This window comes from Actinomadura keratinilytica (genome assembly GCF_039539665.1).
GTDB lineage: Bacteria > Actinomycetota > Actinomycetes > Streptosporangiales > Streptosporangiaceae > Spirillospora > Spirillospora keratinilytica.
In genome coordinates, this window is record NZ_BAABDO010000044.1 from 1 (window position 1) to 46,962 (window position 46,962).

Consider the following 46,962-nt stretch of genomic DNA (forward strand, 5'->3'; position numbering starts at 1 on the left):
GCGATCGTGCTGGTCACCGCCTTGTTCTGGATCAACGCATGATCCACCGGACACGGCCTAGTCGCCGAGCCGCGCACCGGCGGGCTTGTGGGGCGGCCGCCTCGGGCGGGCGGCCGCTCACTCCGGTGCGCGGAGCGGGCGGGGCAGGGCGCCGGGTCAGACGTCGATGCGCTCGGTGTCCAGCTCGGCGGCGCCGGCGGCGATGAACTCGCGGCGGGGCGCCACGTCGCTGCCCATGAGGAGGTCGAAGATGCGGGCGGCCTCCTCGGCGTCCTCGATGCGGATGCGGCGCAGGATGCGGTGGCGCGGGTCCATGGTGGTCTCGGCCAGCTGGTCGGCGTCCATCTCGCCGAGGCCCTTGTAGCGCTGGATCGGCTCCTTCCAGCGCAGGCCCTTGCGCTCGAACTCCACCAGCTTCTTGCGCAGCTCGGCGTCGCTGTAGCAGTAGACGTACTTGTCCTGGCCCTTCTTCGGCTTGAGCAGCTCGATGCGGTGCAGCGGCGGCACGGCGGTGAACACGCGGCCCGCCTCCAGCATGGGGCGCATGTACCGGTAGAGCAGGGTGAGCAGCAGGCAGCGGATGTGCGAACCGTCGACGTCGGCGTCGGCCATCAGGATGATGCGGCCGTAGCGGGCCGAGTCGAGGTCGAACGAGCGGCCCGACCCCGCGCCGACCACCTGGATGATCGCGGCGCACTCGGCGTTCTTGAGCATGTCGGCGACGGACGCCTTCTGCACGTTGAGGATCTTGCCGCGGATCGGCAGCAGCGCCTGGAACTCGGAGTTGCGGGCCAGCTTGGCGGTGCCGAGGGCGGAGTCGCCCTCGACGATGAACAGCTCGCTGCGGTCGTCGGTGGTGCGGCAGTCGACCAGCTTGGCGGGCAGCGCCGAGTTCTCCAGGGCGGTCTTGCGGCGCTGGTTGTCGCGCTGGGTGCGGGCGGCGATGCGGGTCTTGGCCGCGGCGACCACCTTCTCCAGCACCATGCGCAGCTGCTGCTTCTGCCCGCGCGGCGGGTTCTCGAAGATCGCCTTGAGCTCGCGGGTGACGACCTGCTGGACGATCCGGGTCGCCGCCGAGGTGCCGAGCACCTCCTTGGTCTGCCCCTCGAACTGCGGCTCGGGCAGCCGGACGGTGACCACGGCGGTCAGGCCCTCCAGGACGTCGTCCTTGATCACGTCCTCGTCGCTGTTCTTCAGCAGCCGGGTGGCGCGCAGCTGCTCGTTGATCACCCTGACCAGGGCCCGGTCGAACCCGCGCACGTGGGTGCCGTGCTTGGGCGTGGCGATCACGTTGACGAACGACTTGCAGACGGTGTCGTAGCCGGTGCCCCAGCGCAGCGCCACGTCGACCTCCAGGTCGCGTTCGACGTCCTGCGGGATGAGGTGGCCCTGGTCGTCCAGCACCGGGACGGTCTCGGTGAAGTGGCCCCGGCCCTGCAGCCGCAGCACGTCCACCACCGGCGCGTCCTTGGCCAGGAAGGAGCAGAACTCGCTGATGCCGCCGTCGAACCTGAAGGTCTCCTCGACGACCTCCTCGCCCCGCTCGTCGCGCACGTCGATGGCCAGGCCGGGGATCAGGAACGCGGTCTGCCGCATGCGGTCCAGGACCTGCTGGGTCTCGACGGTGGCGCCCTTGAGGAAGATCCGCATGTCCGGCCAGAAGCGCACCCGGGTGCCGGTGGTGGTCTTGGCGACCCGGCGCACCTTGCGCACCCCGGACTTCTTCTTGAACTTGGCGGTCGGGCCGTCGCCGTCGAACTCGCCGGGCAGGCCGCGCCGGAAGCTGATCGCGTGGGTGTGGCCCTCGCGGTCGACCTCGACGTCCATGCGGGCCGACAGCGCGTTGACCACCGAGGCGCCCACGCCGTGCAGGCCGCCGGAGGCGGTGTAGGACACGCCGCCGAACTTGCCGCCGGCGTGCAGCCGGGTCATGACCAGCTCGACGCCGGACAGGCGCGTCTTGGGCTCGATGTCGACCGGGATGCCGCGCCCGTTGTCGGCCACCTCGAAGGAGCCGTCGGCGTGCAGGGTGACGGAGATGTGCGTGCAGAAGCCCGCCAGGGCCTCGTCGACGCAGTTGTCGACGATCTCCCACAAGCAGTGCGCGAGCCCACGTCCGTCGGTGGACCCGATGTACATGCCGGGTCGCTTCCGTACGGCCTCCAGCCCCTCCAGCACCGAGAGGTGCCGGGCGGAGTAGCCGTGCGGGTCGTCGGTGGTCGCTTCAGCGGTCGCGGCGGTCAACTGGTGCGCTCCTCGGGGATGAGGCAGGCTCGGGTGGTCGAATCAGTCGAGTTCGGCAGAAGGTTACCCCCGGCCGCCGACACTCTTTTCACAGGCGCGCCGCCTCGTCCGCGCCGCCCCGGCGGCGGATGCGGGCGGGTCCGCGCGCACGGGCGGCCGTCGCCCGGTCCCCCGATTCCCGGGTCCCGCCCATGTAACCACGGCGGAGGGGGCGTGGCCTGGGAGAACATACTTTCGACCGGCCCTGCGGGGGAGCTGTCCCGCGACAAGGGAACACGTGCGACCTGTCCGATTGGCAGCGAACCTCCGTGAACGCCGCCCGGCACGGCCGGAAAGCGGAGGGCACGAATCATGATCATGGGAAGCGTGACCCCGCTCACCTGGGGCAGCATACGGAGGGCGCGCATACGGTCACCCGCGGTGCCGTGAAGGCCCCGTCGAGAAAACACCACGAACCACCCGGGAATGGTGTGACCTCGGTCACTTATTCGCCCATTCTGCTGTGGGCGTACTAAGAAACAGGTTGGGAACGTCGAGGTCGGGTTAGATGTTGTCCTAAGTACCGACCCCGAACTTGAGGAAGGTGCCGTGACTGGAGCCCTTGCCCCGACCAAGCCGCTGTCCGTCGCAGACCGCTGCGACCGTTGCGGCGCTCAGGCTTACGTCCGTGCGGTCCTTGTGGGCGGCGGCGACCTTCTGTTCTGCGCCCACCACGGGCGTAAGTACGCAGAGGCGCTCCGTGCCACCGGGGCCGACATCCAGGACGAGACCGACAGGCTGCACGCGACTCCGGCCTCCGCATCCAATGAGGAGCGGTAGCCGCCCCCATAGAAGTCCGCGGCGGCGGTCACCGGACGGTGGCCGCCGTTTCGCATTCCCGAGCACCTCCGGCCATCACATTCCGCAGTCGATTGAATGCGAATGGTGACGGCACGGGCGGCGATTCGCCGTCGCATGCCGCTTCTCGGCCGGTCACCGCGCGTATGTCGAATTCGAGGAACAGACGGTGCATATTCTGCTGCCGCCGTCGGAGCGCAAGGCGTCCGGCGGCGACGGTCCGCCGCTCGACCTGGCGGCGCTGAGCCTCCCCGAGCTCACCCCGACCCGCGCCAGGATGCTGGACGCGCTGCGCGAGGTCTCCCGCCGCCCTGACGCGGCGGACGTCCTCGGGCTGCCCGCCGGGCAGGCGGAGGAGGCGCTCGCCCGCAACCGGGCCCTGACCGAGGCGCCCGCGCTGCCGGCCGCACGCCTGTACACCGGCGTGCTCTACAACAACCTCGACCTGCCCTCCCTCGACCCCGACCTGGCCGCCGAGCGGATCATCGTGTTCTCCGGGCTCTGGGGGGCGCTGCGGCCGATCGACCGCGTCCCGCCGTACCGGCTGGCGATGAACGCGTCCCTGCCGGGGATCGGCGGGGTGGCGGCCGCGTGGCGGCCCGCGCTCAAGCAGGCGCTGCGGCTGGACGGGCTGATCGTCGACATGCGCTCGGGCCCGTACGCCGCCGCGTGGAAGGCGGGCCCCGGCCCCGCCGTGGCGGTGCGGGTCTTCCGCGAGCGGGTCGTGGACGGCGTGCCGAAACGCACCGTGGTGAGCCACATGGCCAAGGCGACCCGCGGCGCCCTCGCCCGCGGCCTGATCGCGTCCGGAGCGGCGCCGCGGACCCCCGGCGAGCTGGCCAAGGCCGCCGCGGACCTCGGTCACACCGTCGAGCTGAACGGCACGAACCTGGACGTCATCCTGCATTCCTGACGCCGCCCGCCCGCCTCGCTCCGCGGGGAGGGCGGGCATGCGGCGGACATGCGGAGGCCGGGGACGCGGACGCCCGCCGCCTTCGCAGGGGGAAGGGGCGGGCGCGCGGGAAAGGGTCCGGCCCAGGCGGTCGCGTTCGTTCAGTCCAGGTAGTCGCGCAGGACCTGGGAGCGGGACGGGTGGCGCAGCTTGGACATGGTCTTGGACTCGATCTGCCGGATGCGCTCGCGGGTCACCCCGTAGACCTTGCCGATCTCGTCCAGGGTCTTGGGCTGGCCGTCGGTCAGCCCGAACCGCATGGACACCACGCCCGCCTCGCGCTCGCTCAGCGTGTCGAGCACCGAGTGCAGCTGCTCCTGCAGCAGCGTGAAGCTGACCGCGTCGGCCGGGACGATCGCCTCGGAGTCCTCGATCAGGTCGCCGAACTCGCTGTCGCCGTCCTCGCCCAGCGGGGTGTGCAGGGAGATCGGCTCGCGGCCGTACTTCTGCACCTCGACGACCTTCTCGGGGGTCATGTCGAGTTCCTTGGCCAGCTCCTCCGGGGTGGGCTCGCGGCCCAGGTCCTGGAGCATCTGCCGCTGCACCCGGGCCAGCTTGTTGATCACTTCGACCATGTGCACCGGGATGCGGATGGTGCGGGCCTGGTCGGCCATGGCGCGGGTGATCGCCTGCCGGATCCACCAGGTGGCGTAGGTGGAGAACTTGTAGCCCTTGGTGTAGTCGAACTTCTCCACCGCGCGGATCAGACCGAGGTTGCCCTCCTGGATCAGGTCCAGGAACAGCATGCCGCGGCCGGTGTAGCGCTTGGCCAGCGAGACCACCAGCCGCAGGTTGGCCTCCAGCAGGTGGTTCTTGGCGCGGCGGCCGTCCTCGGCGATCCACTCGTAGTCGAGCCGGTCCTCGTCGGACATCAGGTGGCCTTCTTTGGCCAGCTTCTCCTCGGCGAACAGACCGGCCTCGATGCGCTTGGCCAGCTCGACCTCCTGCTCGGCGTTCAGCAGGGGGACCTTGCCGATCTGCTTGAGGTAGTCCTTGACCGGGTCGGCGGTGGCGCCGGCGGCCGCGATCTGCTGGGCGGGGGCGTCCTCGTCGTCGTCACCGAGGACGAACGCCTCCTCCTCGCCGTCGCCGGCCGAGCCCTCCTTGGCGGACTGCTTGGCGGGGGCCTCCTCCTCGTCCTCGACGTCGGCCTGGTCGTCGACGACCGCGCCGTCGTCGGCCAGGTCGGCCTCGAGATCGCTGAGGTCGGTGTCCTCCAGGTCGGTCACATCGACGTCGTCCTCGAGGTCGGGCTCGTCGCCCGGGCGGGTCTCGACCTTGGCGGTGGCCGGGCCCGCCTTCCTGGTCGCGCTCTTGCCCGCGGAGCTCTTCTTGGCGGCGCCCGCGCTCTTCTTGGCCTGCTTCTTGGCGGTCGACTTGGCCGCGGACTTGGTCTTGCGGGCGGGGGCGGTGCGGGTGGACGACTCCCCCGCGCCCGCGGATTCGCCGGACCGTTCGGTCACGACGGCGGTCACCGTGTCAGGCTGCTCCTTGGCGGCAGCGGCGGTCTTGGCTCTGCGCGGCGTGCTCGCCCGCTTGCGCGAACGCTTCGGCGCCGCAGAGTCGGCAGCGCTGACCATGACGGTCACACCCTTCTCGCTGAGGCTCCGCAGAATCCTGGAGGCCTTCGACACGGGGATGTCGGCCTCTTCGAACGTACGGCGTACGTCGTCGGCTTCGAGGTAACCCTGGGACCGTCCACGCTCGATCAGCTGCGCGATCACGTGCTCGTGCAGTTCCGACGCTTTCGAGGTCGAGCTAGCAGGCGACACAAATACCTCTCGAACGAACGTGTGGGTTGGTTGACCCAAGTGCCCTGACGGGCTCGGCCTCACACGGGGTGGGACCACACACCGGGCGGGGCCACCCTGTGCGGGACCGCAGCGTACCCGCTCTTACAAGGGTCAAGCATTCTGGCACGGCTGCGCATTCCGCTTCTGTGATGTCTGCCCGGTAACACACCACCTTAGAGGGCGTCGAGCGGTCCTTCGTACGGAGGCAGCCCGCTCAACGCGGCCCCAAGGGGCGTTTCTACCCGGTCTTGGGCGGGACGTGCAGGGCGAGTACGGTCACATCGTCCACTTGCTCATACCCGGCAAGCATCCGATCGACCAGGAAGTCGACGAGTCTCTCGGGGTCTCCTACCACTTCAGGTGGGGCGTCCGACGCGGCCGCGACCAGTTCGTCGAGCCCGGCGTCCACCCCACGCCTACGGTTCTCCACAAGTCCATCGGAATAGAAGACCACAGTGTTGCCGGTCTCGATGGAAAAACTCGCCTGCTGCCGCTGCGACGGCCAGCCCAGCGGGGTCCCGGGCTCGCGGGAGCTGAGCGCGGCGGCGCCGTCGCCGGAGATCAGCAGCAGCGGAGGGTGGCCCGCGTTGCTGAACGCGCCGCGGCCGGTCTCGGGGTCGATGACCGCGTAGGCGACGGTGGTGAACTGCTCCTCGTCCTCGGTGGCGCTGAAGAGCCGGTCCAGCCCGGCCAGCACGGCGGCGGGCCGGGGGTCGTTGAGGGCCAGCGCCCGCAGCGCGTTGCGGACGCGGCCCATTCCGGCCGCGGCGAGCACGCCCTTGCCCATGACGTCGCCGACGGCCACGGCGAGCCGGTCGTCGGGCAGCCGGAACACGTCGTACCAGTCGCCGCCGACCTGCACGTGCCGGGTGGCGGGGTCGTAGCGGGCGGCCAGCTGCATGCCGGGCAGCCGCGGCAGGTCGCTGGGCAGCAGGCTGCGCTGCAGCTCCTCGGCGGTGCGGTGCTCGCGTTCGAACAGCAGCGCCCGCTCCACGGCCAGCGCGCACTGGCCGGCCAGGGCCTCCAGGAAGACCCGCTCCTCCTCGGTGATCTCGCGCGGCCGGGTGAAGGAGAACCGCAGCGCGCCGATCGGCGCCCCGGCCGCCAGCAGCGGCAGGCCCACCCAGGCGCGCTCCTCGGTGTGCTGCAGGAACAGGCCCGCCTCGTCGCGGCCGAGCTGCAGCCGCAGGCTATCGGGGTGCTCGGCCAGGAACGGGCGGCTCTCGCGCACCGCCACCGACATCACCGTCTGGTCGGAGACCTTGATCTCCTCGCGGACCGCGCGGCCCTCGCCGCCGCGGCCGTCGCCGGGCGGGGACACCACCGACAGCCGCAGCTTGTCGTCGTCCAGCAGCGCCACGGCCGAGTAGTCGGCGCCGATCGCCGACCGGCCCACCTCGGTGATCACCTGGACCACCTGGCTGACGGTGAGCGCCTCGGCCAGCATCGAGGTGGCCTGCTGCAGCCGGGCGGTGCGCAGCGCGGCGGCCGACAGCTGCTCGGTGAGGCGGCCGCGCATCTCCTCGGCCTCGCGCTGGCCGGTGACGTCGGTGTTGGCGCCCACCCACTCGATCACCCGGTCGCCCCGCCAGATCGGCACGGCGCGCACGTCGAAGTGCCGGTAGGTGCCGGACTTGGTGCGGATGCGGTAGGCGGTCTCGAAGACCCGGTTGTCGTCGACGCACTCGCGCCAGTGCGCCTCGATGCGGGCGCGGTCCTCGGGGTGCACGACGGCCAGCCAGCCGCCCAGGGCGTAGTCCTCGGGGGTCTGGCCGGTGATCGCCCGCCATTCGGGCGCGTCGTCGATCACGCCGCCCTCGGGCGCGGCGACCCACACGACCTGGGAGCTGGCCTCCACCAGGGAGCGGTAGCGCTGCTCCTTGCGGCGGATGACCTCCTCGGCGCGGCGCCGCTCGGTGACGTCCAGGGCGGTCAGCACGACCCCGAGCTGCTTGCCGTCGGCGCCGTGGGAGGGCAGCCAGGAGCAGGCCAGGATGCGCTCGTCGGCGCCGGGCCCGGGCACCGCGGCGGCCGGCGGGATGGCGCCGGCCGGGGGCATGGCGGGCGCGGGCACCGACGAGGCGCCCGTGTCCGGGGCGGCCTGCGCCGTCGCCGCACCGGCGGCGGGCGGCGGGTCGTCCGGGCCGCTCGGCTCGTGCGGGCCCTCGTCCTGCCGGGGCAGCCGGACGGTGATGTCCTGCTCCGACAGCGGCCGGTCGTCGGCCAGCACGCGGCGCAGCGCGCGCTCGAACGCCGCGGCCAGCTCGTCGGGCAGCACCTCGGCCGGGGTCTTGTGGTGCAGCCGGGCCACCGGGACGCCGAGCATCCCGGCCAGGGCGTCGCTGGCGCGGCGGCAGCGCAGGTCGGTGTCGAAGAACGCGAACCCGGCGGGCGCCTCCCGCATCAACGTGGCGTACAGGGCGGAGTCGGACGCGTCCATGGGCTGGCCCTCCGGCCCCGAGAGCCGGGGATGCGGAACGGACGTATCGGTGCTCATGGACAACACCTCCGCCCCAGAGGGTCCCGTACCGCGCGGCAATTCGTCATCACTATGCGTGAATGGGAGCAGGCTAGCGCTCCCGCCTCCATCACAACACCGGTCGGAGTCAGGTATTCATCATCCCGATGGCGAGGCGTGGACGGAAGTCCCGGAGGACATCCCTGTCATACACCCGCCACCGCAACCTCGGAAATGTGCGCCGCCCGGGCGTGGCGACTTGCGGGACGCACCCGGATCGGCCGCACGGACGGTGAGTGCCGATGGTACGACGTCCAGGGCCCGCGGGGCGGTGAAGCCGCCCCGCTCGGCGAGTTGCGGTCGCGCCGTGCTCATCGTGACGGCTCGTCCGTAACCCACCCGGACCGGTTAAGCAAAAAGAGGGCAAAGAATGCGGCGCCGGGCGTGTCGTCCGCGTCCCGGACACCCCCGGCCACCGGCCCTTCCTACCCCGGCCCGGCCTGCCCCGGCGGTGGTCGGCTACTTCTTGGCCGCGGCCTTCATCTGCTGCTTGAAAGCGCGGACCTTGGCCAGCGACTCGGGGCCGGTGATGTCGGCGACGGAGCGGTAGGAGCCCTCCTCGCCGTACGCCCCGGCCGCCTCGCGCCAGCCCTCCGGGCGCACGCCGAAGCGCTTGCCCAGCAGCGCCACGAAGATCTGCGCCTTCTGCTTGCCGTAGCCGGGCAGGGCGTTGAGCCGCTGGAACAGCTCCTTGCCCGTGGCGGCGTCCCGCCAGATCGCCTCGGCGTCGCCGTCGTAGTGCTCCACCAGGTACCGGCACAGCTGCTGGATGCGCTTGGCCATCGAGCCCGGGTAGCGGTGCACGGCGGGCTTCTCCGACAGCAGCGCGGCGAAGCGCTCCGGGTCCCAGGCGGCGATCTCGTGCGCGTCCAGGTCGTCGGCGCCCATCCGGCGCGCGATGGTGTAGGGCCCGGAGAACGCCCACTCCATGGGGATCTGCTGGTCGAGCAGCATGCCCGTCAGCAGGGCCAGCGGGCTGCGTCCCAGCAGCTCGTCGGCCTCCGGCTGCTGGCTGAGGTGAACCTTGGTGGCCATGCGGCCAGCTTAGGACCTGGTGTTCGAGAGCCGGCGCCTGACGATTCCCTTACGGCGGCACGTACACCATGGTGGGACCGTGCGCCGGAGTGCTCGAACGTGAAAGGCGGCGTGGACGTGGACGATATGGAACCGCGGGGCGCGCCGGTGGGACGGCGCGTCGTGCTCGGCATGGTCGGGTTGGGCGCGGTCGGGGTCGCGGTGGGCGCGTCCGTACAGGACCGCGTGAGCCGCACGCTGTCCCCCGTCGGCGCCCCCATCCAGGACGTGCTGCCCGCCGCGGGCGGCTTCCGCTACTACTCGGTGGTGGACCGGGTGCCCCGGCGCGACGCGGCCAGCCACCGGATCACGGTCGGCGGGCTGGTGGCGCGGCCCCGCTCGTTCGGGATGGCCGACCTCGCGGCGCTTCCGCAGACCCGGCTCACCCGCGACTTCCAGTGCGTGACGGGGTGGCGCGTGCAGGACGTGGCGTGGGCGGGGGTGGCGCTGCCCGACCTGCTGGACGCGGTCGGCGTGTCCTCCCGGGCCAAGGCCGTGCGGTTCGAGTCGTTCGACGGCGCCTACACCGAGTCGCTCACGCTGGAGCAGGCGCGGCGCCGGGACGTACTGGTCGCCACCCAGATGCAGGGGGCGCCGGTCACGCACGACCACGGCGGGCCGACGCGCCTGCTCGTCGCGCCCATGTACGGGTACAAGTCGCTGAAATGGCTGGGCGGCATCGAGGTCACCGACCGGGTGGTCCCCGGCTACTGGGAGCGCCGCGGGTACGACGTGGACGCGTGGGTCGGCCGGTCGAACGGACGCGACGATGCGCCGACCTGATCCCGGGCACCGCGATGACCGGCTGCTCCGGTTCACGCGGGCGGAGCGGTGGGTGCACCACGCGACCGCGCTGCTGATGCTGGCGTGCCTGGTGACGGCCCTGCTGCTGTACGTGCCGGCGCTGTCGTCCGCCGTGGGCCGCCGCGACCTGATCAGGCCCCTGCACACATGGTGCGGGTTCGCGCTGCCCGTGCCGGTGCTGGTCGGCCTGCTGTCGCGGGCGTTCCGTGCGGACCTGCGGCGGCTGAACCGGTTCGGCCCGCACGACGGGGAGTGGCTGCGCCGCGCCGACCGGCGGGCGGTGCGGCGCGTCGGCGGCCTGGACCGCGGGGTGGTGCCGGTGGGCAAGTTCAACGCCGGGCAGAAGCTCAACGCCGCGTTCACCGCGGGGGCGATCCTGGTGATGCTGGGCACCGGCGCGATGCTGGCCTTCCCCGGGCCCTGGCCGGTCCACTGGCGGACCGGGGCGACCTTCGTGCACGACTGGCTGTTCCTGGTCGTCGCCGTGGTGACCGCGGGCCATCTCTGGTACGCGCTGCGCGACCGGGGGGCGCTCACCGGCATCGCCACCGGGCACGTCGACCGGACGTGGGCGGCGCGCCACCACCCCGCCTGGCTGGACGCTCTCGACGGCGCGCGCCGCACGCCGCCCGCACAGCCCGAGGAGGCCCCCGAGGAGGAAAAGGACACGCCGGCGATACGCGAGTAAAGCTTGCGTTTCCGGTCTCGGCCGGGCCTTGACTCTGCCGGCGGAGCGACTGGAATGGGACCGAGGCGAGGCCGGGGCGGCGGTCTCCGCGCTTCGTCTCGCCCGGCGGTCGCCCGTACCGCCGGATCCCCGGCGCGGAGGGTGAGCCCTGATGCCTCCTGCACTTGCCGACCAACGGAGCCGGACCCGCGAGCTGCTGACGCGGCGGCTGGCGGCCGAGTTCACCGGGGTCAGCCCGGCCACCGTGGCGCGCTGCGTCGCCGACGTCCAGGCGTGCCTCACCCACCTCGGGCTCGACGCCACGCCCGAGCTCGTGGAGCGGATGGCCCGCGAGCACCTGGTCGGGATGGTCAAGTCCCGGCCGCCGTCCGGACGCGGCGACACGCCGTCCGGCCTCCGGCGCCCAAGGCTCGTGGACGGCTGAAGCGCCCCGTCCGAACGGCGGTGTGCGGGGGCCCGACAGGGGTTCGGGTGGCCGCGGCGGGCGGGCGCCCGTATTCCGGCACGTCCCTTTTCGGCAGACCCCTATGTCATGGGCGATGCGCGGCGCCGAATCTGAGAAGCTAGGGGACGTGAGTCCCCAGAGCAGCCGCCGTTCCTCCGGGGATCCAGCGCGCAACGGCCCGCAGCCTTCGGACGAGGTCTCCGCGATCTACGACGGCATGCTCCGGCACGCCCGCGAACTGCTGGCGGTGCGCAGCCCGCTGGACGCCGAACTGATCGTCAGCGAGATCCTCGGCTCCTGGTGGGGGCACCGCGTCGAGGGCGGTGACGTCGAGCAGATCATCGGCGAGGGGCTGATCGACCACGCGGTCCGCGCGGGCACCCCGGCGGCGCTGGCGCTGCTGACCGGCATGGCCTACCTGGGGACGACCCGGCAGGCGATCAAGGCGGAGCGCGGGGCCCTGGAGCTGATGGACCGCGGCGTGCCGCGTCCCGGCTGGGCCGACCGGGTGGGCATGGTGGCGCCCGAGGCGTGCTACGCGACCCGCGACGTGTACGGCGACCAGGACTCGGTGGTGTGCCTCTACTCCTACGGCGGCGCGGAGCGGCACGCCCTGGTGGTGCTGGTCGACCGCACCAGGCCGGGCACATTGCGGGCGTCCCCGTCCTCCGGCGGCGCGCCCGGCGGCCGGGCCGGCGGCGACGGTGGCCGCGTGGTGGCGGCCGGGATGGTCCGCGACGCGTGGGTGTCGTCCCAGGTCGACCGGCTGCTGGAGCACTGCCGCCGGGAGGGCCGCGACAACCCGCTGGTGCGCTTCGAGGAGCTCGATCCGCGGCAGGCGCGGGCGATGCTGGACGCGGCGCTGCGGCTGACCGACGAGACCGACGACCCGCCGGTCGGCGAGAACTTCGCCGCCTACCACGCGTTCGTGCGGGCCCGGGTGCGGGCGCTGCCGCCGGGCGGGCGGCTGCCGCAGCCGCCGGTCTACGGCAGCGACCTGCGCGCCAAGATCGGGGTGGAGTTCCTGGCGTCCGACGAGGCCGAGGAGCTGTCCGACCGGTCGGCCGCCCTGCGCTGCGTCGACCGCATCATCGACTACGGCTGCACCCACGACTTCGGCCGCCCGCTGCGGGTCAGCCCCGCCAAGTGCGAGCGGTTCCTGCTGGACTGGCTGCCGCGCAAGGTGCTGCTGTCGCCCACCGAGCAGGAGGCGGTGCCGCACGTGCTGGCCGCGTGGGTGCGGTGGGCGGGCCGCCGCACCGGGCTGCCCGAGGAGGGCATCCGCGCCACGCTGGACGCGGTGTGGGACGCCACCGCCAAGTTCGCCTCGGCCTACCGCGACCCGTCGGCGTTCGGGCTGGGCCGCGAGCTGGTCGACCGGCTGCTGCCGGACGGGGACATGGAGGCACTGCCCCGGCGGGCGTTCGCGCTGCCGTTCCTGTCGGGCACGCACCGGCTGCCGGACCGCGTGATCGACCTGGCCTCCCTGGACCCGGCCGATCCGCACGACCGGCGCGTCATGATCGAATTCGAGCATCCGGGGGCGGCGCCCGAGCACGTGGCGGCGCACGAGCGGCTGGCGCAGCGGCTGTGGGACGGCGACCCGCCGCAGCTGTGGGAGACGGCGCAGGCGCTGCTGGACGTGGGCTACGAGCGGCACGCGATCCTGCACAAGCTGATCGATCTGCTGGACGTCTACCACGACGACCCGCAGGGGCTGCGCCGCGCGCTGCGTGTGCTGCGTCACGAAGCACCGCCGGAGTGAACTCCCGGTTTGCCAGAGGCGTCCGGGACGACAATCATCGGGATCTCGGCATCGTCTCGGCCGGCGGTCCCGCGAAAGGATCGGCCGGGTCGGCCGGTGAGGGTCGGCGGGCCCGGGGGTCGCGTGCCCCGGCCGTAGGGAGTGATCTTGTTGGAGTGGTCCGAGTTCGCCCGGCGTCTGGGACGCGAACTGGCGGTGCTCGAACGGGACACCATCCTGATCGTGCGCGAGCGCGACGAGAGCCGCCACTACGTCCAGGCGATGCGCGAGCCGGACCGGCTGTACGCCGAGGCGGTCAGCAACAACTTCCTGGACGGTCCGCTGCTGCTGACCCTCGCCGACGAGGAGGTGCTCAGCGAGGCGGGATGGCGTCCCCCCGAGGACCCCGCCCCGCGCAACTGGTGGACCGAGCTGCCCGCGTTCGCCGCCCTCGACGACCACGCCCGCCTGTCGGACATGATGGTCACCGCGCTGCGCGACGTGCAGGGCGTGCGGCGGCCCTCCGACCTGGTGTACGAGTCGTTCCACCGGCTGGGCACGGGCCAGATCGAACTGCCGGACTTCGGCATCGAGGCGGCCAGTCCCGGCCAGCTCACCCGCCGCCGCAGCTCCGCGGAGGCGCTGGCGCAGGGCGGGTTCGCGCAGGGGCGCCCGCCGGCGCCGCGCGAGCCGCTGGACGGGCTGGTGGGCCGGGACATCGCCGTGCCGCCGACCGAGCCGAAGGGGCTGACCGGCCCGGAGGGGCCGACGCCGCCGCTGTCGGGCGGGGCGGGCCCGTCGGCGGCCGCCGGGGGCGGGGTCGACCTGGCGCAGCGGATCGGCCCGGCGCCGCTGGGCGCGCCGGTCCCCGACTCCGCGCCGGGGCCGTCCTCCGGGCGGACGCCGCCGTGGCCGACCGCCGGCCCCGACGAGCTGGAGTCCCGGCTCGCCGACGCCAAGCAGCGCGGCGACCACACCACCTACTTCGAGCTGCTGCTGTCGGCCGACCTGGTGCTGCCGGTGTCGGCCGGGCAGGCGGCCCACCCGCGCGCCGCCGGGTTCCCCACGACGACGCTCGGCACGCGCACCTACATCACGGTGTTCACCTCGCCGCAGTCGCTGGCCCGGTCGATCGGGCGGCCCGGCGACCCGCCGTCCAGCCTGTACCGGCAGACCTCCTTCGCCCAGCTCGCCGCCGAGTGGCCCGATCCGGCCTGGCAGCTGGCCGTCAATCCGGGGCTGCCCAGCGAGGTGCACCTGGACGCGGCCGCCGTCGCCCGCCTGGACGCCCAGCAGCGCGCCCTCGGGCGGCACACCGCCCCGCGTCCCGCGCAGCCCGAGACGCCCGCCGGGCCGTCCGGCGAGCCGTCCGCTGAGACGCCGCCTGCGCCGCCCGCGCCGGCGTCGGCGGCTGGCGGCCCGGCTCCGGACGCACCGTCCGCTCCCGCGCCGTCTCAGGGCCCTGTGGCGCCCCCGCCGGCGCCCGCCCCCGGGCCCGCGCCCGCGGCCGCCGAGCCGTCCGCCCCGCCGCCGGCCGGGCCCGGGCCGATCGTGCTGCGGCCGCCGCACGGCGCACGGCTGTGGCACTGGGCCGGTGAGGGCGAGGCGAGGCCGGTGGCGGTGTACGACGCGATCGGCGGCGTGTGGGCGCCCGTGCGATCCGACCCCGGCGCCGGCGCCGACGCGCCTCCCGCTCACCCTTCCGAATGATCTTCTGGGCCGTGCCCGCGCGCGGGCGGCCGGAAGGCTACCGTCGGGTACGGCACATCACCACGGACGCGGGAGTGGGGCCCGATTGGACTGGAACGACTTCGCCAAACGGCTGACCATCGAGCTGCTGCGACTGCCGGTCCGGGCGTTTTTGATCGTGGAGGCGCCGGGCGGTCTGCCGTACGCCCAGGCGATGCGGACGGAGGACGGCCTGGAGGCCGAGGCGGTCAGCAGCGCGTTCCTGCCGCGGCCGCTGTCGCCCGCGCAGGAGCGCCGCCTGGCCGCGCTCGGCTGGCAGCGCCCCGACGAGCGGGGCGGCGGGGACGGCGCCGGCGGCGAGGTGCGGCGCAACTGGTGGTACCGCTTCGACGAGAGCGACGGGTCCTCGCGCGACGACAAGCGGTTCGCCGAGGACTGCGCGATCCTGGCCGGGATGATGATCAACGCCTTCCGCGAGGTGCACGGCCTGTCCGACCCCCGCGGGCTGGTGTACCAGGCGGCGCGCACCGGGCCGGAGGGCGGCGTGCTGATGCTGCCGGAGCTGGGCATCCCCCCGGCGCCCGCCGAGGGCGGCGAGGTGGCGGCGCCCGTCGCCGCCGAGCCCTCGCCCGCCGGAGGCGCGTCCGTGGACGCGGCGCTCGCCGACGCCCGTGAGCGCGGCGACCAGGAGGGCTACCTGCGTCTGCTCTCCGGGGCCACGCTGTACCTTCCGGACCCCGGCCGGTCCGAGGGCCCCGGGGGCGGCGACGGGCGGCACTACGCGACCGCGCGGATCGGTGAGGGGACGTTCGTGCTGGCGTTCACCTCCCCCGAGGCCATGGACGCGTCCCTGCGCGGCCAGGCCGTGCACCATCGGACGAGCACCCTGGAGGAGCTGGCCCGGCACTGGCCGCATCCGGACTGGCAGCTTGCGGTCAACCCCGGCCTCCCCAGCGCCGCCTACCTGGACGCTCCGGCGCTGGCCCCTCAGCGCCCCGGGGGTAACGGGTCGGCCCCCGGGCAGGAGACCGCGCCGGCCTCTGGGCGGGAAGCCGGGCCGCCCTCCGGTCAGGACGCTGGGCCGGGCGCCGGGCGGGAAGCCGGGCCGGGCGCCGGGCGAAGCGCCGGGCAGGGGGACGCCCCGGAAGGCGCTCCCCCCGTCCGCAGGGCCGCCGCGCAGTCGGCGGCCAACGGCGGCGAGGCCGTGCGGCCCCCGCAGCACGAGAAGGCCACCGACACGACCGTGATGCAGAAGGTCGTGCGTCCCGACCACGTGGCGCACTACGTGGAGGGCGGCTACGACCTGGTCGCCGGGTACGTGCACCGGTTGCAGGACGTGCGCGAGCTGAACACCCCCTCGCGGCTCGTGCACGGGCTCGGGCTGGTGTGGGAGGGGTCGCCGTTCTCCGCGCAGGACGAGGAGATCCACGTCATCCGCTGGCAGGCCGTCCGCCCCGCCCTCTACCGCAGGCCGCTCGGCGGCATCGACGAGTGGAGCATGAGCATCATCCCCGGGGGCTGGGTCATCGAGAAGGCGCCGTTCCACGGCTCGGGGTACGCGTCCGGGGACGGCCCGGCCATCCCCGAGTTCAAGGTGGACAGCCTGCGTCTCCCGCACGGCGCCGAGATGTGGCGTCTCGACCGCTCCGGGGCGGAGACGCTGGTGGCCGCCTACGACGCCGACCACCGCCGTTGGAGGCGGTGCGACGGCGACAACGCCGCCCCTGGGCGGTACCCACGGGAACGGGCGGGAGGACAGGGATGACGATGCGGCACGGGTACTACGCGAAGTGGCGCGGCACCGACTACGAGGCGAGCCCGGACGGCGACACCGTCCGGCTGTACCTGCCGCGTCCCGCGGACGGGTTCACGCAGGTCGCCCCGGACCGGTACGTGCGGGTGGTGCCGGCCGCCGAGGTCGACCGCCTGCACTACGTCAGGACGCGGTGCAGCTGGCGCGGCGAGCCGTTCGTGGTGCTCGGCGAACACGGGGAGTGGCTGCGCGTGGAGTACACGGGGGGCAGGGCGCCGGTCGCCGAGCGGCTCGGCCTGGAGCCGTTCGACCGGGGCGTGTACCAGGCGTGGGCGCCGCGCGGCGAGGTCCGGGACGTGCACGAGGAGACCGTGTAGGCCGCCGCGGTGGTAGATCTGGTGGCATGGCGGTCATCGACATCAACGCCGATCTCGGCGAGGGGTTCGGCATCTGGACGCTGGGCGACGATGCCGCGCTGCTCGACGTGATCACCAGCGCGAACGTGGCGTGCGGGTTCCACGCGGGCGATCCGCTGATCATGCGGCGGGTGTGCGCGGCCGCGGTGGAGCGCGGGGTGCGGATCGGCGCGCAGGTGTCGTACCGCGACCTGGCGGGGTTCGGGCGCCGCGAGATGGACGTGGCCCCGGCCGAACTGACCGCCGACGTGCTCTACCAGATCGCGGCGCTGGACGGCATCGCCCGTGCCGAAGGGGGCCGCGTCTCCTACGTCAAGCCGCACGGCGCGCTCTACAACCGCATCGCCCGCGACCCCGTCCAAGCGCGCGCGGTGACGGACGCGGTGCGCGCCTACGACGCGTCCCTGCCCGTCCTGACGCTGCCCGGGTCGTCGGTGTACGAAGCCGCCGACGGCCTGACCGTGGTGGCCGAGTGCTTCGCCGACCGCGCCTACACCCCGGAGGGGGCGCTGGTGTCGCGCCGCGAGGCGGGCGCGGTCATCCACGACCGCGACGCCGTGGTGGAACGGGCCGTGCGGATGGCGGTCGAGGGCACCGTCGTGGCGGTGGACGGCACCGAGGTGACGCTGAACGCGCGCTCCCTCTGCGTCCACGGCGACACCCCCGGCGCGGTGGAGCTGGCCCGGGCCGTGCGCGCCGCGCTGGCCGAGGCCGGGGTGCGGCCGGAGCCGTTCGCATGAGGGTCCGCAGGGCGGGCGACACGGCGCTGCTGGTGGAGGTGGACGACCTGGCGACCGCGCACCGGCTGAACGCGGCCGTCCGCGCCGCGGGGCCGCCGGGCGTGGTCGACGTGGTCCCGGGCGAGCGCACGGTGCTGGTGGTCGCCGACCCGGCGTGCTGCGACCTCGCCGCCCTGGCCGCCCGCCTGCCCAGGCTGCCGCTGCCCGACTCGGCGTCCGGCGACGCGCCGCCGGTGGAGATCCCGGTGGTGTACGACGGGGCGGACCTGGACGAGGTCGCCGAGCTCACCGGGCTGTCGCGGGCCGAGGTGGTCCGGCGGCACGCCGCGGCGTCCTACACCGTCGCCTATCTCGGCTTCTCCCCCGGCTTCGGGTACCTGACCGGTCTGGACCCGGCGTTGCACGTTCCGCGCCGCACGTCGCCCCGCACGGCCGTGCCGGCGGGCTCGGTGGCCATCGCCGGGCCGTACAGCGCGGTGTACCCGTCCCGTTCGCCAGGGGGCTGGCGGCTGCTCGGCCGCAGCGACCTGCCCCTGTGGGACGTGCGGCGCGACCCGCCGTCCCTGCTGCAGCCGGGCACCCGCGTGCGGTTCGTTCCGCAGGAGACGCCGTGATCGAGGTCGTGCGGCCCGGGCCGCTGGCGACGGTGCAGGACCTGGGCAGGCCCGGGCACGCGCACCTGGGCGTCCCCCGGTCCGGGGCGGCCGACGAGCGCGCACTGCGGCTGGCCAACCGCCTCGTCGGCAACCCCGAGGGCGCGGCCGGTGTGGAACTCACCCTCGGCGGCGCCGCGCTGCGCTTCCACGCCCGCTCCTGGATCGCCGTGGCGGGCGCGCCACTGCCGGTGCGGATCGACGGCCGTCCCCACGGCATGAACGCGCCCTGCCACGTGCCGGCGGGCGCCACCGTGGAGTTCGGCACGCCGCTCGCGGGGCTGCGCAGCTATGTGGCGGTACGGGGAGGTGTGGCGGTCGACGAGGTGCTGGGGAGCCGTTCCACCGACCTGCTGTCCGGGCTGGGGCCCGCGCCCCTGTCGGCGGGCGAGTTGCTGCCGGTGGGCCCCCTCGATTGCCATGCCGACATCCACGTGGACGTGGCGCCCGTACCGGCGCTGCCCGAGGTGCCGCAACTGCGGGTGGTGCCCGGCCCCCGCGACGACTGGTTCGCCGAGGACGCGCTCACCACGCTCACGTCCACGCCCTACGAGGTCACCGCGGACAGCAACCGCGTCGGCGTCCGCCTGGACGGCGCCCCCCTGACCCGTGCCCGGCACGGGGAGCTGGGCAGCGAGGGCATGGTCACGGGGGCGATCCAGGTGCCGCCCAGCGGGCTGCCCATCATCTTCCTCACCGACCACCCGACGACCGGGGGCTACCCTGTGGTGGCGGTCGTGGTGTCGGACGACGTCCCGCTGGCCGCCCAGCTCCGCCCGGGCCAGCGCGTGCGCTTCCGGACGGGTCAGGCCAGGTAGCCGCCGTCGATCGGCAGCACGGCACCGGTGATGAACGAGGCGCCGGGGCTCGCCAGGAACACCACTCCGGCGGCGACCTCCTCCGGGCGCCCGTACCGGCCCATCGCGTTCATCGCGCGCTGGGCGTCGGAGGTCGGGCCGTCCGGCGGGTTCATGTCGGTCGCCACCGAACCGGGCTGGACGACGTTCACCGTGATGCCGCGCGGCGCCAGGTCGTGGGCCGCGCCCCGGCTGTAGCCGATGACCGCCGCCTTGGTCGCCGCGTAGTCGGCGACGGCGGGCTTGCCGGCCCGGGCGGCCAGGTTGGAGCCGATCGTGATGATCCGCCCGCCGTCCTCGAGCACCCGGGCCGCGGCCCGGATCGCCGCCGCCACGCCGGCGACGTTCACCGCGTACATGCGGTCCAGCGCCGCGCGGTCGGCGCCGGCCTCGTCCGTGCGCGCCCGCGTGATGACGGCCGCGTTGTTGACCAGGACGTCCAGCCGCCCGAACTCCTCGGCGACCGTCTTGACCAGCCGTTCGACCTGGGCGGGGTCGCCCTGGTCGGCGCGGTGCGCGGCGGCGCGGCGGCCCCGCCCCTTGATGTCGGCCACGACCTGCAGCGCCTTGTCCTGCGCGGCCGTGTAGCTGATCGCCACGTCGGCGCCCGCGTCGGCCAGCGCCCGCGCGGTCGCCGCGCCGATGCCCCTCGATCCGCCGGTCACCAGCGCCACCCTGCCGTCGAGCATGCCGCCTCCATTTCATACCGATCGGTACTAATTTCGGGGAAGTACTATACCGATCGGTACGAAACGAGGTGAGGAGCACATGGGAGCGGGCCGACCACGCGCCTTCGACGTCGACGAGGCCCTGGACCGCGCGCTGGAGGTGTTCTGGCGGCAGGGCTACGAGGGCACCGCCCTGTCCGACCTGACCGCCGCGATGGGCATCAGCCGGCCCAGCCTCTACGCCGCCTACGGCAACAAGGAGGCGCTGTTCCGCAAGGTCCTGGACCGCTACCTGGACGGCCCCGGCGGATACCTCCGGCAGGCCCTCCTCGCCCCCACGGGCCGCGCCGTCGCCGAGGAGCTGCTGCGCGGCGCCATCCGCGCCACCACGGCCGAGGGCCGCCCCCGCGGCTGCCTGGTCGTCCAGTCCGCCCTCGCCACCGGGGAGGACGCCACCCCCGTCCGCCGGCACGTCCTCGCGCACCGCCGCGCCTCCCAGGCGGCGCTGCGCGAACGTCTGGAACGTGCCCGCGCCGAAGGCGACCTCCCTCCCGATGCCGACACCGCCGCCCTGGCCCGCTATCTGTGGACGACCGTCTACGGCCTGTCCGTCCAGGCCGCGGGCGGCGCAGCCCGCGAAGACCTCGAACGGGTCGCCGAGCTGGCCCTCAGCACCTGGCCCTCCTGACCCCAGCCCCCTTGCGCAGCCGGCGCCCCCAGAACCGGCATGTCACCGGGCAGCGTGCGGCAAGCCGGGGTGCGCGCCCGGCCACGGCGCGGCGGGGGCCTCCGGTCAGGCCGCCGACAGGGACCGCACGCGGGCGATCTCGGCTTCGAGAGGACCGGCCGGGAGGTCCTCGAAGGGGGTCACGGCGACCTCGCCGTCCTCGGCCTCCCAGGTTCCGGCGACCCGGCCCTCGTAGAGGACCACCGGGGCGATCCAGCCCGCGGCGCGGCTGACCTCGGCACGCCGCTCGGCCGGGATGAGGTACGCGGCGTTCGTCCCGGCGCCGAGCACGTACGGGTCGAAGCCCCCGAGCAGGCGCACCGACCGCGACGGCTCGGTCGCGGCCAGCTCGTCGGCGTGCTCGGCGAGCACGTACATCGGCTCCCCGTCGACCTCGACGGTCGCCAGCTCGTCGGCGAGCGCCGCGAACCAGCCCTTGAGGTCCCGCTTGCGGCTGCCGCCGCGGGTCAGCCAGTTGTCGAACGCCTGCGGCGTCGCCGGACCGTGCGCGCCCAGATAGGCCCGGATGACGGTGCGGGCGGCCTCCTCCGGCGGCGGCAGGCCGCGCCAGCCGGGCAGGCCCTCCGGCGACGTGAACGTCACGCGGCTGCCCCGGGAGGGGCCGTGGCACAGCACGCCCCACCACGCCAGCGGCTTCAGCAGCGTGCCCCAGCCGGAGCCGAGCACCTCGGCCAGATGGGCCGAGCCGGTCTCGTCGACGATCGCGGCGGTGAGCTCCTGGCGGGTGAGCGCCTTCCCGCCCGCCAGCGCGCCGGCCGCCGCGGCCGCGATCGCCTCCAGGTCGGCGGGCGTGGCGCCGAAGGTCCGCTGCCAGCTCGGTTTCTCCCAGTTGCGGAGCGTGCCGCACAGGGCGAGGTAGGCGCCGGCCTCCTCAACGGGAAGCAGATGCAAAGTTCCGCGCATCGCCCAGGTCTTGACGAGCGTCCGCTCCTCCCACAGCGCCCTCGGCACGTCCCCCGGGACGGGGCGGGCCTGCCGCACCGCCACGGCCAGCTCGGCCGCCGAGGCGACCTGGGCCTGCACCCCGGCCAGCCGCCGCGCGATGCCGACGGCCGACCCGTCCCCCGGCGGATCGACGAACTGCCGCCGCATCCGCCAGGCCAGCACCTGCCCCCACGAAACCGCCATGCACCGATTGAACCCCGCCCCACCGACAATCCGGGCGGGGCCGCGCCTGTGCCCGCGTCGCGGCCCGTGCCGAGGCCGGGTCAGCCGACCCGGCCCGCGAGCTCGGCCAGGGCGGCGCGGACGTCCTCGGCGGTCAGGACGGTGAGGTCGGCGGGGGTGGCGGCCGCGCCGAGCCCGGCCGCGCGCAGGGCCCGCGACGCGCACGCCTTCTCGTACACGGAGCGGGCGAAACGGCCGTTGCCCAGCTCGTCGACGCGCCCGAGCCCGCACGCCCGCTGGAACACCAGGGCCAGGTCGTCCAGCGCGCGTTCCTCCCAGCGGTCCCCGTTCTCCTCGGCGATCAGCTGCGCGATCTGCAGCAGCTCGTCGGGGCCGTAGGAGGGGAAGTCGACGCGGACGTCGAACCGCGAGGCCAGCCCCGGATTGGACGCCAGGAAGCGCTCCATCTCCTCGGCGTACCCGGCCAGCACGATCACCAGGCGGTCGCGGTCGTCCTCGGCGCGCTTCAGCAGCGTCTGCACGGCCTCGGCGCCGAACGCGTCGCCGCCGGTGTAGCCGGGGTTGCTCAGCGCGTACGCCTCGTCGATGAACAGCACCCCGCCCAGCGCCGAATCGATCACCTTGTTGGTCTTGATGGCGGTGCCGCCGAGGTGGTCGCCGACCAGGTCGGCCCGCTGCGCCTCCACCACCTCGGGACGGGCCAGCAGGCCGAGTGCGGCGAACACCCGGCCGAGCACCCGCGCCACCGTGGTCTTGCCGGTGCCGGGCGGGCCGGTGAACACGAAGTGCCGGGTCGGCGGGCGGGTGACCAGGCCCTGCTCCGCGCGCATCCGGGCCACCTGCAGCTGCGCGGCGATCTCCCGGACCTGCCGCTTCACCGGGGCCAGCCCGATCATGGCGTCCAGCGAGCCGAGCGCCTCGTCCAGGGTCGGGGTCTCGGCGTAGCCGCGGTACCGCTCGGTGATCTCGGCGAACGCGGTGTCGACGTCCTCGGCGCGCAGGGTCACCAGCTCCTCGGCGGTGGGCCGCCGCCCCCGCGCGGCGGCCGCGTCCATGACCCGCACGTCGCGGGCGCGGGCGGCGGCCTCGGTGAGCGACCGGACGAACCTGCCGTTGCCCAGCTCGTCGACGATCCCGCGCCGCTCCACCTCCTCGAAGCGGGCGCGCAGGCGGCGCCGCGCGCCCTCGTCCAGCCGGTCGTCGCGCAGCCCGACCTGGTACTCGGCGATGCGCAGCAGCTCGGCGGGCCGGTAGCCGGGGAAGTGCACGCGGGTGGCGAACCGCGAGGCCAGGCCCGGGTTGGACGCCAGGAACCCGGTCATCTGCGGCTCGTACCCGGCCAGGATGACCACCAGGTCGCCGCGGTCGTCCTCGGCGCGTTTCAGCAGCGTCTGCACGGCCTCGGCGCCGAACCGGTCGATCTGGCCCTCGGCGGCGTTGACCAGCCCGTACGCCTCGTCCACGAACAGCACCCCGCCCAGCGCCGAGTCGACCAGCCGGTTGGTCTTGATCGCGGTCGCGCCGAGGTACTCCCCCACCAGGTCGGCGCGGTGCGCCTCCACCACCTTCGGCGTGGGCAGCAGCCCGAACGCGTAGAAGATCTTGGCGAGGATGCGGGCGACGGTGGTCTTGCCGGTGCCGGGCGGGCCGACGAACACCAGGTGCGGCAGCGGCTTCGCGGTGGGCACCCCGGCGGCCGCGCGCAGACGCGCGGCCTCGATGGACGCGGCGATCGCCCGGACCTGCCGTTTGACCGGCTCCAGGCCGACCATCGCCTCCAGTTCGGCCATCGCCTCCTCGACCGAGATCTCCGGCCGCCCGTCCGCGCTCCGCCCGTCCGGTCCGCCGACCGGGGCGGACATCGGGGCGACGGCCGCCCGTGCCTGCTCCCGGGCGGTGGCGGCGGCCCTGGCGTGGGAGGCGGCGCGTTGCTCGTAGGCCGCCTGTGTGGCCGCGGGCACGCCCGTAGGGAACCCCTCGGTGCGGCCGGGCGCGCCGGGGCGCCTCCCCGGGGGGCGCTTGCGCGGTTGCGGCCTGCCGTCAAGGAGCGGCGTGGGACCGCCCTCTCCGGAGGTGCGCAGCGGCGGCTCGCCGCCTCCGGTCATGCCGGCCTGCTCCTGCACCCAGCCGGTGTCGTACGCCTCCGCGGACATGGCCCGGCGCGCCTGGTCCCACCGGTAGGCGAGCACGGCCGAAGCGGCCAGCCAGGCGGGTGCCACGTGCAGCCCCGGCAACGGATGGACGGTCGCGGCGGCGGTGAGCCCGGCCGCCGCCAGTGCGAGCAGCGCGGTGCGCCAGGGCGCGTACCCGCGCAGCCGCAACGCCACGAACGCCACCGGCAGCGCCAGCAGCCCCAGCAGGAGCGGGGCGTTCAGGTACGGGTCGTCGGCGCGTTCGGGGTACAGCCGTCCCAGCGGCACCGACACCGCCAGCCACGCCGCGATCACCGACACGACGGCCATGCCCGCCGGCGACCGCAGCGTCAGGTGCACCACGACCATCAGGATGACCGTGAACACGGCGGCGCTGAGCACCGGCCCGTTCAGGACCACCGCGACCGACACCACCAGCGCGACCCCCAGCACCGCCCCCAGGAACCGCAGGCCGGGCTGTATTTGGAAGTAACGCACACGCAGGCGCTCGAAAAGATCCCGCGCTGCGGTGCCCAGCGGCGGGCGGGAGCGGGACCTGCCGAACAATGCCATCAAGGCGAGTAAAGCGCAGGACCCCTCGGATCGGCACCATCTGAACGCGGTTCGTTGCGCCGTGCCGGGTGGGACACGGCCCCGGGCCGGCCCCCTGCCTGCGCCCCCACGCCATCGGCGGGTCGTGCCGCACGTCACCGGCGGCCGACGCCGTTGAGATCATCTTCGCGCTCGGCCGTGGCGAGCCCGCCCGCGACGGGGGCGGCGCCTCTACGATCGAACGGCCGCGGACACCCCCGTCCGCTCGGATCAGCACTTTGGTACGGGAGAGCATGTGACGGACGCCACCGACGCGCTGCCGGGCCTGGAGCCGTCGGCCGGACCGGAGGCGGCGCCTCCGTCGGCCGGGTACGAGATCGAGCGGGAGCTGCGCGCGGCCCTCGGCGCGCGGCGCATCGCCGGGGTGGACGAGGTGGGGCGCGGCGCGTGGGCCGGGCCCGTCGTGGTGTGCGCGGCGGTCGCCGACCTCTCGCCGCCGCCCGAGCTGCCGGGACGGGGCGGCCGCACGATCCGGCTGACCGACTCCAAGCTGCTGTCGGCGGCGCACCGGGAGGCGTTCGCCGAGGTGCTGCCCGGTTGGCTGACCGCGTACGCGTTCGGCTCGTCGGCCCCGGAGGAGATCGACGAGGTCGGCATGACCGAGGCGCTGCGCCGGGCCGCCGTCCGCGCCCTGGAGGCGCTGCCGGAGCCGCCCGACGCCGTCATCCTGGACGGCAAGCACGACTACATCGGCCCGGCGTCCGGAGGGCGCCGGTGGCGGGCCCGCTGCGAGATCAAGGCCGACCAGCGCTCGGTGACGGTGGCGGCGGCGTCGGTGCTGGCCAAGGTGCACCGCGACCGGCTCATGGCCGCCCTCGACGCGCAGTTCCCCGGGTACGGCTTCGCCGACAGCGCCGGGTACCCGTCCCCCGTCCACCAGAAGGCCCTCGAGGAGTCCGGCCCGACGCCGCACCACCGGCTGTCCTGGTCCTATATGGACGAGCTGCCCCGCTGGCGGCACCTGAAGAAGCACCGCGACCCGCTGGCGGGCGAGGGGCAGCTGAGCCTTCTGTGACCGTCTCTCCGGCCGTCCGCCGCGATGTGAACGCTCCAAACCGACAAATCCTACATATCGCGAACATTCGGGCGCGTGGCCGCGTCCGGCACCGCGTCGGCGGGAGTCATCCGCGCCTGCCTGGGTAAAAGCGCGGAGTGACGGGAGGTGCGTGTCATGGACGCTGTCGTGAAGAGGCTGCTGCGCGAGGCGGGCGAGACCTACGCCGAGGAGGCGGGTGTTCCGCTCAAGGACCAACCCGCCGCCCTGTGGAAGCTGCTGGTCCTGTCCAACCTCCTCAGCGCCCGGATCTCCACCGAGATCGCGATGGCGGCCGCCCGTCAGCTGTTCGAGGCCGGCGGCGGCACCGCACGCGGCATGGCCCGGCTGACCTGGCAGCAGCGGGTGGACGCGCTCGGCCGCGGCCATTACGCCCGCTACGACGAGAGCACCGCCGGTCACCTGGGCGATATGGCCGAGCTCGTCCAGGAGAAGTACAACGGCGACCTGCGGCGGCTGGCGATCGAGTCGGAACGCGACAGGGAGCGCGCCGGCCAGCTGCTCCGCGAGTTCCCCGGCATCGGCCCGGCCGGCGTGGACATCTTCTGCCGCGAGGCCCAGGCCATGTGGCCGTGGCTGCGCCCCTACTTCGACGAGCAGGCCCTCAAGGGCGCCGAACGCCTGGGCCTGCCCAAGGATCCCAAGCGGCTCGCCGACGAAGTCCCCGAAAAGGATCTGGCCCGCTTCGCCGCAGCCCTCGTCCGCGTGGCCCGCAACAAGGATCTGGCCGACTCCATCACCAAGAACGGCACGTGACCCCCGGTTTTCCGTAGTAGGCGGCCCCCGGGAGCACCTGTCGTTCAGGGGGCCGCCGTCATGCGGAACCTCGGCCCGGCTGTCCGACAACGAGAGCAGCCTCGGCACATCATATGGAAGGACGCGCCGCAGCGACGGCCGGCTCGGCCGTTCAGTCCTTGCCGCGTGAGGCGACCCACTCCAGGTTCCAGCCGTACGCCTGGTCGACGGCCAGCTTCCCCCAGCGCGGACGACCGGGCGGCGGGAGGATGTACCGTCCTTCACGGCGCACCACCAGTTCGCCGCCCACGTTCTCGATCAGGGCGAGCACGACGTCGCGGGAAGCGTCGACGCAGTCGTCCATGCGCATCTCGATGGGCGCGGCACCGCGCGGGTAGAGGGTGGCGACCGCGTCCAGCCCGCGGAAGTCGTCGGCGCCGTCGTAGATCTCGGCGAACACCAAGATCCTTCTGAAGTCGGCGGTGTGGTCCAGATTGATGGTCAGGTTCTCGCCCGTCTCCACGGTGCCGGAGCGGTCGTCGCGGTCGAGCTGGATGTACGGGGGCCGGTCCAGCGCACCGAAGTCGCCGATGGCGTGCACGATCCCCTTGCGCCCGTCCTTCAGCTCCCACAGCGCGCACAGGTCGAGGTCCAGGTCCACGCCGCGGCGGAGCTTGCCCAGCAGCCCTCGGGCCGCGCCCGGCCGCGCGGACCAGTTCAGGTTGACCCGCATATGCCCGGACGTGGCGCCGTGCTTGGTCAGCGACACCGACGGCGCGCTCTTGGTCAACGAGACCACGCCACCCGGCTGAGGCGCAGGCGCCGCCTGCTGGGGCGGTGCGAACCGCGCAGGAGGCGCCGCCTGCGCCGGTGGAACGGTTTGCACGGGCGGTACGGGCGGCGCGGGTTGCACAGGCGGCATCGGCCGCACGGGCGGAGGCGGCGGAGCGCTCTGCCCCGGGTCGTCAACGGTGATGCCGAAGTCGGTGGCCAGCCCGGCGAGTCCGGTGTCGTAGCCCTGTCCGACCGCCCGGAACTTCCAGGCCCCCTGCCGCCGGTAGAGCTCGCCCAGGACGAACGCGGTCTCGGTGGTCGCGCCCGGGTTGTCGAAGCGAGTCACCTCGGCACCGGTCGCCGCGTCCAGCAGCCGTACGTACAACCCCTGGAACTGGCCGAACGTCCCACCGTCCGCCGACGCCGCGATCACGATGCGCTGCACGTCGGGCTCGACCCGTCCCAGATCGACGCTCAGCACGTCGCGCACGGTCGGCCCCTGCTGCTTGCCCTCGTGCCGGACCGCACCCGATACGTGGACGGGCTGGTTGTAGAAGACGAAGTCATCGTCGGAACGCACCTTGCCCGCATCCGTGAGCAGCAGCGCCGACGCGTCGGCATCGGGCACTCCGGGCCCGCCCCGCCAGCCCATTTCGACACGCACGGATGGAACAGGCACCGGCGTGTTGGCGCCCTTCTGCAACGTCATGAACGTTCCTCCCGGATCCACTGGCCACCGGCCCTGACCCCGCCCGGACCGCGCGCCAAAGCCCGCCCGCGTCCAACCTACGGCCTAGCCCCGCCCACGGGCGACCTCTGCCCAAGGGCTTGCCACTAGCGGCCGGTGGGGGGCGTGCCGGGGCGGAAGGTCAGGGGACGCGGGCGGTCCAGGCCGGGTCGGTGAACTTCTCCGCCACCAGCTTCTCCGCCGTGCGCAGTTCTTCTTCGGTGAGCCGGTCGTCGGTCAGCCCGTAGCGGCTCCGGAAGTGGGCGACCATCCGTTCGATGATCTGCTCGCGGGGCAGACCGGTCTGCCGCCGCAGCGGGTCGACGCGCTTGTTGGCGCTGGCGATAGCCTTGTCAGAGATCTTCTCGCGGCCGATGCGCAGCACCCGGGTGAGCTTGTCGGCGTCGATGTCGTAGGCCATGGTCACGTGGTGCAGGACCGCGCCGGCCACCAGGCGCTTCTGCGCCGCTCCGCCGATCTTGCCCTGGTCGGAGGCGATGTCGTTGAGCGGCTGGTACCACGCCTTGACGCCCAGTTCACCGAGCGCGCCCAGCACCCAGTCATCGAGGAAGGCGTAGCTCTCGGCGAACGACATGCCCGCCACCAGCGACTCGGGCACGTACAGCGAGTAGGTGATGGTGTTGCCCGGCTCGACGAACATCGCGCCGCCGCCGCTGATGCGGCGCACCACCGTGACGCCGTAGCGCTCGGCCGCGGCGGCGTCGACCTCGTTGCGCACCGACTGGAAGCTACCGATGATCACTGCCGGCGAGGCCCACTCCCAGATGCGCAGTGTCGGCGGGCGCCGTCCGGCGCCGACCTCCACGGCCAGCACCTCGTCGAGCGCCATGTGCAGCGCGGGTTCCTGCGGGCCCTCGTGGATCAGCCGCCAGTCGTGGTCGTGCCAGTCGGACGCGCTGGTGAGCGCCCGCCGCACGGCGATGCCCACCGCCTCGGCGGACAGCCCGAGCATGACCGTGCCCTCGGGCAGCCGCGCCTGGACACGGGCGGCGATGTCGCGGGCATCGGCGGCCGCGGGCAGACCTTCGATCGCCGTGTTGATCTCTTCTAGGGCCTCGTCGGGTTCCAGGAAGAAGTCGCCGCTCACCCGTACGTCGCGCAGCCTGCCGTCCGACACGTCCAGATCCACGACGACGAGCTTGCCGCCGGGCGCCTTGTACTCACCGTGCATCACACAGGTAGCAACCTCGGCGCCCCGGCCTGGATTCCGGCTGCTTCGGAAGGCCGCCGGCCGGTTCGGCTCACCCGCGGTTCACGGCACGGAGGGCGGTGGGCCCGGCAGCTCCTCGGGGCGGTCGGTGCGCAGCCCGTCCAGGACGATCTGCAGGTTGCGTTCCCACTGGTGCTCTCCCGCGCGCACACCGAGGGTGTGGTCGCCGGTGGCGACCGACACGAGCAGGAACGCCACGTCGGGCCAGGTGACGTCCGGCCGGACCACGCCGGCCCGCTGGACGCGCTCGACCAGGAGCCGCAACCGTTCCCGCAGGTCCGCCCGGGCGTGATCGAGAGATCCGCCCAGCGCGTCGTTAATGTCGCACAGCTCGTTGCGCAGCCGGATGTAGCCCTGCGCGAACTCGCGGAAGCCCGTCCAGGGGTCGGGATGGGCGAGCGCCTGGTCGGCCCGCGCCACGATTTCGCCGAGCACCTCCTCCAGGACCGCCTCCAGCAGCGCTTCCAGAGAACCGACGCGGCGATAGAACGTGCCGATGCCCACACCCGCGCGACGAGCGATCTCATGCGCCGTGACCTCGCCGCCGATCTCGCGGACGGCCTCCCGGGTCGCGGCCACCAGCCGCTCCAGGTTGCGCCGGGCGTCGGCCCGGGGCCGCCGTCCGGACCCGTCGTCCAACAGCCGGTCCACCGCGCTCATACCGCGATTCTACCAATAACCGGACCCCCTTCCTCCGGTTTAAGTGGACAACTGACGTCCGCTTGAGCTATGGTCGCACAACCGGACGCCACAAGTCCATTTCTTCGAGAAGGGCGGGGAAGCATGAAGACGATCAAGGTCGGTGTCATCGGCGCCGGCCCGGACCGCGGCTGGGCGCGCACGGCGCATGTGCCCGCTCTGCGCGCGCTCCCGCAGTACGAGATCAGCGCGGTGGGCACCACCCGCGAGGAGAGCGCCCGCGAGGCGGCCCGGCTGTTCGGCGCTCCACATGCGTTCACCGACGCCCGCCGGCCGGCCGCCCATCCGGACGTCGACATCGTGGCCGTCACCGTCAAGGTGCCGCACCACGCCGAACTGATCCGGGCGGCCCTGGACGCGGGCAAACACGTGCTCAGCGAATGGCCGCTGGCGCTGACCACCGCCGAGGCCGAGTCGCTGGCCGAGGAGGCCGGCCGCGCCGGCATGCACGACCGCACCCGGCCGCCCTCACCACAGCCCCACCCGGACACCACCGCGCGTCGAGGCGCAGGTGCTCGCCCTGCGCCGGGGCCCACCGCATCGGCCCGGTCCGCCCGCCCCGCCCGCACCGACCTCGCACCGTCCACCGCACACCGCACCCTGGTCCGCCACGGACTGCCACCGCCGGCGGCAGGCGACCGGGCCACCGGCGAACCCGTCCACCGCTTGCGAGCACCGGCACCCCGGAGACCTGGTCCACATCGACGTCAAGAAACCCGGCCGCACCCCCGGACGGCGGCGGACACAAGGTGCTCGGGCGTGCCGCGGGCCGCGCCAACCGCACCGGCACCGCGACGGCGGCGGCCACCTCTACCTGCACACCGCCCCGAACCGACCACTCCCGCCCAGCCGCCCGCCCCCAGAACCTGACCGACCAGACCGCCCCCACCTGCGCCGCGTTCCCGGCCCTCGCCACGACCTTGTTCGCCGCCCGGGCATCACCGTCCGGCGCGTTTTGACCGACAATGCCTGGGCCTATATCAAGACGACCTGGTATGCCACCCGCATGGAGTTGGGCATCAGGCCCCCATTGGACCCGGCCCTGGCGTCCCCAGACCAACGGCAAGGCCGAACGCTCCCACCGCACCCTGCTGGAGGAGTGGGCCTACCAGCGGCCCTACACCTCGGAAATCGAACGGCAGACCGCCTTCGGCGACCGGCTCGACCGCTACAACCACCACCGACCCCACGCCGGCATCGCGGGCCGAGCCCCAGCCGACCGCGTCACCAACCTGTCGTCGAACAGCACAACTAACGCGTCGGCATCAGCCCGGCCTCACGCTTTGGCTCGACCACGATCCACAGAACACGGCGTGGACGGGCCCGTTTGCCACGGCCTCGATCAGCGGAGTCGGCGCCGCGGCCGCGGCGTGGTCATAGGGACGTCGCGCGTCTGGGGCGTGTTTCAAAGTGCGGCGAGCATCGCCGCCATGATCCCGGTTGCAGAGGCCGGGCCCGACAGCGGCAGCGGTCGTCCACCCGCCTTCGACCCGGCCGACCACCGAAGACGCCATCCCGTCGGGCACGGCCGCGCCCTCCCGAACGCCACCGGGCCGTGGACACCCGCCATATCAAGCCCGCTGCCCGCCATCAGGCTCTTCTCCGGCTCCACCTACTCTGCAACACGGCCTAGGTTGTGTCCGGTGGATCATGGCGGCCGCGTGTCCGCCTCCGGTGAAGCCGCCTCATCGACAGAACAAAGCGATCCGAAAAGGCACCGACCTGCCCGAAGTGAGGTGCGGCACCGCCGCCCCGGCGCCCGGCCTGTCACCACCGGCCGGAGCCCCCCGGCCACCGCGCTGCTGCGGATCCACCCTGATCCACCGACAGGCCCCAGGGTGTGTCGTCAAAGTGTCATGGCCACATCGGCAGGGCGGTCGACGTGACGGCGGCTCGAAAGGACTCGGCGGTCCTGCGGTTGCGCGGGTGGCGGCGCCGTGCCGCCGCCCGATGCGGTCGAAGCAGCGCTCGGCGACGCCGCGCCGCCGATGGATGCGCCTGTCGAAGAGCGGCCACATGGTCCGCATCGACCGACCATCCCGCAGCCACTTTGACGACACTGCCTAGGCGCGGGCGATCGTTTGACCGATGCGCCGAAGGGGGAACCGGCGGGCGCCGGTTCCCCCTTCTCAATCAGGCGTCTCAGCGGTCAGGTCGAATGCCGCGTCCGACGTGGCCGGGGTCAGCTGCAGCCGCTGGTGGAGCCGCAGCCTTCGCAGACGTAGCAGCTGCCGGCCGGACGCATCTTGGTGCCGCAGGTCAGGCAGAGGGGCGCGTCGGCGGTGCGGCCCTGGCGGCTTTCGATGACCTCCATCGAGGAGTGCGGCTCGGACCCCACCGCCGGGCGGCGCGGCTCGGCCGGCTTGGCGATCTCCGCGGACTGGGCCAGGATCTCCTGATCGACCTCGGTCTCGGCGTGCAGGGTGGCCGGGTCCTCGCCGTTGGCCTGCATCGCCCGTTCCTCGGCGGTGAGGATGCCCAGTTCGGCGCGGGTCTCGTAGGGCAGGTGGTCCAGCGCCAGGCGGCGGAAGATGTAGTCCATCACCGAGGTCGCCATGCGGATGTCGGGGTCGTCGGTCATGCCGGCGGGCTCGAACCGCATGTTGGTGAACTTCTCCACCCAGGTCTCCAGCGGCACCCCGTACTGGAGGCTGATGGAGATCGCCATGGAGAACGCGTCCATCACGCCGGCCAGGGTGGACCCCTGCTTGCCGAGCTTGAGGAACACCTCGCCGAGGCCGTCGTCGGGGTAGGACGAGGCGGTCATGTAGCCCTCGGCGCCGGCGACGGAGAAGCGGGTGACGGTCGCGGGACGCTGCTTGGGCAGCCGCTTGCGGACCGGGCGCGCGACCTCGACCGGCGCCGGGGCCTCCTCGGTCTTCTCGGCCTTCTTGGCCGCCGACAGCGGCTGCCCGACCTTGCAGTTGTCGCGGTAGATCGCCAGGGCCTTCAGGCCGAGCCGCCAGCCCTCGAAGTAGACCTTCTCGATGTCCTCGACGGTGGCCTGCTCGGGCATGTTGACGGTCTTGGAGATCGCCCCGGACAGGAACGGCTGGACGGCGGCCATCATCCGCACGTGGCCCATCGGGCTGATCGCCCGCTCGCCCATCGCGCAGTCGAACACCTCGTAGTGCTCGGGCCGCAGGCCCGGCGCGTCCACCACGTGGCCGTGCTCGGCGATGTACTCGACGACCGCCTCGATCTGCTCCTGCTGGTAGCCCAGCTTCTTCAGGGCGCGCGGGACGGTGTGGTTGACGATCTGCATCGAGCCGCCGCCGACCAGCTTCTTGAACTTCACCAGGGCCAGGTCGGGCTCGATGCCGGTGGTGTCGCAGTCCATCATCAGGCCGATGGTGCCGGTGGGGGCCAGCAGCGACGCCTGGGCGTTGCGGTAGCCGTTCTTCTCACCGGTCTTCAGGCACTGCTGCCACTGCTTGGTTGCGGCGGCGTGGATGGCCCGGTCCATCTCGTCCAGCGTGCGGATCTCGTCGTTGGCGGCGGCGTGCTTGCGCATGACGCGCTTGTGCGCCTCGGCGTTGCGGGCGTACCCGGCGTACGGGCCGACCACCCCGGCCAGTTCGGCGGAGCGGCGGTAGGCGACGCCGGTCATCAGCGAGGTGATCGCGGCGGCGAGGGAGCGGCCGCCCTCGGAGTCGTAGGCGTGCCCGGTGGCCATCAGCAGGGCGCCGAGGTTGGCGTAGCCGATGCCGAGCTGACGGTAGTCGCGGGTGGTCTTGGCGATCTTCTCGGTCGGGAAGTCGGCGAAGGTGATGGAGATGTCCATCGCCGTGATGATCAGCTCGGTGAGCTTGATGAAGCCGTCGACGTCGAAGGTGTCGTCCTGGCGCAGGAACTTCAGCAGGTTGATGCTGGCCAGGTTGCAGGAGGAGTTGTCCAGGCTCATGTACTCCGAGCACGGGTTGCTGGCGGTGATGCGGCCCGACTCGGGGTTGGTGTGCCAGTCGTTGATCGTGTCGTCGTACTGGATGCCCGGGTCGGCGCACTCCCACGCGGCCTGGGCCATCTGCCGGAACAGGTCGCGGGCCCGGACGGTCTCCACGACCTCGCCGTTCAGGCGGGCGCGCAGCCCGAACTCGCCGTCGCTCTCCACCGCGCGCATGAACTCGTCCGACACGCGCACCGAGTTGTTGGCGTTCTGGTACTGGACGCTGACGATGTCCTTGCCGCCCAGGTCCATGTCGAACCCGGCGTCGCGCAGGGCCCGGATCTTATCCTCTTCGCGGGCCTTGGTCTCGATGAACTCGGCGATGTCGGGGTGGTCGACGTCCAGCACGACCATCTTGGCGGCCCGGCGGGTGGCGCCGCCCGACTTGATCGTTCCAGCGGACGCGTCGGCGCCGCGCATGAACGACACCGGTCCGCTGGCGGTGCCGCCGGACGAGAGCAGTTCCTTGCTGGAGCGGATGCGGGAGAGGTTGACACCGGCCCCGGAGCCGCCCTTGAAAATGATCCCCTCTTCCTTGTACCAGTCCAGGATCGACTCCATCGAGTCGTCCACCGAGAGGATGAAACAGGCGCTGACCTGCTGCGGAGACTTGGTGCCGACGTTGAACCAGACGGGGGAGTTGAAGCTGAACAGCTGGTGGACCAGTGCGTGCTTCAGCTCGTGGTCGAAGATCTGGGCGTCTTCCTCCGAAGCGAAGTAGCCCTCGGCCAGACCGGTGTCAACGTACACCTTGACCACCCGGTCGACCAGTTGCTTGAGACTGTGCTCGCGCTGGGGGGTGCCAAGGGCACCGCGGAAGTACTTCGACGTCACGATGTTGACGGCGTTCACCGACCAGAAGTCGGGGAACTCCACACCGCGCTGCTCGAAGTTGATGGAGCCGTCCCGCCAGTTGGTCATGACAACGTCACGACGTTCCCAGCGGATCGTGTCGTACGGGTGCACGCCGGGCGTGGTGAAGATCCGCTCGATCTTGAGCCCCTTGCGGCTCCCCCTGCCGCGCCGGGCCGCCGACGAGCCGCTCACCGTCTCCGTCATGACCTTCCCCCTCTCGGGCCCTCCCGCCGGGCCCTGTCCAGGAATAACCTCGCCCGTCGGCCGTTTGCTCCCGGCCGCGGACGTTCTCAACAGTCGTGAAGCCCGCCCCTCACAGGGGCCGGCCGGGCTCCCCCGAGGAACCGGCCTTGGTACGCAGTGACTCGATCTCTCTGGCGAAGTCGTCCAGCGTCTCGAAACCCCGGTACACCGAGGCGAACCGCAGGTAGGCGACCTCGTCGAGCTCTCCGAGCGGGCCGAGAATGGCCAGTCCGATCTCGTGCGAGGGGATTTCGGCCGCCCCCGTGGCGCGGATCGCCTCCTCCACCCGCTGCCCCAGCTTGGCCAGCGCGTCCTCATCGACGGGACGGCCCTGGCAGGCGCGGCGGACGCCGGCGATGATCTTCTCCCGGGAGAACGGCTCGGTGACGCCGCTGCGCTTGGCCACCATGAGCAGCACGTTCTCCTGTGTGGTGAACCGCTTGCCGCATTCCGGGCACGACCGGCGGCGGCGGATGGCCGATCCGTCGTCGGTGGAGCGGCTGTCGATCACCTTGGTGTCAGGGTTGCGGCAGAACGGGCAGTGCACGCGTTCCCTCCTCCCCTGACAGATCAAGCCACACGAGAAATCGTCCCCCACAAGACACAACTTGTGGTTAATGACACCCGTGTGACTACTAGATGTTGTGGTCAACCGTAGGGCGCCCGAAGGTGCAACGCAACCTGGATCACCTCCCCCGGCGGTAGACCCTCGTCACACCAGGCCCACTGACGCAGCCCCGGCGTGTCGCCTCCACCGCGCCCCGAAAACCACCGCAAAGCACGCAAAACCCCTTCGCCACAAGGCTTCTCGCGCCTCCCTCCGGCCTCCCCCACCGGGAGGTCACCGCGCACCCTGTACGCCACCCGTAGGTGCCCGGAGAACGCGACATCACTACAGCCGGCCGGCGTGCTGGAGGGTGCGGCATGAGCGACCGCACGCCAACGAATCGGCGCAGGCGACCGACGGCCGCCTGCGCGGTGGACGAGCGCAGGGACTGGCCGACCCAGCATCGTGCAGCCGGAAGCCAGGCCGAAGCAACGCGAGCACATCCCCTGCCACGCCTCGGTCTCGATCCGGCACGGGTCGCACCTGCCAGTGCCTGCGGGAGCCGACCCGGCCACCGAAGCGGCTCTGCGCCCCGCGCACGAGACCGAAACGAGGTGGCAGACGTCGCCCGCGCATCCCTTGGTGCGCATTCGCCAGCCAAGCCTCGCCTGAGCCAGCCGCCACCCTAAACACTTTTCGCCGGGCTCGCACTCGTCCGCCGCGAAAGTGCCCACCATCGTGGTCGGGAACCGCCCACACCGCGTCACCCGAAACGGACCGGGCCCCCGCCCGGGCAGGTCCCCCGCCAGGCTCGGATGCCCCCGTAAGGGCCCCACCCGGCGGCGGTCATGACCGGCACCGCCCGCGTCACTCCGCCCCAACTCTCGGCCGCCTCAGCCACCGACACGGCACTGCGGCTATGGGACCAGACCGAAACACCCCGGCAGACACCACCCGAACACCCCCTAGGTTGTGTCCGGTGGATCATGGTGGATCCGTAGCACTGCGGTGGTCCGTCCTCTCGAGACCGCTGCCATCAATGAATGGCTCCACCGACGTCGAGACACGCCTGTCCGGCGGATCTTGGCACCCGGGTCGTCCCCGCCTGTGCGGCTCCGTGACACCGCCGGTAGCGGGCCGGGACGACAGTCGCCCGCCCGTCTCCGACACAACCGGCCCCACCGACGCCGCAACGTCACCAACCGGCTCTAGTGTCGACGCGGCAGCGCCACTCGCCGCACCAAGCGCGCACCACCGGGGGCTCGGTAGCGGTCGGAGATCTTGTCGTAGCGGGTGGCCGCGGCCCGGTGGCGCTCGAAGTGGTCGACGCCGCACTCCATGGCATGGCGGGCCCTGCAGCCGGCCGGGTCGAAGGGGGTAGACGACCGCCGCTGCCGGGCCTGGGCTCCCGTGGGTCGGAATCGTGGCGGCGATGCCACGGCGACGCTCACCTCACTTCGAAACACGCCTTGATACCCGTACCGGTCCCCCAACCTCAGCCAAGCCAGCCCGCCACCCTGAAGGCGTCTCCCCAGGCCCCGCACCCCCGCTACCAGACCTCCTGCCCCGCCCCGGCAACCCTCATGGTCGAAACCACCCGCACCACGCCACCCCGGGCCCTTCGACCGCCCCGGTCACCAAAGCGGCGCTGCCGCTATGGAACAGGCCGAAACAACCCGGCAGATATCACCCGAACACCCGCAGGTACGCGCACCGCCACCCAAGCCTCGACCAAGCCAGCCCGCCGGCCCCGAAGGCGTCTCCCCGGGCCCTGCATCCCGCGCCCAGACCTCCCCCGTCACGGTCGGAATCGCCCGAACCACGCCATCCCAGCCCGTCGATTCCCCCAGCCACCAAAGCGGCAATGCGGCTATAGGCGAGACGGAGGCAACCGGCGGACATCACCCGGACACCCGCAGGTACGCGCATCGCCGCTCAAGGCTCGGCCGAGCCAGTCCGCCCCCTGAAGGCGTCTCCCCAGGCCCACATCTCAGCAACCAGGACTCTCGCGCCTTCACCCGGCGACCGCCATCGCCCGCATCCCGCCGTCCGGCCCTTCGACTGCCCCGGTCACCGAAGCAGCGCTGAAGCTGTCTTGCAGGTGCACTCGTCGGCGCATGTTCTGGTGCCTTGGCAAGCGGCCGGTCTTGGGCTCTGCGGTGCGTGACGGAGCCGAAACGCCCGGATGGGCGTTGTTCGCGTACCTGTTATGTGCCGGTGCTCTAGCCGCCGGGCGGGCTGGCGGATCCCCGCCGGACTCGGACTTTCCGCCGTCAGGGTGTCCCGCTCCCGGTCGGCGGCTCGGTCCCCGGGGCGCCGGGGGCCGAGCCTTCGGTCATCGCCGCGTCGGCAGGGCAGGTGCCGCCTCCGGCTCGGCGAGCGTGGGCTTGGAGGCCGCTGCGGAAGCGCGACGGCGTGAAGCCGGGGGTCAGTCGTGGGCGGGGAGGCGCAGGCGCTGGCCCGGGCGGACGATCGTGGTGGACAGGTTGTTGAGGTCCATGATGCGGCGGACCAGCAGCTGGGTGTCGTCGCGGGGGCGCTCGCGCCGGGCGATCGTCCACAGTGAGTCGCCGTGGCCGACGACGACCGTCTTGCCCGGGCGGACGCTCGGGTCGGAGGCGTCGGGGCCGCCGGCGCCGGCGCGGGCCGTCGCGGTCAGCCACAGCACGACCAGGAGCGGCACCGCCAGCAGGCCGATCATCACGATGCGGCCGCGTCTGGTCAGCCGCAACTCGTCCCACGCGCCCTCCGCCGGAGCCCCCAGGGGCGGCGCGGGGCGGACATGCGTGGTGAGGGCCGGAGCTTCGGCCGTTATGCAGTGTGGGTGGAGCGAACCCGCCATCTCGGTCCCCTTCGTGACCGACAGCCGATCTTCGAATGAATATTCGATCGAACGTCTGTACGATGTTGTACCGCAGCCCCCCGAGAAACGCGAGTACATTCTTCGAACAATTGTTTGATCATTGCAGCCGGACGCGATAACGTTCGGCGAGGAGTGACAGAGCGAGCGTCGGGAGGCGACGAACAATGACCAAGGTCCGGGAGCTGCCCGACGGCCCCATGGACGAGGCGGGTCTGACCCAGCGGCAGCGCATGGTGCTGGAGGTGATCCGCGACTCGGTGCAGCGCCGCGGCTACCCGCCGTCGATGCGCGAGATCGGCGAGGCCGTCGGCCTGACCAGCACCTCCAGCGTGTCGCACCAGCTGCGCGCGCTGCAGCGCAAGGGATACCTGCGCCGCGACCCCAACCGGCCGCGCGCCGTCGAGGTGCGGGTCCCGGGCGCCACGCCGGTGCGCACCGACACCGACACCCCCGACGCGCCCGGTGCCGGGCAGGACACCGCGCCGCGCCCCGCCCCCGCCTACGTGCCGCTGGTGGGACGGATCGCCGCCGGCGGTCCGATCCTGGCCGAGGAGGCCGTGGAGGACGTGTTCACCCTGCCCAAGCAGCTGGTCGGCGAGGGCACCCACTTCCTGCTGAAGGTCACCGGCGACTCGATGATCGACGCGGCGATCGCCGACGGCGACTGGGTGGTGGTGCGCCAGCAGCCGGTGGCCGAGCAGGGCGACATCGTCGCCGCGATGATCGACGGCGAGGCCACCGTCAAGACCTTCAAGCGCCGCGACGGCCACATCTGGCTGGTCCCCCAGAACCCGGCCTACGAGCCGATCCCCGGCGACGAGGCGTCGATCCTGGGCCGCGTCGTCGCCGTGCTGCGCAAGATGTGACGTCCCGGCCCGGCGCGGCCAGGTCACTCCCGCGCGCCCGTCACCGGCCCCCAGGGCGGTGGCGGGCGTTCGCGTGCGCCCCGCATTCGACGCGGGGGGCGTCACCTCGACAACCGCGTGCGGACGCACTCGTCTCCACCCATTCCAGTTCCAGCTCGTCCACGACCGCCGCTCGGCGCCCGCGCCCAGGCGCGCCCGCCAGGCCACGCCGAGATACGGCCGCGGCGGTGGATCTCCGCTCGCGGCCGTCAGGCTCGGATTCGGGCCCGCCGGTGCCTGGACCGCGGGCTGCGCGGCCGATGCGCCGCGTCAGCCGGGCGGTTCTCCCGGGGCGCGGACGCGGGACGGGCCGACGCCGACCAGTCCCGCCAGAGCCGGATGGATCCGGCCCACATCGACTGTAATGATGTCGTATTCGGCCACGCCCGCGCAGACGAACGGGTCATTCTCGGCGATCTTTTCGATCTCGGCGCGGTCGGTCCCGCGCGCGATGATCGCGCCGCCCTGCTCGGACGGCACCGTCTGCCCCGAGGCCAGGAACGTGCCCGCCCGGTGGTGGCGGTCCAGGTACGCCGCGTGGGCGGGCACGTGCGGAGCGGCCTCCTCCTCGGCTCCGCGGTAGCGCAGCCGCAGGATGTGCAGGGTGCTCACTTGGCCGGGACGATGTTCACGATCTTGGGCGGGCGGACGATGACGCGCTGGACCCGCGCGCCGGCCAGCGCCTCGTTGACCTTGGCGGAGGCCAGCGCCAGCCGCTCCAGCTCGTCCTCGGCGATGTCGGGCGGCACCTCCAGGCGGTCGCGGACCTTGCCCGCGACCTGCACCACGCAGGTCACCGACTCGCGCACCAGCAGGGACGGGTCGGCCTGCGGCCAGCCCGCGGTCGCCACCGACGGCTCGCGGCCCAGCCGCTCCCACGCCTCCTCGGCGGTGTAGGGGGCGAACAGCGACAGCAGCACCGCGATCGTCTCGGCGGCCTCCCGCACGGCCGGGTCGGCGGGGCCGGGGCCCTCGTCGATGGCGCGGCGGGTGGCGCTGACCAGCGTCATCAGCCGGGCGATCGCCACGTTGTAGCGGTGCTGCTCGATCAGCGTGGTGGCCTCGTCGATGGTGCGGTGGGTGACGCGCCGCAGGTCCACCGAGCCGCCCGCAGGGTCGGTACCGGGGGCGGAGGCCACCTCGGTGGCGATGCGGTGCACGCGCGCCAGGAACTTGACCATGCCGGGCTGGGACACGTCGGCCCAGTCGATGTCGTCCTCGGGCGGCCCGGAGAACAGCATCGCCAGGCGCACCACGTCGACGCCCCACTGCTCGATCTGCTCGCCCAGGTCGACCATGTTGCCCAGCGACTTGGACATCGCCTTGCCGTTGAGGATCACCTGGCCCTGGTTGACCAGCCGGGTGAACGGCTCGGTGAAGTCGACCATGCCCAGGTCGTACAGCACCTTGGTGAAGAACCGGCTGTACAGCAGGTGCAGGATGGCGTGCTCGACGCCGCCGGTGTACTGGTCGACCGGCATCCACTTGCGGACCTTCTCGACGTCGAACGGCCCGTCCTCGTAGTCCGGCGAGCAGTACCGGAAGTAGTACCAGGACGAGTCGACGAAGGTGTCCATGGTGTCGCTGTCGCGCTTGGCCGCGCCGCCGCACCTGGGGCAGTCCACGTTGACCCAGTTCTCGGCGGCGGCCAGCGGCGAGGTGCCCTTGGGCCGCAGGTCGGCGCCGCGCAGGTCGTCGGGCAGCCGCACCGGCAGCTGGTCGTCCGGCACCGGGACCTCGCCGCAGGACGGGCAGTGCACGATCGGGATCGGGCAGCCCCAGAACCGCTGCCGGGACACCAGCCAGTCGCGCAGCCGGAAGTTGACCGCGGCCTTGCCCAGGCCCTTCTCCTCCAGGATCTCGATGATCCGCTTGATCGCGTCGGCCTTGTTCAGCCCGTCGATGGGGCCGGAGTTGACGATGCGGCCGTCGCCCGCGGCGGCCACGCCGCTCTCGGCCGGGTCGGGCTGCCCGGTCTCCACCACCACGCGCACCGGCAGCCCGAACTTCAGCGCGAAGTCCAGGTCGCGCTGGTCGTGCGCGGGGACGGCCATGATCGCGCCGTGCCCGTACTCGGCCAGCACGTAGTCGGACGCCCAGATCGGGATGCGCTCGCCGTTGACCGGGTTGATCGCGTACCGGCCCAGGAAAACGCCGGTCTTCTCGCGCTCGGTGGACAGCCGCTCGATCTCGCTCTCGTGGGAGACCTGCTCGCGGTAGGCCTCGAACGCGGCGCGCTGCTCGGGGGCGCAGATCTCCTCGGCCAGGTCGGCGTCGGCGGCCACCACCATGAAGGTGGCCCCGTACAGGGTGTCGGGGCGGGTGGTGTAGACGGTGACCGGCTCTTCGCGGCCCTCGATGACGAAGTCGACGTCGGCGCCGGTGGAGCGGCCGATCCAGTTGCGCTGCATCAGCAGCACCCGGTCGGGCCACTTGCCCTCCAGGGCGGCCATGTCGTCCAGCAGCCGGTCCGCGTAATCGGTGATCTTGAAGTACCACTGGGTCAGCACGCGCCGCTCGACCAGCGTGCCGCAGCGCTCGCAGTGGCCGCCGATGACCTGCTCGTTGGCCAGCACGGTCTGGTCCTTGGGGCACCAGTTGACCCGGCCGCCGCGCCGGTAGGCCAGCCCGCGCTCGTAGAAGCGCAGGAACAGCCACTGCGTCCACCGGTAGTACTCGGGGTCGGAGGTGTGCAGCCGCCGCGACCAGTCGAAGGACGGGGCGTACCGGCGGAACGACGCCTCCTGGGTGGCGATGTTGTCGTAGGTCCACTTCACCGGGTCCGCGTTGTGCTTGATCGCGGCGTTCTCGGCGGGCAGACCGAAGGAGTCCCAGCCCATGGGGTGCAGGACGTTGTAGCCGCGCTGCGTCCAGTAGCGGGCGGCCACGTCGCCGATGGCGTACGCCTCGGCGTGCCCCATGTGGAGGTCACCCGAGGGGTATGGGAACATGTCCAGCGCGTAGCGGCGCTCGCGGCCGTCGTCCTCCTCGACCGCCTTGAACGGGCTGAGCTCCGCCCAGCGGGCCTGCCACTTCTGCTGAACGGCCCGGGGGTCGTACCCGTCGTTCAGGGAGGCGGGCCCCCCTGAACCCTCCTGTGTGGCTGGGGAGGTGTCGTCGCTGCTCACGGTCGCTACTCCACTGGTCCTGTTGGTACCGAACGGCTCTCGCCGCGGGGCCTGGGCCGGTGCGCCGCCGGTTCCGGGAGACGCTCGCCGGCCCCGGCGCCCTCGCCGGAGGACAGACACGAAACGACCCCTCGCAATGGAGGGGTCGCCGCGCCGACTGGTTCGCCTGTCAGCGCGGCCGGCTGAGAAGCAGCCTTCCTGTCCGCATATACCAAGACTAGCGCAGAGGCAAGGCCGGGCGGGGGCGCAGGCGGACACTGGCCGCCAGTGTCCCCGCGCCCCCGCCCGGGCGCGCAGCGCCGCGGCGGCGGCGAACCGGCCGAGCGTCCTGTCCAGCACCGATGCACGCACCCGGATGACCGCGGCCACCGCGATGCCGGCGGCACCGGCGGCGAGCACGTCCCCGACCGCGAACCGGAGCCTCTCTTCGCCCCGGCGGCCGCGCGCGGACGGCGGACCCGGGCGCGGCGGGGCGGGCGATTTGGGTCTTGACGGGGCGGCGGCGGCCGTTACCCTTCCAAATCAATAGGAAGGTTTCCTATTAATACCGTGCCGCTCTCCCACCCCGCCAGGAGGAATGCGCATGCCCCGCAAGAGCGCCCTCGCCGTCGCCGCGGCCGTCGCCGTCGGCCTGCCCTTGGTCGGCGCCGCCCCCGCGTTCGCGCACGGCTACACCACCTCCCCCGTCAGCCGCGCCCTGCACTGCAAGCAGGGCACCGTCCAGAACTGCGGCCCCATCCAGTGGGAGCCGCAGAGCGTCGAGGGCCCCAAGGGCTTCCCCCAGATGGGGCCCGCGGACGGCACGATCTGCGCCGGCGGCGACAGCCGCTGGGCGCCGCTGGACGACCCGCGCGGCGGCCGGTGGCCCGCCACCCGGGTCGCCTCCGGCCAGTCGTTCACCTTCGCCTGGACCCTCACCGCCGCGCACGCCACCACCTCGTTCCGCTACTTCATCACCCGCCAAGGCTGGAACCCGGCGCAGCCGCTCACCCGGTCCGCCCTGGATCCGACGCCGTTCCTGCAGCAGAACTACGGCGGCGCGCGGCCCCCGTCGACCGTGTCGCACACCGGCACCCTGCCCGCCAGGTCCGGCCGCCACCTCATCCTGGCCGTCTGGGACATCGCCGACACGGGCAACGCCTTCTACCAGTGCGCCGACGTCGACTTCGGCTGATCCGACCGGCCTCCACCCACTGCGGCGGCCCGCCGTCCCCTCTCCGGCGGGCCGCCCGCCGCCGCGCCCCGGCCGGCCCGTCAGATAACCGCCCGGTCACATTTGCCGGAACGCAGAAAAAGGGCTCGTCAGAGGGGTGCGCGGACGGGGCGCCATCCAGCAGGATGGGCGCTACCGGTTCTTGGACTCGCCGGTAACAACCGCTCGGTGACGCCCCGCACTGAGGAGTGCCATGCTGAACCTCTCGGTCCTGCTGGAGGACGCCGCCCGCAAGTCGCCCGACCGCGACGCCGTCGTGTTCGGCGACATGCGGCTGTCGTACGCGACGATCGACACCATCGCCAACCAGGTGGCGAACCTGCTGCGCGCACGCGGCATCGGCCCGGGCGACAAGGTCGCGCTGTCGTGTCCGAACGTGCCGTACTTCCCGATGGTGTACTTCGGCATCCTCAAGGCCGGTGCGGCGGTCGTCCCGCTGAACGTGCTGCTCAAGCCGCGGGAGATCGCCTACCACCTCGACGACTCCGACGCCAAGGCGCTGTTCGCGTTCGAGGGCACGCCCGAACTGCCGCTCGGCGAGATGAACCACGCCGGGTTCCAGCAGGCCGCCGGGTGCGAGCACCTGTTCCTCATGACCACCGACCCGGGGGCCGCCGAGTCGCCGTACGAGGACGCCGAGCTGTTCTGGCCGGCGGTCGGGGCGCAGCCGGGCACCTGCGAGCCCGCGCCGACGTCCGCCGAGGACACCGCGGTGATCCTCTACACCAGCGGCACCACCGGGCAGCCCAAGGGCGCCGAGCTGTCGCACCTGAACATGCTGATGAACGCGTTCGTGTCGGACACCATGTTCAACCGCACCGACCACGACGTGTCGCTGGTGACGCTGCCGATGTTCCACGCCTTCGGGCAGTCGTGCGTGATGAACGTGGGCATCCGGCGCCGTGCCACGCTGGTGCTGCAGCCCCGGTTCGAGCCCGCCGAGGCGCTGCGGCTGATGGCCAAGGAGAAGGTCACCATCTTCGCGGGCGTCCCGACGATGTACTGGGCGCTGCTGTCCGACCAGGGCACGGTGCCGCCCGAGGACGTGGCGCGGCACCTGCACACCTGCGTGTCGGGCGGGGCGTCGCTGCCGCTGGAGGTGCTCAAGGGCTTCGAGGCCAAGTTCGGCGTCAAGGTCCTCGAGGGCTACGGGCTGTCGGAGACCTCGCCGGTGGCCTCGTTCAACCAGGCCGACGTCGGCCTGAAGCCCGGTTCGATCGGCACCCCCATCTGGGGCGTGGAGATGAAGCTGATCGACGACGACTGGAAGACGGTCGAGGGCGAGGGGCCGGGCGAGATCGCCGTGCGCGGCCACAACGTCATGAAGGGCTACTACGGCCGGCCCGAGGCGACCGCGGAGGCGATCCGGGACGGCTGGTTCCGCACCGGCGACATCGCCCGCCGCGACGAGGACGGCTTCTACTTCATCGTCGACCGCTCCAAGGACATGATCATCCGCGGTGGCTTCAACGTGTACCCGCGGGAGATCGAGGAGGTCCTGATGACCCACCCGCAGGTCTCGCTGGCCGCGGTGGTGGGCGTGCCGCACGACAGCCACGGCGAGGAGATCAAGGCGTACGTGATCCGCACCCCGGACGCCACGATCACCGAGGAGGAGCTGGTCGCCTGGGGCAAGGAGCAGTTCGCCTCCTACAAGTACCCGCGCATCGTGGAGTTCCGCGACGAGCTGCCCATGACCGCCACCGGCAAGATCCTCAAGCGCGAGCTGCGCTGACCCCCGCGGCTCCGGCCCGCCGCTCCGGACGGGAAGCGCCGTCCGGAGCGGCGGGCGAACCGCGACGCGCCGCCGCCCCCGGTCCGGGACGGATGCGGCAGCCGGCGACGTTCCGACGGGCACCCGGCACCTGTTCGCGGCGGCGCCGTCGCGTTGCCGGCGTCCGGGGCTAGAACAGGACGTGCTCTTCGGCGAAACCGTAGAAGGCGACGCGGCCGTTGGCCAGCAGGCGCCGGTCGTCGGGCCGCCAGGTGTGCCTGGCCGGGTCGGCGTGCCGGATGGTGACGAACGAGTACCGGTCGGCCGCGTACAGCCGGACGCCGTCGCCGCGCAGCCGCCGGAACAGGTCGGTGTCCTCGCCGCGCGGCAGGTCGGCGAACCGGTAGGTCCGCAGCAGGTCGGCCTCGGCCAGCAGGGCGCCGCCGCGCAGGTGGTCGACGTGGCGGTGCTCGCGGTCGGGCCAGCGCAGCACCGTGGCGCCCGCGGACTCCAGGTAGGCGTAGTGGGCGAGCTTGCCGACCACGCCCGCGTCGGCGTAGGAGAACGCGGCGACCAGGTCGGCGACGTAGTGCGGGCCGTACAGCTCGTCGTCGTCGATCTTGCCGATGTAGGCGCCGCCGGCCGCGTCCAGGCCGAGGTTCAGGCAGGCGCCGAGCGGCAGCGACCGGTCGGCGGCCAGCACCGCGACGTCGTCGAGCCCGGCCTCGCGGGCCCGCTTCTCGACGGCGGCGGGCTCCTCGTCGAGGCCGTGCAGCACGATGACCAGCTGCAGGGGACGCCAGGTCTGCCGCGCGGCCTGCGCGATGGCGTGGTCGATCCGGCCGGGGCGGTTCGTCGACAGCACCAGCGAGACGGGCGGCGGCACCAGGGGGGCGGGGTCGCGCAGGCCGACCGCTTCCAGGAGGGCGCCGACACGGTGCCGGTAGGTGTGCGCGGCGAGGACCTCGCGCAGCGCCAGATGGGCCTGCCGGTCGCGCAGTTCGGGAGCGGCGAGCAGCGCGCGCAGCACGGTCCGCCCCTCGTCGGCGTCCGCGACCGCGGGGCCGAACCCGGGCGCCTCCCGCCGCAGTACGACCGGGATGCCCGCGGCGGCCGCCTCGTAGGGCTGCCGCCCGTCCGCGGCCAGCAGGACCTGGTAGTGCTTGCGGGCCGTCAGCGACTTCTCGTACGGCAGGGGCTCGACGATGCGCTGCCGGTACTTGTGGGGGAAGCCGTTCCCGCGGAAGTGCGCGCCGAGCCTGGGGGCGGGGGCCAGGAGCGGTTCGTCGTCCTCGTCGTAGTCGCCCTCGTACAGCAGCGGGTAGCGCCCCTGGCCGGGGACGCGGACGGGGTTGTGCAGCCGCGGCTGCGCCGCGAAGGGCAGCAGGCGCGCGCCGTTCGGATGCCGCGCGGCGGTGGCCCGGTCGACGGCGAAGACGTGGTCGAACAGGGCGGCGCGGTCGGGCGGGCCGTCGCCGGTGTCCCAGTAGACGGTGGGCACGCGGTGCTCGCGGCACCACGCGGCCATCTCCTCGGCCGGCGGCCCGGTCGCGGCCGACTCGACGAGCAGCAGGTCGGGGCGTTCGGCCGCGAAGACGTCGCGCCAGTCGCCGGTGCCGGGGCGGAAGCCGTCCAGCTGCCGCCATTCGTACCGCAGCGCGAGCGCGACGGCCGGGGAGGCGACGACGGCGGCGGTGACGCCGGGCCGGTTGACCGGGCCGTCGGGGATCGCCGCGGCGGGCGCGTCGAGCGGCTCGGTGTCGGCGACGCGGATCTCCGGGCGCCGGGTCCGCTCCGGCGCGGCGGGCGGCGCCGGGGGCAGCGCGCGGCCGC

Annotated in this window: 34 protein-coding genes and 2 pseudogenes; 20 read left to right on the plus strand and 16 right to left on the minus strand. The window is 72.9% G+C overall.

Annotated features, from left to right (window positions below; genetic code table 11):
• Window positions 1–156 precede the first annotated feature (156 nt).
• Window positions 157–2,244 carry a DNA gyrase/topoisomerase IV subunit B gene (locus ABD879_RS15980; protein WP_345022198.1) on the minus strand — a complete coding sequence of 696 codons (2,088 nt, stop codon included), beginning with the start codon at window positions 2,242–2,244 and terminating at the stop codon, window positions 157–159.
• Between the two features lie 588 nt (window positions 2,245–2,832).
• Between ABD879_RS15980 and ABD879_RS15985 the strand changes: the two genes are divergently transcribed.
• Window positions 2,833–3,063: a DUF7455 domain-containing protein gene (locus ABD879_RS15985; protein WP_345022200.1), complete on the plus strand. Its 231-nt coding sequence runs from the start codon at window positions 2,833–2,835 to the stop codon at window positions 3,061–3,063.
• Between the two features lie 187 nt (window positions 3,064–3,250).
• On the plus strand, window positions 3,251–3,994 hold the full coding sequence (locus tag ABD879_RS15990) for a YaaA family protein (protein WP_345022202.1): 744 nt from the start codon (window positions 3,251–3,253) through the stop codon (window positions 3,992–3,994).
• 140 nt (window positions 3,995–4,134) lie between these two features.
• On the opposite strand, the gene ABD879_RS15995 is transcribed toward ABD879_RS15990, so the two are convergent.
• The 3 genes from ABD879_RS15995 to ABD879_RS16005 all read right to left on the minus strand — a co-directional run bounded on the left by ABD879_RS15995 (window position 4,135) and on the right by ABD879_RS16005 (window position 9,379).
• The gene (locus ABD879_RS15995) at window positions 4,135–5,805 is read right to left on the minus strand and encodes an RNA polymerase sigma factor (protein WP_345022205.1); all 1,671 of its coding nucleotides are present in this window, start codon (window positions 5,803–5,805) and stop codon (window positions 4,135–4,137) included.
• 259 nt (window positions 5,806–6,064) lie between these two features.
• On the minus strand, window positions 6,065–8,323 hold the full coding sequence (locus ABD879_RS16000) for a SpoIIE family protein phosphatase (protein WP_345022207.1): 2,259 nt from the start codon (window positions 8,321–8,323) through the stop codon (window positions 6,065–6,067).
• A 480-nt stretch (window positions 8,324–8,803) separates the two neighbouring features.
• Window positions 8,804–9,379 (minus strand): HhH-GPD-type base excision DNA repair protein, encoded by a 576-nt coding sequence (locus ABD879_RS16005; RefSeq protein ID WP_345022209.1) that lies wholly within the window; start codon window positions 9,377–9,379, stop codon window positions 8,804–8,806.
• Window positions 9,380–9,490: 111 nt separating this feature from the next.
• Here ABD879_RS16005 and ABD879_RS16010 point away from each other — a divergent pair, with 111 nt between their 5' ends.
• The 10 genes from ABD879_RS16010 to ABD879_RS16055 all read left to right on the plus strand — a co-directional run bounded on the left by ABD879_RS16010 (window position 9,491) and on the right by ABD879_RS16055 (window position 19,168).
• Entirely contained in the window at window positions 9,491–10,201 is a 711-nt protein-coding gene (locus ABD879_RS16010) for a molybdopterin-dependent oxidoreductase (RefSeq protein WP_345022210.1), read from the plus strand.
• Window positions 10,188–10,910 carry a cytochrome b/b6 domain-containing protein gene (locus ABD879_RS16015; RefSeq protein WP_345022211.1) on the plus strand — a complete coding sequence of 241 codons (723 nt, stop codon included), beginning with the start codon at window positions 10,188–10,190 and terminating at the stop codon, window positions 10,908–10,910. The genes ABD879_RS16010 and ABD879_RS16015 overlap by 14 nt, the downstream gene beginning before the upstream one ends.
• Before the next feature lie 151 nt (window positions 10,911–11,061).
• Window positions 11,062–11,334, plus strand: a complete 273-nt coding sequence (locus tag ABD879_RS16020) for a hypothetical protein (RefSeq protein WP_345022212.1) — start codon at window positions 11,062–11,064, stop codon at window positions 11,332–11,334.
• 148 nt (window positions 11,335–11,482) lie between these two features.
• Complete coding sequence (locus ABD879_RS16025; protein WP_425549638.1) at window positions 11,483–13,120, plus strand: hypothetical protein; 1,638 nt, start codon at window positions 11,483–11,485, stop codon at window positions 13,118–13,120.
• 147 nt (window positions 13,121–13,267) lie between these two features.
• Complete coding sequence (locus ABD879_RS16030) at window positions 13,268–14,809, plus strand: SseB family protein (protein ID WP_345022213.1); 1,542 nt, start codon at window positions 13,268–13,270, stop codon at window positions 14,807–14,809.
• Between the two features lie 85 nt (window positions 14,810–14,894).
• Complete coding sequence (locus tag ABD879_RS16035) at window positions 14,895–16,553, plus strand: SseB family protein (protein ID WP_345022214.1); 1,659 nt, start codon at window positions 14,895–14,897, stop codon at window positions 16,551–16,553.
• Entirely contained in the window at window positions 16,550–16,918 is a 369-nt protein-coding gene (locus ABD879_RS16040) for a hypothetical protein (protein ID WP_345022215.1), read from the plus strand. The genes ABD879_RS16035 and ABD879_RS16040 overlap by 4 nt, the downstream gene beginning before the upstream one ends.
• 26 nt (window positions 16,919–16,944) lie before the next feature.
• Entirely contained in the window at window positions 16,945–17,697 is a 753-nt protein-coding gene (locus ABD879_RS16045; protein ID WP_345022216.1) for a LamB/YcsF family protein, read from the plus strand.
• A complete protein-coding gene (pxpB, locus tag ABD879_RS16050) occupies window positions 17,694–18,311 on the plus strand; it encodes a 5-oxoprolinase subunit PxpB (protein ID WP_345022217.1) in 618 nt (205 codons plus the stop codon). The genes ABD879_RS16045 and pxpB overlap by 4 nt, the downstream gene beginning before the upstream one ends.
• Window positions 18,308–19,168 (plus strand): 5-oxoprolinase subunit C family protein, encoded by an 861-nt coding sequence (locus ABD879_RS16055; RefSeq protein ID WP_345022218.1) that lies wholly within the window; start codon window positions 18,308–18,310, stop codon window positions 19,166–19,168. Before pxpB ends, ABD879_RS16055 begins: the two co-directional genes overlap by 4 nt.
• Here ABD879_RS16055 and ABD879_RS16060 read toward each other — a convergent pair.
• Window positions 19,156–19,896: an SDR family NAD(P)-dependent oxidoreductase gene (locus tag ABD879_RS16060; protein ID WP_345022219.1), complete on the minus strand. Its 741-nt coding sequence runs from the start codon at window positions 19,894–19,896 to the stop codon at window positions 19,156–19,158. The genes ABD879_RS16055 and ABD879_RS16060 overlap by 13 nt on opposite strands.
• 79 nt (window positions 19,897–19,975) lie before the next feature.
• Here ABD879_RS16060 and ABD879_RS16065 point away from each other — a divergent pair, with 79 nt between their 5' ends.
• Window positions 19,976–20,563: a TetR/AcrR family transcriptional regulator gene (locus ABD879_RS16065; RefSeq protein ID WP_345022220.1), complete on the plus strand. Its 588-nt coding sequence runs from the start codon at window positions 19,976–19,978 to the stop codon at window positions 20,561–20,563.
• Window positions 20,564–20,668: 105 nt separating this feature from the next.
• Here ABD879_RS16065 and ABD879_RS16070 read toward each other — a convergent pair whose 3' ends face one another.
• Together ABD879_RS16070 and ABD879_RS16075 are read right to left on the minus strand one after the other, a co-directional pair.
• Window positions 20,669–21,751, minus strand: coding sequence for a winged helix DNA-binding domain-containing protein (locus ABD879_RS16070; RefSeq protein ID WP_345022221.1), 1,083 nt, complete (start codon window positions 21,749–21,751; stop codon window positions 20,669–20,671).
• Window positions 21,752–21,831: 80 nt separating this feature from the next.
• Window positions 21,832–24,456 (minus strand): AAA family ATPase, encoded by a 2,625-nt coding sequence (locus tag ABD879_RS16075; RefSeq protein WP_345022222.1) that lies wholly within the window; start codon window positions 24,454–24,456, stop codon window positions 21,832–21,834.
• 304 nt (window positions 24,457–24,760) lie between these two features.
• On the opposite strand from ABD879_RS16075, the gene ABD879_RS16080 reads away from it, so the two are divergent.
• Both ABD879_RS16080 and ABD879_RS16085 read left to right on the plus strand, forming a co-directional pair.
• The gene (locus tag ABD879_RS16080; protein ID WP_345022234.1) at window positions 24,761–25,510 is read left to right on the plus strand and encodes a ribonuclease HII; all 750 of its coding nucleotides are present in this window, start codon (window positions 24,761–24,763) and stop codon (window positions 25,508–25,510) included.
• 156 nt (window positions 25,511–25,666) lie between these two features.
• Complete coding sequence (locus ABD879_RS16085; RefSeq protein ID WP_345022223.1) at window positions 25,667–26,305, plus strand: HhH-GDP family DNA glycosylase; 639 nt, start codon at window positions 25,667–25,669, stop codon at window positions 26,303–26,305.
• Between the two features lie 151 nt (window positions 26,306–26,456).
• Here ABD879_RS16085 and ABD879_RS16090 read toward each other — a convergent pair whose 3' ends face one another.
• From ABD879_RS16090 to ABD879_RS16100, 3 genes are all read right to left on the minus strand, one after another.
• Complete coding sequence (locus tag ABD879_RS16090) at window positions 26,457–27,767, minus strand: TerD family protein (RefSeq protein ID WP_345022224.1); 1,311 nt, start codon at window positions 27,765–27,767, stop codon at window positions 26,457–26,459.
• A gap of 160 nt (window positions 27,768–27,927) precedes the next feature.
• Window positions 27,928–28,977, minus strand: coding sequence for a lipoate-protein ligase LplAB (gene lplAB, locus ABD879_RS16095; RefSeq protein WP_345022235.1), 1,050 nt, complete (start codon window positions 28,975–28,977; stop codon window positions 27,928–27,930).
• Window positions 28,978–29,058: 81 nt separating this feature from the next.
• Complete coding sequence (locus ABD879_RS16100) at window positions 29,059–29,676, minus strand: TetR/AcrR family transcriptional regulator (protein ID WP_345022225.1); 618 nt, start codon at window positions 29,674–29,676, stop codon at window positions 29,059–29,061.
• A 123-nt stretch (window positions 29,677–29,799) separates the two neighbouring features.
• Here ABD879_RS16100 and ABD879_RS16105 point away from each other — a divergent pair.
• Window positions 29,800–30,099: pseudogene (locus tag ABD879_RS16105) on the plus strand (Gfo/Idh/MocA family protein); the annotation flags it as partial.
• Between the two features lie 28 nt (window positions 30,100–30,127).
• Window positions 30,128–30,965, plus strand: a pseudogene (locus tag ABD879_RS16110) (integrase core domain-containing protein); the annotation flags it as partial.
• A gap of 932 nt (window positions 30,966–31,897) precedes the next feature.
• Here the strand turns inward: ABD879_RS16110 and ABD879_RS16115 are convergent.
• The 3 genes from ABD879_RS16115 to ABD879_RS16125 all read right to left on the minus strand — a co-directional run bounded on the left by ABD879_RS16115 (window position 31,898) and on the right by ABD879_RS16125 (window position 38,148).
• The gene (locus tag ABD879_RS16115) at window positions 31,898–34,720 is read right to left on the minus strand and encodes a vitamin B12-dependent ribonucleotide reductase (protein ID WP_345022226.1); all 2,823 of its coding nucleotides are present in this window, start codon (window positions 34,718–34,720) and stop codon (window positions 31,898–31,900) included.
• 109 nt (window positions 34,721–34,829) lie between these two features.
• Window positions 34,830–35,306, minus strand: coding sequence for a transcriptional regulator NrdR (gene nrdR / locus ABD879_RS16120; RefSeq protein WP_285496237.1), 477 nt, complete (start codon window positions 35,304–35,306; stop codon window positions 34,830–34,832).
• A 2,428-nt stretch (window positions 35,307–37,734) separates the two neighbouring features.
• Entirely contained in the window at window positions 37,735–38,148 is a 414-nt protein-coding gene (locus ABD879_RS16125) for a LysM peptidoglycan-binding domain-containing protein (RefSeq protein ID WP_345022227.1), read from the minus strand.
• Between the two features lie 185 nt (window positions 38,149–38,333).
• Here ABD879_RS16125 and lexA point away from each other — a divergent pair, with 185 nt between their 5' ends.
• The gene (gene lexA, locus ABD879_RS16130) at window positions 38,334–39,035 is read left to right on the plus strand and encodes a transcriptional repressor LexA (protein WP_345022228.1); all 702 of its coding nucleotides are present in this window, start codon (window positions 38,334–38,336) and stop codon (window positions 39,033–39,035) included.
• A gap of 309 nt (window positions 39,036–39,344) precedes the next feature.
• Here the strand turns inward: lexA and ABD879_RS16135 are convergent, their stop codons facing one another.
• Together ABD879_RS16135 and leuS are read right to left on the minus strand one after the other, a co-directional pair.
• Entirely contained in the window at window positions 39,345–39,686 is a 342-nt protein-coding gene (locus ABD879_RS16135; RefSeq protein WP_345022229.1) for a YciI family protein, read from the minus strand.
• Window positions 39,683–42,145, minus strand: coding sequence for a leucine--tRNA ligase (leuS, locus tag ABD879_RS16140; protein WP_345022236.1), 2,463 nt, complete (start codon window positions 42,143–42,145; stop codon window positions 39,683–39,685). Before leuS ends, ABD879_RS16135 begins: the two co-directional genes overlap by 4 nt.
• 640 nt (window positions 42,146–42,785) lie before the next feature.
• On the opposite strand from leuS, the gene ABD879_RS16145 reads away from it, so the two are divergent.
• Both ABD879_RS16145 and ABD879_RS16150 read left to right on the plus strand, forming a co-directional pair.
• Window positions 42,786–43,376: a lytic polysaccharide monooxygenase auxiliary activity family 9 protein gene (locus ABD879_RS16145; RefSeq protein ID WP_345022230.1), complete on the plus strand. Its 591-nt coding sequence runs from the start codon at window positions 42,786–42,788 to the stop codon at window positions 43,374–43,376.
• 232 nt (window positions 43,377–43,608) lie between these two features.
• Window positions 43,609–45,150 carry a long-chain-fatty-acid--CoA ligase gene (locus ABD879_RS16150; RefSeq protein WP_345022231.1) on the plus strand — a complete coding sequence of 514 codons (1,542 nt, stop codon included), beginning with the start codon at window positions 43,609–43,611 and terminating at the stop codon, window positions 45,148–45,150.
• Window positions 45,151–45,319: 169 nt separating this feature from the next.
• Here the strand turns inward: ABD879_RS16150 and ABD879_RS16155 are convergent.
• A partial coding sequence (locus ABD879_RS16155; RefSeq protein WP_345022232.1) for a glycosyltransferase occupies window positions 45,320–46,962 on the minus strand: 1,643 nt, incomplete at its 5' end.

Coding starts and splice junctions, on each gene's coding strand:
- lexA (WP_345022228.1), top strand. CDS start 38,334: ATGACCAAGGTCCGGGAGCTGCCCGACGGCCCCATGGACGAGGCGGGT.
- ABD879_RS16125 (WP_345022227.1), bottom strand. CDS start 38,148: ATGGCGGGTTCGCTCCACCCACACTGCATAACGGCCGAAGCTCCGGCC.
- ABD879_RS16005 (WP_345022209.1), bottom strand. CDS start 9,379: ATGGCCACCAAGGTTCACCTCAGCCAGCAGCCGGAGGCCGACGAGCTG.
- ABD879_RS16015 (WP_345022211.1), top strand. CDS start 10,188: ATGCGCCGACCTGATCCCGGGCACCGCGATGACCGGCTGCTCCGGTTC.
- ABD879_RS16000 (WP_345022207.1), bottom strand. CDS start 8,323: ATGAGCACCGATACGTCCGTTCCGCATCCCCGGCTCTCGGGGCCGGAG.
- ABD879_RS16100 (WP_345022225.1), bottom strand. CDS start 29,676: ATGAGCGCGGTGGACCGGCTGTTGGACGACGGGTCCGGACGGCGGCCC.
- ABD879_RS16145 (WP_345022230.1), top strand. CDS start 42,786: ATGCCCCGCAAGAGCGCCCTCGCCGTCGCCGCGGCCGTCGCCGTCGGC.
- ABD879_RS16090 (WP_345022224.1), bottom strand. CDS start 27,767: ATGACGTTGCAGAAGGGCGCCAACACGCCGGTGCCTGTTCCATCCGTG.
- ABD879_RS16040 (WP_345022215.1), top strand. CDS start 16,550: ATGACGATGCGGCACGGGTACTACGCGAAGTGGCGCGGCACCGACTAC.
- ABD879_RS16065 (WP_345022220.1), top strand. CDS start 19,976: ATGGGAGCGGGCCGACCACGCGCCTTCGACGTCGACGAGGCCCTGGAC.
- ABD879_RS16085 (WP_345022223.1), top strand. CDS start 25,667: ATGGACGCTGTCGTGAAGAGGCTGCTGCGCGAGGCGGGCGAGACCTAC.
- ABD879_RS16075 (WP_345022222.1), bottom strand. CDS start 24,456: ATGGCATTGTTCGGCAGGTCCCGCTCCCGCCCGCCGCTGGGCACCGCA.
- ABD879_RS16045 (WP_345022216.1), top strand. CDS start 16,945: ATGGCGGTCATCGACATCAACGCCGATCTCGGCGAGGGGTTCGGCATC.
- ABD879_RS16070 (WP_345022221.1), bottom strand. CDS start 21,751: ATGGCGGTTTCGTGGGGGCAGGTGCTGGCCTGGCGGATGCGGCGGCAG.
- ABD879_RS16115 (WP_345022226.1), bottom strand. CDS start 34,720: ATGACGGAGACGGTGAGCGGCTCGTCGGCGGCCCGGCGCGGCAGGGGG.
- lplAB (WP_345022235.1), bottom strand. CDS start 28,977: ATGCACGGTGAGTACAAGGCGCCCGGCGGCAAGCTCGTCGTCGTGGAT.
- ABD879_RS16060 (WP_345022219.1), bottom strand. CDS start 19,896: ATGCTCGACGGCAGGGTGGCGCTGGTGACCGGCGGATCGAGGGGCATC.
- ABD879_RS16150 (WP_345022231.1), top strand. CDS start 43,609: ATGCTGAACCTCTCGGTCCTGCTGGAGGACGCCGCCCGCAAGTCGCCC.
- pxpB (WP_345022217.1), top strand. CDS start 17,694: ATGAGGGTCCGCAGGGCGGGCGACACGGCGCTGCTGGTGGAGGTGGAC.
- ABD879_RS16020 (WP_345022212.1), top strand. CDS start 11,062: ATGCCTCCTGCACTTGCCGACCAACGGAGCCGGACCCGCGAGCTGCTG.